The sequence below is a fragment of the Psychrobacter glacincola genome (genome assembly GCF_904846215.1).
GTDB classification, from domain to species: Bacteria; Pseudomonadota; Gammaproteobacteria; order Pseudomonadales; family Moraxellaceae; genus Psychrobacter; species Psychrobacter glacincola.
Genome location: NZ_CAJGZK010000012.1, coordinates 1 through 57,671, shown reverse-complemented (window position 1 = coordinate 57,671; position 57,671 = coordinate 1). Strand labels below are relative to the sequence as shown.

Sequence of the window (57,671 nt, the reverse complement as noted above, 5' to 3'; positions counted from 1 at the left end):
CATTGATGATTTGCGCATCGTTTTCAGCGGTAGACATATAGATTCCTATTGGTTTTTATGATGGTTATATTTATAACAACTTTTACAGCAGTAATTAAGCGGCACTTAAGCAGTAATTAAGCAGCACTTAGTGACTGTCATAATATCTAAGATACCTAGCTACATTGACCTAAAGCACCAAATTTCAAGGGTGCCGATAAATTAAAATAAGACCGTAACGACGATAAGAATCCCTATATAATGACGTAAATCTTGGCGTAATGCGCATTATATCTATTTGTAAACTCTAGCATTATTTACAGTAATAGTACTTACATAAAGTAACATTTAGTATATTATAGACAGCAATTGCCCAAGTTTTATCGTAAGCAATTTACAACAACAAATTCAATGAAATAAAATTTTTGGAGCTTATTATGTCAACCAGTTTTTCAAAAATCGCTGCCCTCGCTGTCTTATCAAGCGCCGTTGTTCTAGCTTCAGGTTGTGCCACCAAGCGCGCTACTTCTGAAGTCGTCGTTGCCCCACTAGGCATTCCAGGTGGTCAAGTCGGCTACAGTGGTGCAGTCATCGTGGACAACTCAAACGCAGTCATCACCGGTGCTGAGAACATACAAGCGGTTGTTTACTTTGCTTTTGATAGCAGTGAAATCACTTCACAATCTGCGGGCGTCTTAAATCAACACGCCGGTCTGTTAAAATCCAACCCAAACGCGGGTGTGGTTATTGCTGGTCATACCGATGAGCGCGGTAGCCGTGAATATAACATCGCATTGGGTGAGCGCCGTGCCCAAGCAGCACGTGATTATCTTGCTGCTCAAGGTGTTGCAGCAAATAACATCCGTGTCATCAGCTATGGTGAAGAGCGTCCTGCTGCTGCCGGTACGAGCGAAGATGCTTATGCCCAAAACCGCCGTGCTGAACTGTCTTACTAAGCATATAGCATAAGACATGATAAGCATTGAAAAGCCCAACAAACCTATTGTTGGGCTTTTTGTTAGGCTAAAATAAATCGCGATATGAACCATAAGTTTCTACAATACACAAACTATGCAAAACTTAATGCTACATGATACTAACTATACCGAGCTCGATCCCATGACAATGACATGGTGTGCGACTGCTCAATTGCGTGCTCCCTATTGCGACATTCAAAAAAACAATCCTTGCTTATCTGCCTCTCAAATTGCTTATAACCAACGTCAGCAGCAACGTGCAGGTGTACGACTATTATTGCAGGCATTGCTAAAAAAACTGGCTATCGTCGATATTTTGGATGAATCAAGCTTTCCTTATCGACTGACCCATAGCCAATATTACGTGTGTTTTAGCCATAGCAGTGGCAGTAATAAAAATGCTACTCGCATGCAAAATGATATAGAAAACTCGGATAACCCATACGTCAAGGTCGCTGTCATTCTCAGTCGCCAGCGTGCATCGGGTATCGATATCGAAGTCAAAGAAGTGAAATGGCAGGTAGCAAAGCGGTTCTATCACCCAAAGGAGCTCGCTATCTTGCAAGACATGCCAATCATAAAGCGTGATAATGTCATCAAACGGCTTTGGCAAATAAAAGAGAGCTTTATAAAGATACATCAATATACGCTTGCTCAAGGTTTGGGCATGGATTACACCGCTATTATTCCTAACTTAATCAAGCACTCTACAGACAGTATTCCTTTGCTTGCGATAACTGACGATAATAGCGGTTATCGTATTGCTGTTATTCCCTCGCAACAAACCGTCATTGTTTATTAAGAAATACAAAGTGCCAGATAGCAAATGACAGCTATAGTCAAAATACCCTAAAAACGCTACGGTACTGCTGGTACAAATTTTTTTGCAGCCTCTGTCTGCATGGGCACAGCAAACAAGAAAAATTGATACCAGCAATACATAATGTGTCGATATTACTCTTCACTGACTATATTACTTTATTTTAGACATAAAAAAACGACCCTCAAGAGGATCGTTTTTTCGTACTTATTCTTCTGTTAACAACAACATTAAAGCTGTTATTAAATTAGAAGCGGTAAGTTGCACCAACTTTAACAATTGGTAACCATTCGACATAGTTTTCATCTTCTAATTCTTTTTCAGCTTTATTAGCAACGCTTGCTGAAGTTTCGCCTGTTACAACGCCATTCTCATCTCTAATAAAACCATTCGAGCCACCAACAGTGCTAACTTCTGCATCAGTTTTACCCATATATGCAGCACCTATCTCGCCGAACAAACCAAAGTTGTTAGTAATGTTAGGACGGAAGCCGATAGTAGCATAAGGAGCTAGCGTGTTACGGTGCTCAAGGCTACCTTTTAAAGTACCTACATCGTCTGCATTATATTGTTTGCCGTCAACTTTATAAACGCCACCATTAGGGTTAGAAGTTACGTTAATTTCGTTATCAGGAACAATGATACCAGCACCTACTGTAAACCAGTTCGCCATAGGACGTAATTGTACGCCTAGGTACGGGTTGCTAAAATCAGTCTCTACTTCGTAGTTTACATCGTTTGCATCAAAGTCACCGCCGAATAAATCAGCAACATCGCCACCTGCCCAACCAGCTTGTAGTTCAGTCTTGTCGTTAAGTGCATAACCTATGTTAGCACCGTAACCTAATGTACCAACTTCAGCGCTGATCGCTGCTGGATGAGTAACAGTTTGGAAGAAAGTCTTAGTACCACCAACGACTGCGCCAGTTGTGTTACGTAACACGCCAGCATCTGCATTGTAGGCATAACCGGCGTCTGCTTGATAAGCAACCGCTACTGGCTCAGCTTCGTATACAACAGCGTTATTACCATCGATGACGATCACTGGATCAGCTGCAAGAGCAGCAGTTGAGGCTAAAACGGCAGCAGTAATTGCTGTTAATTGAATAAGTTTCATGATTACTCTCCTGAAGTATGAAATAACACGCCCATAAAAAAATGAAAATCTAACTTTTTTAAACAATCATTTTGATGCGAGGATTAAAACAATTTTGGTTCAAAAAGTCACCCCTAAAGACGCACTTTTTATTTGCCATTATGTAAAGATTGCATAGATATTGTAATAATTACTATACCCGCCCGCAATACTTCGCCCTTTTGTTACACAATGCTATTAAAGCCACCGCGCAGCCTACACATGATTGTTGAACTAATTAACGCTCATGTAAAGGTATTACAAAATATGTCTGCATGATGAAGCATCTTAAGAAAGAACGCAATAACAGTTATAGAGTTAATTACTACAGATTGTTGTACTTTGTGACTGAACGTATCTAATATTGCTCAAAAATACCTAGATTCCCAGATAATTTGGATATAAATCCACGCAAGGTAAACACGCTGCTATATAATAAGAGTTAGGCGTGTCTAAGGGTTATATTGTGCTAAATTAGATCCAATAAGCCAATTGCTGTATGCCTTTATACTTATTCATTTTTAGCCTTATCGCCTTGATTGTTCTACTCTATTTTGTACTAGGATTATATCCGTTATAGGGTAGCTACCTGCTTTATTTTTTTATTCTTATTGAGTCACATATATGCCAAAAGTATCGTCGATTACCCGTGTGCTAGAGATTATCGAGGCAGTGTCTTACGCCTCCAAGTCACTCTCGCCACTTGAGCTGTCGCAGAAGCTTGATATTCCAAAGCCGACCATCCATCGATTGATTCAAAATCTGGTTGATGAAGGGTTTGTGACTGTCGATATTGGTGGTGGCATTATACCGGGCAAGCGGGTGCGCAATTTAAGTGTCGAGCTTTGGCAGCAGCGACTATTCTTCAATGAGCGGCAAATGATTTTGCAAAATCTGGTTGATGAACTTAAGGAAACGTGCGGTATTGGCGTTCCTTATCATATGAATATGATCTATACCAACCGCGCAAAAACGACCTTGCCGTTACAGATTTATCTACCAGTGGGCGCAAAATCACCGATGTGGTGTACAGCAACCGGCAAGCTGTATTTGAGTCAATTATCAAGCGCAAGCCGCGAAAAGATACTGCAAAATTTACCACTAGATAAGTTCACCAAAAACACCATCACCGATATCGATGCATTAAATGCTGAGCTTGACCGTATCGCTGAAACAGGCATAGGTATCGATAACGAAGAGTTTATCTCTGAGATGGTGGCAATCGCCGTACCGATACGGGATACAAAATCACGCTACCTCGCTTCGCTGTATGTGCATGCACCAACCATACGGGTGTCTTTAGATGACCTCTTAACCCATGTCCCACAACTGCAAAAAGCAGCACAAGACATTCAGTCGCTGGTCTATGAGCTGCCCAGTTAACTGCCGTCATATATGAGCCAAAAAAGGTCTGCACTATTGTGATAATGCAGACCTTTTTTTATTTATATATGAAATAATTTAAGACAATGCAGAGCTGTCGTAACGCGCCATAATACTAGAAAAATCCCTATCGCCATTCTCGACGGTATGCGCTTCATAGAGCTCTGTTGCTTTGGCACCCATTGGCGTATCCACATTGGTATCTTGAGCGGTCTGCATGGCAAGATTAAGGTCTTTTTGCATCAACTTACTCATAAAGCCGCCTCGATAGCCATTGCTCGATGGGACATTTTCCATGACTTGCGGATAAGGATTATAGACCTCGAGTGTCCAGTTACGACCAGAGCTTTGCAGCATGATGTCTGATAGTACTTTCGGATCTAAGCCGTTTTTAACGCCTAAATTAATCGCTTCTGCCGTTCCTGCCATCAGAATACCTAACAGCATGTTATTGCATATTTTTGCGACTTGTCCGGCACCGTGCTCGCCTGCATGGAAGATATTTTTGCCCATGACAGCAAGTATTGTCTCGGCTTTGGCAAAGGCGTCATCGTCGCCACCAACGATAAAAGTCAGACTGCCTGCAATAGCACCGCCCGTACCACCAGAGACAGGCGCATCCAGGAAGTCTATACCAAGCTTGCTTGCTGCTTCTGCCACTAATCTAGCATCAGCGGCGGCGATGGTACTGCTATCAATGACCAATGTGCCTTTCGGTAAGCTTACAAGCAGACCGTCAGTACTGCCTTCTCCTAAATAAACAGAATGAACGTGTTTGCCTGCGGGTAGCATACTGATAACCACTCGGGCATTGCGTGCGGCATCTTTTGGGCTATCCGCGACACTTGCGCCTGATTGTGCTAAGCGCTGGGTCGCCTCTGCAGATAAGTCATATACAGATAACGCATAACCTGCCTTTAACAAGTTCTCCGCCATTGGTGCGCCCATATTACCAAGTCCGATAAAGGCGATATTTGGCTTTGCTATCTTACCATCATTATCAGTCATAGTTGTATTACTTGAATCTGTATCCTTTGTATCCATCTCATCGCTCCTTGATGATTGCTTATGCAATTAGTTTTAATTTTTTATTTAATCCACTTCTAAAAGGGTACAGCACTACTGGGGTTAATGATTCGCAGCCTCTGTCTGCGTAGGCACAGCAAGCAAGAAAAATTAACCCCAGTAGTACCTTATAACATTTGTATTTCTTTTATTTAGGACCGACTATGTATGGCTAGCGAACCGCTTCATTACCCAATGCTGTATCGCTAAGCCAATCGCCTAAAGGATGCGCGCCTTTCGTATAAGGATTGGTAAAGTGCTGCTCAATATATTCTTGTCCTTCAGGGCTGAGACACTCAGCTAACGTGCGTGACCATTGTGGATTGCGGTCTTTATCAATCAATAACGCCCGCACGCCTTCTTTAAAATCAGGATTGGCCGCGCAATGTACGGCAACATTGGTCTCTAGATACAGCACTTGCTCTAATGATAAATCAGTCACTTTATGATATAGCGCATAGGTCAAGGCGGCAGTCACCGGACAACCCTGTCGGTAGGTTGCTACTGCTCGCTGTGTCCAGCTGTCTTCTGAAAATTCTTTATCTATCTGTGCGAGCGCCTCGTCACTTTGTAATAGCGCATCGATGTCACCTAAGCCGCCGCTATTCATCAACTGCTGGATAGGATGCCAATAAGTTGCCAATTTACTAGCAGGCAATTCGGCTACCGGTTGCGCCGCGAGTGCACGGCTGACGATACTGTAGGCGCTGTTATGATGACGGTTATGACATTTATCTGTGCTGTCAGCTAGCGATTGCCAATTACTCTGTTTTAAGCGCTGCATGATGGCATCATAATCAGAACTGGCAACGGCATATTCTGCAAGATTGGCTAATAGAGCATCACTACCATTACACATCGCACCCGTTAGCCCCAAAAACAAACCTGTTTTCGCAGGCATACGCTGCAAGAACCAACTGCCAGAAGCATCAGGAAATAGCCCAATAGTAATCTCTGGCATGGCAAAGCGGGTGCGCTCGGTAACCAGTCGATGACTACAACCAGCCATCAGCCCCATGCCGCCACCCATGATAATGCCATCGCCCCAAAGTATTAATGGTTTCGAGTAAAAGTGCATTTGTCGATAAAGGCTGTATTCATTACCAAAAAACTCTGTGGCGTATGGATTTGGCAGCGGTGCATTTATAGACATACTGTCATAGAGCTTACGTATATCACCGCCCGCACAAAATGCCTTATCGCCTGAGCCTTTTAATAGCAGTGCCACCACTTGTTCATCACTTTCCCACTGCTCTAGTTGCTGTGATAATAATTGACACATCTCAACGCTCAAGGCATTGAGCGATTTGGGTGTATTTAATGTCATTATCCCAATAAGGTGACCACAATCTGTCGGTTCGGTGCTGAATAATACTGGCGCTTCTGGCTTGCCTTCTATAGCTGCTGTCATAAAATTGACCTACAAAAATTAAATGAAAAAATATTATGCTTAAAAATAAAGCAGTAAGCTCTATTTATTTTGCCAAACAGGCTTATGCTTCTCTAAGAAGGCTTGCACGCCTTCACGCTGATCCATGGTGTCGAACAACTTCACAAATGCTTCACGCTCATCGACAAGGTTTTGCGCAGGCGGTATATTTCTAGCAGCTTGAATCAGTCATTTACACTGCGTAGATATCATCATTGGCATTAAGGTCAGTAATTAACTGCTTAAGCGCCTTTAGACTGTCCATCGTCCAAGTATGAGCAGGTGGATTATTGTTTGTGAGTGTGGCAGTATGACCATCAATCGATAGTTTTAAGTTGGTATAATCCGTCATGGAACATCCTTGTTATAGTCGTTCCACTATTAAATAAATACAGCGCTACTGGGATAAATTTTGCGCAGCCTCTGTCTGCGCAGGCACAGCAAGCAAGTAAAATTTACACCAGTAGCGCCTGACAATAGTTGTACTTTTTTTATTTAGGACTGACTATATAATTTTCTATAAAATTGCTTTATTTATACATTCGAATCGGCGAGTTATTTATTCATATAAAGTGATTAACGTAACTGGCTTAGCGCATCGTCTTGTAGTAGCTGGCGCGAGACAATCACGCGCATAATCTCATTGGTGCCTTCTAAAATTTGATGCACACGCAAATCACGGACATGACGCTCAAGTGGATATTCGTTTAGATAACCATAACCACCATGTAATTGTAGGGCTTCATTAGCGACATCGAAGCAAAGATCAGTCGATAATCGCTTTGCCATCGCACAATAAGTAGACGCTTGCGCATCCTTATTATCAACTTTATTGGCTGCTAGATAGAGCATTTGCCGTGCGGTAATGGTTTGAGTCAGCATATCAGCAAGCTTAAACTGTACTGATTGTAAGCCGGCAATCGGGCTGCCAAACTGGCTACGTTCTTGCACATAATTGGTTGCTGTCTCGAGCGCTGACTGTGCTGTACCAACAGCGCAAATACCGATATTGATACGACCACCATCTAAGCCCTTCATAGCGATACGAAAGCCTTGTCCTTCTTCGCCGATGAGATTCTCTGCTGGCACCTTGACATCTTTAAAACTAATTGCTCGCGTTGGCTGCGCTTTCCAGCCCATTTTATGCTCGTTTTTGCCATATTCGATACCAGCGCTGTCGGCGTCAACAACGAACGCTGAAATACCTTTTGGTCCTGCACCGCCGGTACGAGCCATGACCACTAACACATCGGTTGAGCCTGCGCCTGAGATAAAGGTTTTTTCACCGTTGAGCACATAATACTCGCCTTGCTTATCGGCTTTGGTGCGTAGTGACGCCGCATCAGAACCAGCATTGGGTTCGGTTAAGCAATAACTGCCAAGCCATTCACCACTGACCATATTCGGCAAATATTTTTTGCACAACGCATCGCTACCAAATTCACCAATCATCCAGCTTGCCATATTATGAATACTTATATAGGCAGCAACAGCCGTATCGCCCCATGCCAGCTCTTCAAAAACCATGGCAGAATCTAAGCGCGGTAAACCCAAACCATCATATTCTGGATTGGTATAGAGTCCCAAAAAACCAAGCTCCCCTGATTTCTTAATCACATCAATTGGAAAGTGCGAGGTACGATCCCACTCAGCCGAGTTTGGCTTTAGCTCTTTTTGCGCAAACTGTCTGGCAGTTTGACGAAAGGCGATTTGGTCATCAGTCAATGAAAAATCCATAAGGTCATCCTTGGGCTTGCAGAGCAAATATGGTGAATTAGGTTTGAGGTTATCACTTTAATATCGCTTATATAGTATAGCAGCGGCATAACGACAATCATAAAATCATGCTTTTTCTAAAAAACGCTAAGTAAAATTGCTGCTATAGTTAAAATATCTCAAAAACGCTACAGTGCTGCTGGTATAAATTTTTCGCAGCCTCTGTCTGCGTAGGCACAGCAAGCAAGAAAAATTAATATCAGCAGTACTTGATGTATCGATATTACTTTTCCCTGACTATATAACACAAATATAAGGCATTAACCTTAAATTGAAATAGTCGTATTAACGCCGCGACTTGCCTCATCATCAAACCAACGTGCCGTAACGGTCTTGGTTTGGGTATAAAATTGCACCGCCTGCTTGCCATAAGGACCGAGATCACCAAGCTTACTAGCACGTGAGCCTGAGAATGAGAACATCGGTAATGGCACAGGAATCGGCAAGTTGATACCGATTTGACCGACCTGTACATCTTGTTGGAATTTATGGGCAGCAGCGCCTGACTGGGTAAATATTGCCGTGCCATTACCATGTGGATTGGCATTAAGCAGCTCAATCGCTTCATCCAAGCTATTGGCACGCATGATACATAATACTGGACCAAAGATTTCTTCTTTGTAGATTTGCATGTCTGCGGTGACGTTATCAAAGATAGTAGGGCCAACGAAGTTACCCTTCTCATAGCCCTCAACGGTAATACCGCGACCATCAAGAATCAAACTTGCGCCTTCTTCTACCCCTGTGCCAATCAAATGCTCAACGCGCGCTTTTGCGGCAGGAGAAATCAGCGGACCTAAGTCTTTATCATTTTTGCCAGCTGAGACGATTAAGCCTTCTGCTTTGGCTTTGATATCATCAATCCACTCACCTGCTGCGCCAACCAGCACAACGACAGACAGTGCCATACAACGTTGACCAGCAGCACCAAATGCTGCACCTGCTAACTGATTGAGCGTCTGCTCTTTATTGGCATCAGGTAAAATAACGCCATGATTTTTAGCGCCCATCATACACTGCGCACGTTTACCTGACTGACTGGCGCGCTCATAGACGTGTTTACCGACGTTGGTGGAGCCGACAAAAGAGACCGCTTTAATATCAGGATGATCACAAATCGCATCGACGGTTGCTTTGCCGCCATGTACCACGTTTAGTACGCCTTCAGGTACGCCAGCTTCGATAGCAAGCTCAACCAAACGCATCGTGACCATTGGATCTTGCTCAGATGGTTTTAGGATAAAAGTATTGCCGGTGGCAATCGCCATTGGGAACATCCATAGTGGAATCATCGCTGGAAAGTTAAATGGCGTGATACCAGCACAGACACCTAGCGGCTGCCAGATACTATAAGTGTCAACGCCTGAAGCAACGTTTTCAACGAAATCACCAATCTGTAAGTTGGCAATCCCTGCTGCGTGCTCCACCACTTCTAACCCACGGAATACATCCCCACGCGCATCGGCAATGGTTTTGCCCTGCTCTGCAGTCAAGATTTCTGCCAGCTCATCCATGTGCTCACGAATTAGTGCCTGATACTTCAAAAATATACGCGCACGTGTGGTAATTGGTGTTTTGCGCCAGGTTTGAAAAGCGGTCTTTGCTGCTGCAACGGCTTGGTTTATTTCATCGTCAGTCGTTTGCGGTACTTTGGCGATGACTTCTTGAGTGGCAGGATCGGTGATATCAATCCATTCGTCAGTGTTTGAGTCGACAAATTGACCATTGATGAGCTGTTTAACGTGGTGCATAAGATATCCTTATCTTGTTTGCGAAGCTACCATTCGACGGTGTCTTTATATTTATAAAAAGGATTAAAACGAAAAGATTTTATTAGATAAAATGTCAAATAAAACCTTATTTTAAAGTGATTTATTTTGTATCATTATTGACTATAACAATAAATCAATTTTAGGGTCAAGTGTTTTATGTGCATTGATTGTGTCTATATCCAAGCCAAAAAAAGCCCATGATGACTCATGAGCTTTTTTATGACACTGAGGTTATGGTATTAATATCATTATAATCTGCCAACAGTGTCTCTTAGCTACCATTCTTTATCAATAGTCTTTCATCGATTGCTTGATGGCATCAATCGCTACTGGATTGTCAAGCGTTGACATATCACCGGTCTCCTTGCCTTCTGCCAAAGCACGAATAGCGCGGCGTAAGATTTTGCCAGAGCGGGTCTTTGGCAGTGCCTGCGGAAAATAAATAGCCGCCGGCCTTGCAATACCACCAAGCGATTTGACCACAGCTCCAATCACTTGCTGCTCAATGCGGAAGCGGTTTTCAGTAGTCGTAACTTGCTCGTGATCTTTTAGCACACAGAACGCAATGGGCAACTCGCCTTTTAGTTCATCTTGAATACCCACGACGGCGCACTCCGCCATCTCTGGATGTGTACTAATCGCTTCCTCAATCTCTTGAGTACCGATACGATGGCCTGCGACATTAATTACATCATCAGTACGCCCAAGTATATGAAAATAGCCATCTTCGTCAACGACAGCATAGTCTGACGTTGAGTATTGATTGCTATCAGTCAAGCTAAAATAGCTATCGATGAAGCGCTTATCGTTACGCCAAACCGTAGTCAAACAGCCCGGTGGCAAGGGTGCGCGAATGGCTAATAAACCCTTTTCGCCAGCCGCACAAGGCTCGCCAGTGTCTTCATGAATCACTTGTGCATCATAGCCATACATGGGGAAACCAGGGGAGCCTTTTTTGTGGGGTTTGTCATTAAATTTAGGTGTATTGCTCAAAATAGGCCAGCCTGACTCGGTTTGCCAATAATGATCTAAAATCGGTACGTTCAAATGCTTAGTCAGCCAATTGGCGGTCGACTCATCAAGCGGCTCGCCTGCCAAAAAGAACGATTTCACGCTGGAGACATCATAACGTGTCATCCACGTTTCATCTTGTTTTTTGAGCATACGTACACCAGTCGGAGCGGTAAATAAAATATTAACCTTGTTGGCTTCCACGATACGCCACCAGATACCTGGATTTGGTCGATGCGGCAGACCTTCATACATGACACTGGTCATGCCAGCGAGCAGTGGCGCATAAATAGTGTAAGAGTGTCCCACTGCCCAACCGATATCTGATATTGCCCAAAAGGTTTCGCCCGCTTTACCGTCATAGATATAGTCCATCGATGTCGTCAGCGCTACCGCATGACCGCCCGTATCACGCTGCACGCCTTTTGGTGTGCCTGTCGTACCAGAAGTATAAAGTAAGTATGAAGGCTCATTTGACTCAAGCCATACTGGTTCCACAACAGCATTGGCGTCACAGCTGATGCGCCGCTGGCTCGCATAATCAATATCTTTATCTTTTGGCTCATAAGGCAAGATACCACGATTAACGACCAGCACATGCTCAGGCTTCACATTGGCTTGCTCGACGCCTTTATCGACGAGGTTTTTATAGTTAATAACCTTACCACCACGCAAACCTGAGTCTACTGTGATGACCATTTTTGCTTCAGCATCGTCCATTCGAATCGCTAAGTTATGTGCCGCAAAACCACCGAACACGACTGAATGCACCGCGCCAATACGCGCACACGCGAGCATCGCGTATGCCGCCTCTAAAATCATTGGCATATAAATAATGACACGGTCACCTTTTTCGATACCGTGACGCTGTAGCACATCGGCGAAGTAATTGACTTCTTTATATAAATCGTTATAAGTCAGGCGGCGCTTGGTATAATCCGTATAAAACTCAACGTTATTGCCCAAATCTTTAAACGCGTCTACGACTGCTGGGAAAGTCTGAATTAACTCTTGATTGATCTCTGAAGACAACCAGACAAAAGCATCTTGCTCAGCACGATCTGGTATATGGCGATCCACACAGTTATAGCAAAGATTGGTCTCACCGCCGACGTACCACTTAGCAAATGGTAAATTGCTGTCATCGAGAATCTGCTCAGGCTCTTTGTGCCAGTAGATACGCTTTGCTTGCTCCGCCCAAAACTGCTCAGGATTGTTAATAGAAGCGTTATAAATATCAGCAAAGCTTGAGGGTTGCGTGGTTTGAGAAGGTTGCGTTGCCGCTTGGTTTTTGATTGTGTCGCTCATAATAGCTGTCCTTAGCGTAAACAAGATATGATGCAATATAATTGTCGATATAGTTACGAATATAGTTGTGATAGACAATATCGTAATAAGGCGCTGGTCATCCGTGCCAGAACTAAAAAACCGATACATTACGTATCGGTTTAAAATGTAGCAGAGCTAACAATAAAGGTCAACTATTAAGCCTATTATCTGCTTAATATTGAGCTACTTTAAACACTATACCTCGCTCTGATTGGCATACATCTCACGCATCACTTTTTTATCGTGTTTACCAACAGAGGTCTTTGGTAGTTCATCGACAAACTTAAACTGACTGGGTACACCGTATTTTGGAATGATGCCGCGAGATACCGCCTGCTCTGCCAGCGCTTTGATGTCATCGACTTTGGTATCTTGGCAATTCGGTTTGAGTACCACCAATGCCAATGGACGCTCGCCCCACTGCTTATCACGGACCCCAATCACAGACACATCCGCTACCGAAGGATGTAGCGATAAAATCGTCTCAATCTCTAGTGAGGATATCCATTCGCCACCTGATTTAATCACATCTTTTAAGCGATCAGTGATTTTGATATAACCATCCGGACGTATATAAGCGATATCCTGAGTATGCATATAGCCATTTTCCCACAGCTCTTTGCCAGCATCATCATTTTTTAAATAGCTTTGTGTGAGCCAAGGAGCGCGTAATACCAGCTCGCCAGTATTGTCCTGACCCGTACCAACTGGCTGATTGTTTTCTCCCCATACTTGAGCATCAACCATAAGCACAGGTTTACCTGTCATACAGCGGCGAGCGATATCCTCTTCTTCGCTTAGCTGCGGCTCATTAAGAGTAAAATCCGTCAAGCTAATCAAAGGTGCCGTTTCCGACATGCCGTAACCGGTATAGACTTCGATACCCTGATCCATCGCCGCTTTTGCCAAGCCTTCTGTCAATCGTGAGCCACCAATAATCATTTTTAGACCATTAAAGCTGGCACCACGGTCTTGCGCTTCTTTGAGCACCATTTGCAAAATGGTCGGTACGCAGTGAGTGATACTGACTTTTTCATTGATAATCAAATCCATCAGCAAATCAGGTGCATAACGCCCAGGATAGACTTGTTTTAGTCCTGTCATGGTAGCCGTAAACGGAAAGCCCCACGCATGAACGTGGAACATCGGGGTCATTGGCATATAGACATCGCCATAGCTGACGCCTTGCTTGTTTGGCAACATACCAATCGACGCCGCTTCAGTCAGTGTATGCAGTACCAACTGACGGTGACTAAAGAATACCCCTTTTGGATCGCCTGTCGTACCTGAAGTATAAAAAGTCGTGGCAATGGTATTTTCATCAAAATCTGGAAAATCGAAATGGTCATCAGCGGCATCAAGTAGCGCCTCATACTCACCTTTGACGCGGTTCTGATTGCCACCGAATACGCCCTCAGAGGTCACACCATCATCGTCTAGCCAAATAATATGCTCGATGCTGGAGTTTTCAAACTGATAGTCTTTGACCAATGGCGCAAATTCAGAGTTGAGTAGCAGTACTTTGGGTTTCGCATGATTGATGGTATAAAGAATTTTATCCGGTGACAGACGAATATTGACCGTCTGCAAAATATACTCTGACATTGGCACCGCAAAATAGGATTCCAGATAGCGATGACTGTCCCAATCCATAACCGCCACCACATCACCAGCATCAAGGTTCAAGCTGTCTAAAACATTCGCCAAGCGATTGATACGGTTAAACAAGTCTTTATAAGTAAAACGTTTTTTATCCGCATAAACGATTTCTTGATCTTGTGATACGGTTTTGGCACGGTTTAATAATTGCTTAATCAGTAGCGGAAAATCATAGGCAGATGGCGCACTGCGATAGATATTTGACATAAGTTTAACGTCCTTGTTTATAGTATTTTTGAATGCAGATAAAACCGATTGACTGGCTGTCACTCATGATTACATGGTGATATTTTTATCAATAACCTCTTGATAGTAAGAAAAAACCAGCCTTATGTAAAGGCACGACACGTAAGTAGCACAATACTCAGTGTTCGAAAATAATCGTTTCTCAATCTCTCAGCTTGTGATAGCTTATTTTATCTCTTATGTTGGTTTGTCTGATGTTAGTTTGTCTGTCATTAAGCAGGACGCGGTTTTGTTTTTATCATGCCAAAACTTGCGACCAAAAGTGCCAATACTTGCACAAATAATAACAGCCAAACCGTCATTGACCACTGTCCACGCGCATAAACGATACCACACAGCCACGCGCCCATCGTACCGCCTGCATAATAAGCCATGTAATATAAACCCGAGGCTAATGAGCGACCTTTTGTGACATTGACTGCAATATAACTGATGGTTGCCGCTTGGGTAATAAAGACGCCTGACGACATAATAGCAAGCCCAACGACAATACCCCATAATGGCGTGACCAGTGTTAATAGCGCACCAAGCATCGAAAAAATCACTGCCACTCGAACGGTGCGTGCTGCGCCAAATCGACGTAATAGTGTGGTCGACAATGGCGTGATAATCACTCCGATTAAATACACCGCAAAAATATTGGCAAGTGCGCCAGTGCCAAGCTCATAAGGCGTGCCAGCAAGATGTAGATTGATAAAAGTAAAGCAGCCTACGAGCGAAAACAGTACGCAAGCACCAAGCAAACAGGCGGTTACCACATAACGGTTAGTCAGATGCTCACCAAGCGTTTGCATCGCTGAGCGAAAGTTTGGATTGGCCACAAAATGCCGCGATGAGGGCAGCATTTTACCAACCCATAACGCACCGATAAGTGTCATCGCTGCCATCACATAATAGCCTGCACGCCAGCCAATATATTCATGCAAATGCCCCAGCAAAAATCGCCCCATAAAGCCGCCGAGTACTGAGCCTGAGACATAGAATGACATCAGCTCTGTGACAGCCCGCCCCTCGAACTCCTCACCGATATAAGCAATGGTCACCACTGTGATACCTGGCACAGATAATCCTTGCATAAACCGCCACATGCCAATCCAGCCAATACTGGGGCTTTGAGCGATTAAAGCCGTGGGTATCGCTAAAAACAACAGTGCGCCAACAATAAAGGATTTACGCCCGACCGCATCCGACAGCATACCTAGAAACGGTGACATAATGGCAATAGCCATCACTGTCGCGCCCACAATCATCCCTGCCTGCACTTCAGTGGCTGAAAAATCCACCATTAATACTGGCAAAACTGCCTGAATAGAATATACCTGCAAAAAGGCAAACATCCCAATCAGACCGATCGTTAGCTTTAATATCCATGAAGGCGAATCAAAAGGTACTTTTGTGAGCGCTTGGATACCGCGTCCAGTTAAAGCGCTATTTTCACCGTTACTTTTATCTTTAGTCATGTTCGTAGCATTAATATTTATATCATTATTCAAAAGAGTGCTGACTATAAAAAAGGCTCTTTTAGCTTAGGCTAAATGGGCGTGAGTAATAGGAATTTGGCGATGAGGTGTAAAACATCTCATGACTATTAATCTGTGATTGTAAAAACCCGTGATTTATAGCCAAAAAATTTAGAAATAAGTCATTCTAACCATAGTGCTGTCAATTACAGCGGCGTTCATCAAAATCTTGTGAATAAAAGCAGCTATGTTTTATATTATCACAGCACACAACAAACTCAGGTTCTACTATGTTACTTATCTGCACTCAGTACTGTATAGGTGATTTATATTTTTGACACACAGCAGATTAGTGTCTACCATTATTTTACTGTCTTTCATTATTGATAGTAATTAAAAACGTATCATAACTCGCCAAAAGACCTTTATAAAACAGATCATTTATCATGCTAAATATACCTTTTTTTTCGACATCAATAATCGCTACTAGCGCGCTGCTATTTTCGATGAATGTGACCGCTTTTACATCAGAAAAATTATTGCTAACACCTGCATTACCAGTGACTCTAGCATCTACTGCATCAGCCATCCCTCATTGCATCGCCGATAGCGCGATTAGCGCCGATGCGCTATCAGGCACGCGCGATAAGGGTCCTTTTTCTATCGCTACCAAATCTCTAGGGCGCCAGTCGGCAAAAGGGTTCGGTGGTGGTACGATTCACTACCCGACCAACGCTAGCGGCTGCGGTCTGTTAGGCGCTATTGCCGTGGTTCCTGGTTACGTTTCTTACGAGAATTCTATCAAGTGGTGGGGACCGCGTCTGGCTTCTTGGGGCTTTGTCGTTATCACCATCAATACCAACTCTATCTACGATGATCCCGACAGTAGAGCAACACAGCTGAATGCGGCGCTAGACCAGATGATTGCCGATGACACCGTCGGCAGTATGATAGATCCTGAGCGGTTGGGCGCTATTGGCTGGTCAATGGGCGGTGGCGGTGCGCTTAAACTGGCAACGGAGCGCAGCACAGTACGCGCTATTATGCCACTAGCACCCTATTATGACAAAAGCTATGGCGAGGTAAAAACGCCAACCTTAGTCATTACCTGCGAGAATGACCGGATTGCTGAGAATAAGAAATATGCCAATGCGTTCTATAAAGATACCATCGGCCCCAAGATGAAGGTTGAAGTAAACAATGGCAGTCACTTTTGTCCAAGCTACCGCTTTAACGAGATACTCTTAAGTAAGCCTGGCATCGCCTGGATGCAGCGTTATATGAATAATGATACCCGCTTCGATAAATTTTTATGTGCCAACGAAAACTATAGCAAAAGCCCTCGTATCTCAGCTTATGATTATAAAAACTGCTTATAATTCTCTCAAAATAAAAACCGCTGCATTGCAAAACCTCTGCTTGCCGTTTTTAAAGCCTATCAAAGCCTGCGCCTGCGCGTTGGTGCTCATGGCGCTGACCGCATCTTTTGCCTCCAAACCGCTAACTATAGTCAAAATACCCTAAAAACGCGACGGTACTGCTGGTATGAATTTTTTGCCGCCTCAGTCTAAGCAAGCACATAAGTCTTAGGCGCCGTGGTCAGACCATCTTGGGCAAAGGCACAATTTTGATATCCACCACAAAAGCATATTTCTCCTACGCTTGTTTAATCCTAAAGCGCTCAATCATAAAGCGCTCAATCATAAAATAATAAACAGCAGATAAATTCAATCGTCTATTGAGTCAGCGCAGGTAGGGTGCTATTTTACAGTCCCTGCTGATGTATACCCCCAAACAGTAACACCAACGATGTCAAAATAACGATTTGCGCGTATTGCGCCTACAGTTTCGCTCATCGTTTTGCCCACAGTTCTCCCTATAATGATAAATTCGATTTTAAAAAGGAAGTGAGTCATGATTAATACCAAAATATATAAGTCTATCTATACCTTGGCTGAAAAGCTACTAGAAGCCGATAGAAAAGGTCATCAAGAAGCCTTTAGTTGGCTATATGATGAGTTAAAAGCGATTTGTGTCGATAATGAAAATACCGATAAAGACCATCCTGAACAGTGGGAAACGCTGGCTGATTTCACCGCAGGGTTAGACGAAGCGTTAGTCATTTATGATAAGGCACTGGAGAAAGCCAAAGCAATCAATTCAAAAGATCATTTGTCATCGATTGCTTTCTCTATGGCGGTTATCCAAGTTGAGTTGGGGCAAAAGGACGCTGCTATTACTAGCCTACAGAACGCAAAAATCACTGCCAATAAAATCGAAGACAAAGAATTGAAAGTGGAGATAGATGAATTGCTGACCAAATTATTAGCAGAATAAATAACCCAAACTGCCAATACTGTCAATCCGGCATCGATACAATATAAAATCAATACCTGTCTACATTCGTAATTGAAGAAAACAAACCATGATGATTTGGTCGAAAATGATGCCGTTGCTCAGCACTATTGTGATTGGGCGATCAAGCTAGCACATGACTGGCGCATGACTGGCGCGGTACTCAGGGTTTTTGCCCAGCCCACTCCTATTTGGTCAAATTTACAAACAGCGAGTTTGAAACAGCCTTGTTAAAAGCCATTGCAAAGGCACGACTTAAGCTTAAAAACACTTAACCATAGTTAAAATATAGTGAGTTTATTACAAAAGTGTTATAACGCTATTGGTATGAATTTTACGCAGCCTCTGGGAACGCAGCACGCCAGTAAAATTTATACCAATAGCGCGTTTGAATTTTCATAACATTTTTATTTTCATCTGACTATATATCAAAACGCTACAGTACTGCTGGTATAAATTTTTTGCAGCCTCTGTCTGCATAGGCACAGCAAGCAAAAAAATTAATATCAGCAGTACTTGATGTATCGATATTACTTTTCCCTGACTATAATGATTTTTTTGTAGTCATATATTATAAAAAAGGCAACCATTTTGGTCGCCTTTTTTAATTTTGATAACGCTATTACTCGCAACTTGCCTTGCCCGTGCGATGATTGATAGCACCATTTGCCTTTAGCAGTTGCTGCATCTCTATATGCCCACGCGTACAGGCATAAGAGTATGCGCCTTGATTATAAGAACCAAGTTTCTTATCTTTAGTGGTCGCCACCAGATTTGGATTGGCACCTTTTGACAGCAAGTATTTTACGGTTTCAATTCGGTTATTACTGGCAGCAACCATAATCAAGGTCTCGCCATCACTCTCTAAGGTTTGATCATTTAAATTGACTGGTGTTTGAGCATTTAGTAACCCATGTACCTTTTTGACCACTTTGGTGTTTTTGCCCAATACGGCAGATTTTAGAACGTTATAGACATCGCCTTTATCAGTCGCCTGCAAGCTTGCACCTTGGGCAATCAGATAATCAACCATGTCTTCATAACCAATAAATGCCGCCCAGCCCAGTGCTGTTTGATCAAGGTTACCGGTGTCTTTGGCTTCTAAATTCTGACCCTGTGCTACCATATATTTGACAGTCGCGAGATCTCCGCGTTTTACAGCATCGAACCATCTGGCATCTGCGCCTGTAGAAGGTTTTTCATAAAAATTACGATAAGACAGCTTGTCTTTATTGGCAATATCAAAATTTTCAGCAGCACTGAAGCGAAATCCTGCTTGCAACGTCGGTGCAACTTTTACGATATTATCTTGGGTGGCATTGCTAGCTGCATCTAAACTTGAACAACCGGTTAATAACATGACTGCCATGAGAGCTGATGCACTGATTTTGCAAACGAATTTCATAATACGACCCTTTAATAATTTTGAAGTCAATTTAAATAATTTTCACTAAAATAGCATTGCATTAATAATAACTTAACAATGATTAGCAAGTAAATCATAAAATCTTATTAAATATAAATTACCTCTTAAAAAACGGGAAAATATATTATGACAATAACGCTGCAAGCTCATCCTTATTGCTGATAATATCTGCCAATGTATAGCGCTCAAGCACCGCAATAAATGCGGTCAACGCTTCAAAAAGCACCTGTTTTAACTGACAGACCGGACTGATAATACAGCCTGAAGCTATATGGCTTGCGGTCTCATCAATCAGTTTTAATGACATGTCGTTGGCGTAAGCGCTCTTGTTTGCTACATTCATCATAGCCCTGCTAGCACCATCAGTGTTCGGACTCGGACTGTTCAACAAGTCTGTAGAAAAACATTCAACCAAAGCAAAATCTGGCTCTATTTGTTTAATCAATACGCCCAAATTAATGTCTTTTGGCGCGCAAGCCAAGCGAATACCACCATTCTTACCGCGCACGCTATCGATATAACCCAGTTGCCCCAGCTGATGAATAATCTTAGTCAAATGACTTTTAGATATATGATAGCTATTGGCAATATCACTGATATTTGCCAATAGATTCGGCTCGGGCTTAGTCGCCAAATATATTAACGAGCGCAGCGCATAATCACTGTAATTGGTCAATCGCACCTTGAAGTGCTCCTATTTTTAATGGGTTATTGATTTATTCTAAGGACTGTCTTAGATAAGTAAAGTGATTTGGGAGTGCTTTGTAAGAAAAAATGAATTGAATGGCTACAAGTAAATTCAGCTTATTCAATGATTCATTGCTCGTTCTACCATCAGAGGCACAGCAAGCAAGAAAAACTAACCCCAGTAGTGATTTATAACATTTGTATTTCTTTTATTTAGGACTGACTATAGCTTAATATGCTAATAAAAATCTAAAAGGCAGCTGATTCGACGCGATGAAAACCCACTTAAGCAGTATAACAACCTCACCCATATTCGGTTAAATTTGCTACAATACGCCCAATTTTGAGTTACTATTTTACTAAGTCTTATATCAACTGATTTTATCAATATATTGAGAGCATGTTATGGGTTTTAATTGCGGCATCGTCGGTCTACCAAACGTGGGTAAATCCACCCTGTTTAATGCCTTGACCAAAGCGGGTATCGCCGCTGAAAACTTTCCATTTTGTACCAAAGATCCCAACACCGGTATCGTTCCTGTACCTGACCCACGCCTAAAGAAACTGGCTGACATCGTCAACCCTGAGCGCGTATTACCAACGACGATGGAGTTTGTTGATATCGCAGGCTTGGTCGCTGGTGCGTCAAAAGGCGAAGGGATGGGCAACCAATTCTTAGCCAATATCCGTGAGACCGATGCCATTGCACATGTGGTACGCTGTTTTGATGATGATAACGTCGTACACGTCGATGGTCGCGTCAGCCCAATCGACGACATCGAAACCATCAATACTGAATTGGCGTTAGCCGATTTAGAAGCAGTTGAGCGTGCGATCTTTAACTTGACCAAAAAAGCCAAAGGCGGCGATAAAGACGCGCAAGCCATGCTTGATGTGTTCAAAAAAATCGAACCATTATTAGCAGAAGGTCAAGCCGCTCGCGCCGCCAATCTTGATGCTGATGAGAAAAAACTCATCAGAAGCTATGGTTTAATCACTCTGAAGCCTACCATGTATATCGCTAACGTCTCTGAGGATGGCTTTGAGAATAACCCGTACTTAGATGCGGTGCGCAACTATGCCACTGGCGAAGATTCTATCGTCATCGCGCTATGTAATCAAATCGAATCTGAAATTGCCCAGCTCGATGAAGACGACAAAAAAGACTTCTTGGCTGAGATGGACATGCTCGAGGCCGGTCTAGACCAAGTCATTCGCGGTGGTTATGATTTACTTGATATGCAAACTTACTTTACCGCTGGTGTGAAAGAGGTGCGTGCATGGACAGTAGCCGTTGGTGCAACCGCTCCTCAAGCAGCTGGCGTGATTCATACCGATTTTGAGCGCGGTTTTATTCGTGCTGAAGTGATTGCTTATGATGACTTTATCGAACACAACGGCGAAAAAGGTGCTGCTGCTGCCGGCAAATCACGCTTAGAAGGTAAGACTTATATCGTACAAGATGGTGATGTGATGCATTTCCGTTTTAACGTTTAATGCTTAACCTTTAATAGTAGATGGCGTGTTTACACAGTCTTAGCATAGAACAACCAAAAGCCAGCCTTGATGCTGGCTTTTTTTATTATACTGGGAGCGACAACAGTTAAATAATAAAAATAACGGACTATAAACTATGCGCACTCCTATCAATAAACCACTTAATAGCCGTAGCCATTGGGCAAAGCTATTTAGCGCCCAGCGTTTGGGCAGCCACAAAAAAGCCCCTGCTCAAGACAGCGCACGTTCTTCTTTTCATAAAGACTATGACAGACTGGTATTTTCGCACTCCTTTCGTCAGCTCAATCAAAAAACCCAAGTACATCCACTGACCAATCAATTGGGCATTCATACACGCTTAACGCATTCGCTTGAAGTCTCTTGTATCGGACGCTCTTTGGGCGTAATGGCAGCAGAGAAGCTGCATCATACATTAGAAGGCGGTTTACCTGACGGTGTCACGCCAGCTGATGTGGGTGTTATTGTACAAGCGGCCTGCCTCGCCCACGACATTGGCAATCCGCCGTTTGGTCATGCCGGAGAGTACGCCATTCGTGATTGGTTTATGCATTCTGAACGTCAAACCATTCTGCAAAATATGAGCAGTAATGAGCAATTAGACTTACTGGCGTATGAGGGTAATGCCCAAGGTTTTCGCATATTAACTCGTAATGAGCATCACCCTGATGCAGGCGGTATGCGCTTGACTTGTGCCACGCTAGGCGCGTTTATGAAATATCCTTGGCTTGCCACACATAGCAATGAGGCTTATCAAGATAAAGCTACGAGCAATATACAAAAATTTGGCTGCTTTTATAGTGAAGCCGCACAATTAGAACAGCTGGCAGCATGCTTAAGTCTGCCGCGCTCAAAGCATCACGACGGTTTTGCTCGTCATCCACTCGCCTATTTATTAGAAGCTGCGGATGATATCTGCTATGCACTGATAGATTTAGAGGATGGCATCAATCTGAATATGCTTACTTACGCTGAGGTGGCGACTATCTTCTATGAGCTTATTGGCGAGCATCCTAGTACTATCAGCCTGCCTGCGCACATGTCCGTCAGGCAACATCTGGCATCACTACGTTCACGGGCAATGATGCGCTTGGTCAATAGTGTCACCGATGCCTTTGTTGCCAATAGTGATGCGATGCTAGCGGGTACGTTAGATGGCAGCCTATTTGCGCATTGTGATGTGGCCGTTCAAAGCGGTATTACCCAAGCCAAAGACTTAGCACGTGAAAAAATATTTAACCACCCAAGTAAAGTACGTATGGAGCTGATGGCCAATCAATGCCTGCATCGCCTGTTGGATGCTTTTATGCCATTAGCGTGGACAAATGAGATAAGCACACCGATGTCCTTTGAGCAGCAGCGTTTGCTCATGTTATTAAAGCCACATTTTGATGAGCATCAGCGCTTTTTGTCAGATGATATTTATCAAAATATGCTTAATGTCTTAGATTTTATCACGGGCATGAATGACCATGAAGCTTATCGATTGGCCCAAGAGCTACAAGGACATTGGGGGACTGTTGTTTAAAAGCGACATTTAAGCGTATTTCATTCGTATTTTTGCAATGAAATGAGTATGATAGACATCTATCGGTTAATTTTGAAATATTATGAGCAGTCGCGAACAAAAAAAACTTCAAACTCGGCACGCGTTTTTTAATGCAGTGCTCGATTTATGTATGACAGGACAATCTTTTAGCTCTATTAGCCTCAGACAAGTCACGCGAGAGGTTGGTGTCGTGCCGACCGCATTTTATCGCCATTTCGATGATATGGAATCGCTCGGTCGCGCCTTGGTGATTGAGGAGTTAGGGGGTACATTAGCCACCTTGAGTAATAGCTTACATATTGGGCGTAAACGCAGCTTTGAGCGTCAAATCGCCAAAAGTATTCAGCTTTTTTTGCATATGGTCAGTGAGCAACCCTACTATTGGCAGTTTTTGGTCAGTGAGCGATATGGTGGCTCAGATGCCGTCCGTAAAGCCATCAATGAGCTTATCAAACAGCATGGGCGAAGCTTAGCAGACGATTTGGCGCTACAGCCTGCTTTTACCCATATCAATACTTATGATCGTAGACTGCTGGCTGAGGCTGGGGTCAATATGTTCTTTTCTTGGATTATTGATTGGCTAGAGCTGACTTATACCGAAGATCATGACGATGAAGTCGATTTGGCTGAAATTGAACAGCGCAAGCAGTTGATGCTACATAACTGCACGCGCCAAGCTCAGATGCTGTTCTATGGCGCTTATAACTGGAAATCTACTGAAGAAACTCATCTGAGTGATCAATAAGAGATATATAGTTAAAATATCCCAAAAATGCTACAGTGCTGCTGGTATAAATTTTTTGCAGCCTCTGTCTGCATAGGCACAGCAAGCAAGAAAAATTAATATCAGCAGTACTTGATGTATCGATATTACTTTTCCTTGACTATATTTGATTATCCTTTGATGGTTATCGTTTAATGATAATCATCAAAAATTCGGTCGAAATGCCCAAAGTCGCTGCGTCACCACGCGGACTTCTTTGGGCTTTTTGTTGTCGGCATTGCTAGTACTATCATTAATATTGCTACTGCTATTTCCCGTATCATCAGTAGCAGTTTTGCTAATAATGATGGTTGCATAGCGCTGTCTTGCCTGACCAACAGTTGCATTATCAGTAGAGGTAATAAGTGCTGTAAATGCTTGGCTATCAACCGCTAGTAATGGTGCTAGTGCTTTTCGTTGCGGCTCATCTAGACTGCTTAATATTGGCAATTGCCATATATCATCAATAGACTCAAATACTTGTTTTGCCCGCAAATCGACGATGGTCTGCATCTGCTGGCTGGTTGCGCCGTCCATCAGAGCAGCAAGTACAACTGGACTGGCTGTATTCATATTAATAGGTAAATAATGCGGCACGACTGTGATATAAGGTCGTAGCGCTGCCAACACCTCAGCATTTACGCCTTTCACATTTTGCAGCTGCTCAATATTGACAAATCGTTGATTAGGTAAATCGTTATCCGCTGGGTTATTAGACTGCTGGCTATAAACCGTACTTTCATCACCGCCATCTTGATAAATCTCACTGTCTGCATCCTGATAATCAAGAACAGCAATAGCAATGTCTGGCGCCAAATTCAATTGGGTTAATAGCCGTTGAAATACTGCCAAAGCATTACTATCGACCCTGCCGTTTTGATACAGATTATTGATGTTAAAGCGACTGGCTTCATCACGCATCTCAATACCAATGCTATGTATGCCCAAGGTATAAGGGGGTATAGGCTTTGCCCAAATATCTTGCGCGCTATCGGTATCATTCAGATTAGCGTCAGCACGGATCATCGTAACGGCGAGTTGCTGACCAGCATCGATATCTTGTAATAGCTGGTTTTGATCAAACAACAAACCGCTGCGTCTAATGGCAATTTTTTGACTGGCAAGCATCGCCCCTGCGACCACTGTAATACTGACCACTAGTAATAAAATAGTGAGTAGCGCGACCCCGCGCTGAGAGTCGGTTTTCATGGGCATAACTGGCATGCTTGACATATATAGCCTCTATTATTGAGCAAACGGCACCTGTTAAATCCCGTTTCCTAAAGTATCATTGTCTACATTGCCATTGGCTGCATCATTGTTGCTCGTACCGTTACTATTATCGTTATTGGTATCGCTGTTGCCGTTGCCGTTGCCGTTGCCGTTGCCGTTAGAATTATCAGGAGTATTATTTTTATTTGCACTATTATTCGGTATTGGCTGGGGAGTAAGCGCCCATTGCCAAGTAATCGGCATATCTTGATAAGTAAAAGTGACAGCCACCCCTTTCGGTAGTAGCACAATCTCAGGCTGAGCATTGGCTGAAACCGTCCCTTGTCCAGACTGGCTGTTTAAACTGGCATTGTTACTATTACTGTCTTCACTGGGAAACTTTGTACTCATTTCTGGCAAATAGGCTTGCCACCGCCCTGCTGTCACGCCTTCAAGTAATACACTGTCCAAGCTGATGCTATCACTGCCACCTACACTCGTATACTGACGGCGAATCAAGCGCTCATCGACAAAAATATATTCGACGCGCTGCATACTAGGACTGCTTTGGTATCGAGGATCAGGATCAGCAAAACGGACAAAGCTGACATGCTCACCATCCAAACTCATAAAAGGTTCAGGCACAGGCTGTGGCGTATTTTCTTGATTGCTATTATTTGCATTATCAATATTTGAAGCATTAGTTAAAGCATTGGCATTTTGAGTACTTACTGCTTGATAAGGAACGATTTGTCCCATATCTTGTTGTAGCTGCAAATAAGCATATTGTAAAACGGCTAAATTATCCGCATGAAATTGTGCACGTTCTCGAGCACGGTTGACGCTATCGAATACCTGCCAGCCTGCCACTGCTAGCATCGCAAATATCGCCATGGCGACCATCAGCTCAAGTAAGGTAAACCCACGTTGCTCTCTCATGGATTGACTCCTGCTTGCCCAGAGCCGCTTGTACTACCACTACCTAAATCTAAACGACCAACCTCTTGCTTTGAGTTGCTAAGTATCAAATTGATATCATTGACTGTGGTACGCGCCTGACCATCTATGATAGGTGCAACGGCGATATTCACCTCTTTTAATGCCGGCGTTATACCCTCACCCACCTTCATCGTAATTTGCCAATCGCGACCTTGGGCATTGATTGTTTGGGTGCTATTAGCCGTTAGCCATGTCTCTTGAATACGTAAGTCAGCAGCAGCGTTTTGGGCAACAAAATGAGCAAGCGTACGTGTCCGTAATACATCGACTGAGCTCAAATAAGCACTACTGGCACGGCTCGCAGCCACAGCCACAACCGCTAAAATCGCTAGAGCAACCATCACCTCAATCAAGGTAAATCCACTCTCATACTTTGATAGGGTTGGCTTTCGGTTTATGTATATAGGCTTGACTTTATTATTATTCATCATCAGCTATTGCCCTTGTCCTATCGACCCTAGCGATATGTTGCCATCTGGCATAATCGTGATGACTTCACCCACCAAACGCGAATTATGGCGCACTTCAATGGTCACCGGTGCGGCTTGCCCCGTGCCAAACCATAACACTTGCGGTACCGTTTGATCGGTAAACCAAGGTTGAATCGTTTGAGTTTGTCCTCTATTTGACACATTATTAGCATCTAGACTTTGTACACTCAAACTTACACCAGCAGGTAACTCAGGCAAAGTAACCTCTGACTCAACCTCCCAGCTTGGCGTTGGTAATTTATTTTCAATCCCACCAGACATACTGGATAAATCGGTAGACAGCTCCATTGAATTTTTAGGCGTGCTGTCTCTACTAGAAGACGTGGAGGCAGCCGTTTGATAAGCAATATAAGGGTTGGATAAAGTGACAATAACAGGAGTCACTTGACCTTGCTTATTGGCTTGCAGACTCAAACCCATCGGCTGCATACGTTCCGCTGATAACAATCTAACATAACTCAATGAATCCGTCAGATGCTCATAAAACGCGCGATTTTTACGCGATTCACTGCTGCCAACTGATAAGCTCATCATGCCAGCAAATATAGACAAAATAACCACGACGACGACGATTTCTACCAGCGTAAAGCCAGCTTGGGCGTGATGATGTGTCATTGGTGATAAAGGTTTTGACATACAGAGGTCATCTAGAATGGCGTCATCCTATTAAAAATGACGTTATATGGGATATGATATAAAACGACAGATATGACTGACTGTATCAAGTATAGGTTAATGTGCTGCCATATAGCATATAACAACACAGATTTTTATAAAATAACCACTCATGGTTTTCACGGTACCGTAAAAACCTAATAATGGGTATTGCGATGCTCTTCTGACTCAGTATCGATCTGCTCAACCAATTCCTGCATATCCTTATCCAATACTTCATCTTCAACCGCCGGATAATGGCTTGGCAGCTCTAACATTTGCTGCACAAAGGCGTAGCGTAAGGTATCTCGGCGTCCTAAATAACGCTGATAGAAGCTTGAATTTAGTAAACCTGCGCCGCCCTGACCCATCGCCCAGATAGAAGACAAATAATCACGCGTGCTCAAACTGCTGTGCTCATCCTTCAGATAAGCACTGATAATATCAATTAAGCGCTTCATGCGCTGACGGCGAATATCATAAAGCTCACCAAATAGGCGATTAAGACCCGTCACTGATGCAGCTAACCGCTCTTCGATTTGATTGAGTAGCATGGCTTTTTGTGGGTTAAACAGCTGCTGAAAAATCATACGGGCGACACCTGCTGATGGGCAATCGTCAATGCGATTGATCTCAAACAGCTGCTCTTCATAACGAATAATAATACGCAGATAAAGCTCATCTTTGCTAGAAAAATGCTTATACAATGTGCCTTTAGCCAAATCAAGCTGGTCTGCCAAGCTGTCCAAAGTGATGTCACCATCGCCTGACTCAAGTAGCAACTGCTCTGCCATTGCTAAGATATTCTCTTCTCGTACCTTGAATTGATGCTGACGACTCATAACCTCTCCTAAAACTTGACAATATCATACATATGACCACAGTTTGCATTGACATATCGGCATCCAGAATATCAGATAATGCAAAGACTGCGCGACGAACAAAACGAAGGAATATGCTTATGTGTGCTAAATAGTCATTTATAATCATGCGGTTGCATTTAACGAACCATTGCTTGCCGTATAAAATCGCACAACTTATAATAAATGACTGAGTGGTCATATCATAACCACTTTAATGATACTGTGCTAGTAAATTCTCAAAGTTTTTTGCAGTCAATGCCCCGACCTCTTCGCTGCTGCAGCCATACATCTCTGCAATACAGCTGGCGACGTAAGGAACATATGCAGGCTCATTAGGTCGACCACGTTTGGGGACGGGCGCTAAATAGGGGCTATCGGTTTCAATCAGTATTCTGTCTCTTGGCATGTTTTTTGCGGCATCTTTGATATTTTGTGCACTTTTAAAGCTGACAATACCTGAGAAGGAGATATAAAACCCTAAGTCCAAAGCCCGTTTTGCCGTCTCCCAATCTTCAGTAAAGCAATGAATAATGCCATGCTCGGCACCTTCTGCTTTTAAAATATCAATCGTATCTTCTTTGGTATCACGCATATGGATGACAAGTGGTTTTTTTAGGCGTTGGCTGGCATGAATATGACGGGCAAGGCTGTCTTGTTGCGCTTTTTTATTGTCCGTTGACCAGTAATAATCTAGCCCCGTCTCCCCTATTGCCCACACATGATTGGCATCAGCGGTTTCTATTAGACGCTCAACAGTGGCTGATTGTAAGACGCTGATATCCTCACAAGGATGTATGCCGACGCTCATCCCAAGATTGAGCGTTTCATCGCCATAAGTCTTGACAATATTGGCAATCTCATCATATTCAGCAAAATCACACATAATCGCCATCGCACGGGTCACATTGGCGGCTTTCATAGCAGCTATCGCGCCAGACAATTGACCATCGTATTTGGTCAAATCTAAACGGTTAAGATGGCAGTGGCTGTCAGTAAACATAAACTATCTCGTTATAGTGGCTTTTTGATAATGGTTGTTCAAATAAAGTTAGGATGATAAAAAACTCAAATTGGTTATAGTCTTCATTGTTCTAAAGAACGCGCTTTTCAAGTAAAGCTTAACAAACGTATCTTTAACGCAGAGGACCCACTAATGTAGAGGTACCACTCGCATGACTTCTTCCATGGTCGTTAGCCCTTCACTAATGCGCTTTGCCCCTGACAGGCGCAGTGGCTGTACGCCTTCGCGGTAGGCTTGCTGCTTAAGTACGTCCAAATTGGCATCAGTGGCGACCAGTTTTTTCAGCTCATTCGATAATGGCATTATCTCATAAAGACCAATGCGACCTTGATACCCAGTATGGCGGCAGTGCTCACAGCCCTGCGCCTTATAAATCTGCGCTGGCACGGCAGCTCGCCATGGCTGTACCAATTCTTGCCACTGAATGGCGACTTCACTATCTGCCGTGACGTCAAACGCTTGTTTACAATGCGGGCATAATGTCCGTAACAAACGCTGCGCCATCACACCCAATATAGTCGCTGACGTCAAAAAAGGCTGAATGCCTAAATCGTGCAGACGAGTGATTGAGCTTGGCGCATCATTGGTATGCAATGTCGATAGCACCAAATGCCCCGTCAAGGATGCTTGCACTGCCATATTGGCTGTTTCGGCATCACGAATCTCACCAACCATAATGATATCTGGATCTTGGCGCATCAAAGAGCGAATGCCATCAGCGAAATACAAATCAACCCCTGGATTGACCTGCATTTGGTTAAAGGCGGGCTCAATCATCTCAATCGGGTCTTCAATGGTACAGACGTTTACTTGCTCAGTCGCCAATTGCTTGAGCGTACTATATAAAGTGGTCGTTTTACCCGAACCCGTCGGACCTGTCACTAAAATAATGCCATTAGGATGAGCCGTCAGCTCATGCCAAGTGGCAAGCTGCTTACCAGACAAGCCAAGTTGCGCAAAGGAGCGCACCAATACTTCTGGGTCAAATACCCGCATCACAAGCTTCTCACCAAAGGCTGTCGGCATGGTAGAGAGACGCAGCTCAGTCTCCAACCCTTTGGGTGTGCGCGTTTTTAGTCGTCCATCTTGCGGCTTACGTTTTTCTGCCACATTGAGCCGTCCCAAAATTTTGATACGTGCGGTCACCGCCACGATAATCGCAAGCGGCATCTCGTAGACACTATGCAGCACCCCATCGATACGAAAACGCACCTTACCTGTTTCGCGACGTGGCTCAAGATGAATATCACTGGCACGCTGCTCAAAAGCATATTGCAACAGCCAATCAACCACTTTAACAATATGCTGGTCATTGGCGTCAGGATTGGCATTATCACCAAGCTGCAATAGTGCTTCGACGTTGGTGATATCAGACGCTGCGCGTTTGTGCAAAGAGTTGGCGCCAGCAATCGCTTGCGTAACTTGATAAAACTCCTGCCGATAGCGACTCATTTGCTCAGGATTGATAAATACCGTACGATAGCTTTTTGACTTAATAAGTTTTTCAATATTGCCATGCCAGTCGGTATAAAAAGGCTGGTCAGTACCAATAACCACCTCATCAAGCGTGACTGCAATCGGCAAAATATGTTGTGAACGTGCATATTCAAACGACATGAGCCGCGTCACCGCCGGCACATCGACTTTTAACGGGTCGATACGGACGAGTGGCATATCTGCTTTGGCAGCCAACCATTGATTGAGCCATGCCAACGTCAATTTATTTTCAGGATTGTTATCGAGCGCATGACTATTTGGTAGACCAAACTCACTAATAGTCAATAGCGGATGCTGCGCCTTATTGCGGCGGCTGGTAATGACCAGATTATAGCCACGTTGATCGATTAATTTATCTGCCAACAATTCATCGAGGCACCAACGCAAATCAATTACTATCGAGTACTGTTGAGCTGGCATATTTTTCTTCTTTTATGATGTCAATCGTTTCATTGATGATAAACAATGATTGCTACGTCTTATACTTCTACCACAGCCGTTATCTGTAACTCATCTAATACTAGCATCTGAAAGCTTACATCAACAGACTTATAGCGCATGATAAATGACGTATTAGCCTCTTTACGGCGATAGGCAGGGCGTGGGTCTTGGGCGATTAATGCCTTTATAGCGTCAAAATCAGATAGTAGCAATTGCTTTTTTACCGTATCAATGACCGCTGTTACAGTCGTCTTCTCTTTTTTACTGTCTGTCTTCTCTTCATGACTTTTTTGTTTTTTATTATGGTTTTGTTTGTCAGTATTGGCACTTTGATCGACCATGAGTTGCAAAAACTGCTCATATGCAGGCTCAGTGACAGTCACACTCAATAACGCTGGAGCAGATGGGGCAAAGCCACTTTTTGCCTCAGGAAGTGCATCACTATAAGGCACATAGGGCTTGATATCGATGATTGGCGTACCATCTATCATATCAGCTCCACTTATGATGAGTAACACCCGACCCTCGATAATCTCAATGCGTTCAAGCTTAACCACAGACAGTCCAAGCGCACAGGGACGGTACATACTACGACTGGCAAACACTCCTATTTTTTGATTGCCACCCAAACGCGGTGGTCGCACTTGCGCACGGAAGCTGCTATCTGCTTTGTTAGCCTGTTTGTCTTTATGCAAATAGTTATGATGAAATTGCCAGCTGATCCAAATATGGCTGAATTCCTCTAAACCTACTACTGCGGCGGGCGTATTATAAGGTTCAATCATCTCAATTACACTGGTCAATGCCACCAAATTTGGCTGTCTGGGCGCGCCAAATTTTTGTGAAAGCGGTGCATGATGATAGCCGATAATAGGTGCTACATGATAGCTCAAAGGCGAAACAGGCTGACAAGACATAAATCAAATCCGGAAAAGTTAAACCGTTATTTATAGTAAAGAGAACAAGCTATACAAACTCATTCTGGCAAATCATACAAAATAATTCACTAACGATATTCCATTTTATCATGCTATACAAAGGCCGCTTGACAGATTTTTATTTTAAAGTTTGTTATGATGAGCAATGAATTTATTGAGAATGGCTTGCATTCGCCAATAATGGCTTGAAAAATTACGGTCATGAGCGGCACCATCACCTTATAACACCGAACAATACTGTTAAAATAACAGGGCGATGGCTTAGCATTTATCTCATATTAAAATTTTGTACCATTTTGACGTTATTATTAAAAATGGTTATTCAGTACTTATTTAGATTGTTTGATACAGATTACTACTTACTAACGAGGGCTTTATGTCAAAACTCCGCACCGAAACGGTTACAGAAGTGCATCATTGGAATGATGCCCTATTTAGCATCAAAACCACTCGCGACGATGGCTTGCGCTTTCGCAATGGTGAATTTGCGATGATTGGCTTGGTCGTTGATGGCAAACCGTTGTTGCGAGCTTACTCGATTGCCAGTCCTAATTACGAAGAACATCTGGAGTTTTTTTCCATTAAAGTGCAAGACGGTCCATTAACCTCGCGTTTGCAGCATATCAAGGTCGGCGACGAGCTATTGGTCAGCAAAAAACCAACGGGGACTCTCGTACTAGACGATTTACTACCGGGCAAACACCTATACATGCTGTCAACCGGCACAGGTGTTGCGCCATTTTTAGCTTTAGCACGCGACCCTGAAGTCTACGAGCGTTTTGAAAAGGTAATCTTGGTACATGGTGTGCGCGGTGTCAGTGATTTGGCGTATCGTGAGATGTTCGAAAATGAGCTGCCAAATGATGACATCTTTGGTGAAGATTTCCGTGAAAAATTCATTTATTATCCAACTGTGACTCGCGAAGAATTTAGAAACAGCGGTCGTATTACCGACTTAATGAAATCTGGTAAGTTCTTTGAAGATATTGGTTTACCACCAATCAATAAAGATGATGATCGTGTCCTCATTTGCGGTAGCATGCCTTTTAATGCAGAAGTTTCAGCTATTTTAGATGACTTTGGTCTGACCGTCTCACCACGTATGGGCGTTCAAGCGGACTATGCGGTTGAACGTGCCTTTGTGGGTTAAAAACTGAATTTTTATTTAAAATAGGGTAAATAATTCTTGACCCTCAAAAATAGGCTGCTATAATACGCAGCCTATACAGAGTTAACCCTGTAGCCCAATTCGATAATGTTTGCAGTAAAGCGTTATCACCTAACACGCCGGTGTGATGGAATTGGTAGACATGACGGATTCAAAATCCGTTGCCTTTAAAAGCGTGTCGGTTCAAGTCCGACCACCGGTACCAATTAGTAGTATAAGCAAGTCCAATTAGCCCATACGTTTAAAGCGTTTGGGTTTTTTTGTGTCCGTAGTTGTCTGTAGCTTAGCGGTCTGTAGTAAACTGAGGTTAATAACAGTAAACTAGATAGTAATTACGATTTTTACTGTTTAATTAAAATGTAGCTTTGCTTGAGTTGTTCTTGGCATAAAATAGAGAGATCCAGCTTTTAGCAGTTGGTATCAAAGTAGCTAGCGTGCCATGATGCTTAATATGTGACTTGTAATTAAATGATATTTTTCAACAATGCGGAGAAATACTATGTCAGATTTAAATACTTTACAAAATCTCGCCGAAAAACGCCGTTCTATCTATGCATTGAGTAATAAATTATCAGTATCGAATGAAGAAATCGTTAAGTTGGTTGAGCATGCTATTTTGCATACGCCATCAGCATTTAACTCACAATCAACACGTGTCGTCATATTGTTTGGTGAAGAGCATCAGAAACTGTGGAATATCGCTGAAGATGCGTTACGTGAAATTGTTAGTGACGAAGAAAATTTTAAATCAACAAAAGAAAAAATCGCTGGTTTCAAAGCAGGTGCTGGTACCGTCATGTTCTTTGAAGACCAAAGTGTCGTGAAAAGTATGCAAGAAAACGCACCGTTATATGCTGACAAGTTCCCCATTTGGGCACATCAAACCAGCGCGATGCACCAGTATGTTATTTGGACGGCATTAGCCAGCATCGACATTGGCGCAAACCTGCAACACTATAATCCTGTCATCGATGACAAAGTTGCTAAAGCGTGGAACATTGATAAAGACTGGGCGCTAAACGCACAAATGGTATTCGGTGCCATCGAGCAGCTTGCAGGCGACAAAACGTTTAAGCCTGTTGAAGAGCGCATGAAAGTCTTTGGATAATACCGCATAGCTCTTAATACTAGGTTGATCGCCATATAACTAGGCGTATCGAAAGCCCCTTTAAAGAATAACCATCCTTTAAAGGGGCTTTTCTTTGGCCATTGTTTAATTAACGGCTTGTGCTTTTTGGTGTTTACGCACATTAGAGCCATCTTTGCGCGTAATCGTTATCCCAGTAAAACCAAACAATATTGTCAGTAGCAGCGACAAATAACAGAAGAAGGCATACGGTAGATAATCGAGCACTGGCACCCCTAACGCTTGACTGATAAACACACCGCAGACACTCCATGGCACAAGTGGATTGATAACCGTACCGGCATCTTCAATGGTGCGTGATAGATTTTTAGGATGCAGATTCAAACGCTCAAACGTCGGACGAAATGCCGTACCCGATAAAAGAATACTCAAATACTGCTCACCGATAAGGACGTTGATACTGAGTGCTGACATGGCAGCGGCAAAAATAGCGCGCCCTGCTGTCGTTAAACTGTCTTTGATACCCGACAATAATGCTGGCAAAATCCCCAATGCCGTCAGCAATCCGCCTAAACTCAGCGCCAATATCACAATCGCTTGGGTAAAGAACATACTTTGAACACCGCCACGCGACAGCATACCGCCCACTTCACCAAGCTCTAGCGACTCTGCTAGCGTGTAACCTGCAAAGAAATAACCGCCCAACTGCCCAACATTTGGCGTGCTATGCATATAAGTAATGATAATTGCCACAGCAATGGTACAAATAATGGTGTAAATGGCATTAACTCGAAAGAGAGCAAGTACAATCAAGACCACAAATGGCAATACCGCATAGCCATGTACCAAGCCGCTATCAATCAATTGTCCTTGCAACACCGTCACTTGACTCAAATCAGAGCCAGCTGTCTGTCCTGAGAAAAACCAAAAAAGTATGACCGTCAATATCCATGCCGGTACTGTGGTGTACATCATATTGCGAATATGCTCAAACAAATCGATGCCTACAACCGCTGAGGCAATGGTACAAGTATCCGATAATGGTGACATTTTATCACCAAAAAACGCCCCTGATACCACAGCGCCCGCCGCAATCGCGACGTTAGCATCAAAGGCATTACTCATACCAATGAAAGCCACACCAAGCGTCGCGGCAGTCGTCAAACTACTGCCCAAAGCGATACCAATAATAGAGGTCAACACAAAGGCTGAGATATAATAATACTGCGGCGATATCAGCTCAAAGCCAAAATACATCAAGGTTGGAATGGCGCCGGACATCATTAAAGCGGCGACCATCAAACCGATAAAGAAGAATAAATAGATCGCACCGATACCGCGCATCACGCCTGATGCCATTTGCGCTTGCATATCATCAAAACTCAATCCTTTGAATATACCAATGCCTAAAAGGACACAGATAGCGAGGATTAATGATAAATGCGGTACCCAGCCAAAGCCAATCATAGTAACGCCCATGATGGCAATAACAACGGCTGAAATCATAAATGCCATTTGCGGTGAGATTTGGGTTAGAATTTTTGGAGGCATCACACATCCTTAGAGTGCCAGTAGATTCTGGCATTAGGGTTTGATTTTAGGGTAGCAAGTGTAATCAGTTGCTAGTAGTATGACTACTCTGATTATTTGGTAAGTAAGCTATCGGTCTTGGCTGCCATGACAAAGTCATTGCGATGCAAACCTTTAATGCTGTGCGACCACCAAGTAACGGTAACCTTGCCCCACTCTACCAATATGCCCGGATGATGCCCTTCTGCTTCAGAAATCTCAGCAAGCTCATTGGCAAATGCCATTGCTAAGACAAAGTTCTTAAATTTATATTGGCGCTGTAATTGTTTGATGCCATCGACTTCAATGAGTGACCATTCTGGAATTTGTTGTAGTAGCTCTTTCGCTTCGCTGTCGCTGACCGTTGGCGCGCCAATACGGCATGCTTCACAGCTGGCTTGTGATAATGTCGTCATTATAATGTCCTTTTTTAACTATTGATTTTTAGTGATTATACGTCCGTGTTTATGCTTTTTTTACTACTCTTAAAATAAGTTATGGGCAATTCTATATAAAATCGATACGTTGTTAACCACGTGCTACTGAATTAAATTTTTCTTGCTTGCTGTTCGCAAGCGTAACAGAGGCTACGAAAAATTTAATTCAGTAGCACTCGTACCGGTTTTAAAATAAATCAACTTTATATATTCATTTTTTTGTTAGATGCTTTCGACAGTGTAAGTTGGCTCAAACAATCCTAAACTCATCGCTTTTTTTACAGCGCCCATAATGTCGCTATTCACGATATCGAATAATATATCCAAATCGTCAATTGCATAATAGATAGGCTGAATTTGGTCAATACGGTAAGGAGTGCGCAATACGTCAATCAAATCAAAGGCACGACAGTCCGGTTCATCGCTTAGGGCATAGATAGTTTCAGAGGGTGAGCTTAAGATACCACCGCCATAAATGCGGCGATTCTCTGGTTCTTGCCCGACCAAACCAAACTCAATGGTAAACCAGTACAGCCTTGCTAAAAACCATCTCTCTTCTTTGGTGGCATTGAGTCCAAGCTTGCCATAGGTTTCATTAAAAATCGCAAAGGCAGGATGGGTCAGCAGCGGACAATGCCCGACGATTTCATGAAAAATATCCGGCTCTTCGATATAGTCCATATCATCCAAGCGGCGGATAAAGGTCGCAACTGGAAAGCGTTTATCCGCTAAAAGTTTGAAGAATTTACCAAAGCTGATTAACGCTGGTACAGCAGCAGTTTGCCAACCAGTACTGGCTTGCAAAATGTCATCGATATCTTGTAGTTGCGGAATATGGGTTGCCGGTAGCTTGAGTTTTTCTAAACCCTCAAGATACGCTGAGCAGGCACGATTGGGTATTTGCTTAGCTTGACGTTCAAGCAGCGCGTGCCACATCGCATTCTCATCGTCACTATAATGAATATGACCATGAGTGTCTGGTTGACGTGATAAGTAAGGTTGCTTTTTATCAGTTGAATCGGTATGGCTGAACCCATCCGTGCCTAGCGTTTTAGAAGTCACGCTTTTGGCACTGAGGGCTTTATTGATAGAGCTGATAGAATGATTAGATTGTAGGCGTTCCATGCCTGTGTTCCTTTTATTGACGTTCGTACGTGAGCTTTTAGCCAGCAAACGCCAACTATTATTTTGGATTTACTATCTCAAGCCATACTTTGCCCATTAAGGACAAGACAAACTCCTTTTGCCTTGCCCGTAGATTACTTTTATTGACTTAAAGTCCGACTGGAAACTATGGCGTTTCAGTCTCTGGCTGACCAACCATGCCGCGGCGGACTTGGTCGCGCTCGATAGACTCAAACAGTGCTTTAAAGTTACCTTCACCGAAGCCTTCTTCGTAATCACCTTTACGCTGGATAAACTCAAAGAATACAGGGCTACCTAGGATGGTTTCAGAGAAAATCTGTAGCAGCAGACGTGGAACATCGCCCTCAGTCGTGCCATCTAACAAGATACCGCGCATCTGTAGCTCAGAGATATTCTCGCCGTGCCCTGGTAGACGCTCATCTAGCATTTTATAATAAGTCTCATTCGGCGCTGTCATAAGCGGGATACCCATGTTTCGCAATTTGTCGATGCTAGACAATAAGTCATCACTCAATAGCGCGATATGCTGGATACCTTCGCCATTGAATTGCATCAAGTACTCTTCGATCTGACCGCCGCCCTGCTTCGACTCTTCATTCAATGGGATACGAATTTTGCCATCAGGCGCAGTCATCGCTTTACTAGTCAAGCCAGTGTATTCACCTTTGATATCGAAATAACGGATTTCGCAGAAGTTAAAGATACGCTCATAAAAATCTGCCCAGTACGCCATGCGACCACGGTAGACGTTATGCGTTAGATGGTCGATAACCTTAAAGCCAAAGCCTTTTGGATACTTATCAACATCAGGCAGATATTCAAAATCGATGTCATAGATAGAGTTACCAGCGGTAAAGCGGTCGATAAGATAAATGAGCGAGCCGCCGATACCTTTGATCGCTGGCAGACGTAATTCCATCACCCCTGTCTTGACATCGACTGGCTCAGCACCGTTTTCGATCGCCAACTCATAAGCTTGCTTTGCATTTTTTACACGGAAACCCATGCTACAGGCGCCGGCACCATGCTCACCTAAAAAGTAGCTGCCATGGCTTTTTGGTTCGCGGTTTAATATGAGATTGATGTCTCCTTGACGAAACAAGGCAACATCTTTTGAGCGGTGATTGGCGACATGAGTAAAGCCAAGGTTGCAAAACAACTCTTCGACAAGCTCAGGCTCTTGTGAGACGAACTCAACAAAATCGAAGCCTTGTAGGCCCATAGGGTTGTCAAATAAATCTGCCATTACTTGTGCCATTGTCATCATCCTTAATTGCAATTGGTGGTATAAAGCGCTAAAAATTAGCAAAAAATAAGTTTCATCAATCATTCCTATTGACGATTCATTTATATTAGATTAGCTTGATTTATAAGACTAATCGTATTTTTTGATTTATTTATCAGGTTTACTTATGAATATCAGTATTCGCCAACTTACCGCTTTTATCAAAGTCGCTGACAACGGCAGCTTTACTCGTGCCAGCGACCAGATGCATTTAACCCAATCTGCCGTCAGTGGATTGATAAAAGAGCTTGAATCTAGCCTTGGCATCGTATTATTTGATCGCACTACACGTCAGCTGTCGTTGTCGGCAGTTGGACGGCATCTATTGCCGCAAGCGCGGCGCATTTTAAATGAGATGCAGCTGTTTGAAAATGAAGCCAGTAGCTTAACGAGCTTAGCGCAAGGTCAAGTCAGGCTCGCTGTTTCGCAATTTGCCGCCTCCTCTATGCCAGCGGTTATCGCTCAGTTTGCCAAAGAATATCCTGATATCAGCGTATCTTTGCTCGATTGCTCAGCAGAAAATGTTCTTGAACATATTCAAAATATCGAAGTAGATTTGGGCGTGGGCACTGAGCTTGGATTTATGGAAATTGATGATGACATCAGTGCCGATTTGTTATATCAGCTACCATTCTGTGTGGTCATGCCTGATAATCATGCACTGGCACAAAGATCTGAGATTGTTTGGCAAGATTTGATTGATACGCCGCTTATTACCCTGCAAGGTCCATTTATTGAGCAAGTGACCGCTGAGCTTGATGAGCGTATCGCAAGCCACATACAACAAGCACGCTATAAAGTGAACTTTATGTCAACGGCACTTGAGATGACCCGTCAAGGCTTTGGCATTACCTTGTGTCTGCCTTACATGCCGGAGGTGATAGACTGGGTCAGCGCCAATGGTTTACAGATGCGACCTTTATCTCAGCCGGTCAAAATGCGCCGATTTTTTATTTACCAACGCTCTTCACGCGCATTATCACCAGCCAGCATTGCTTTTAAGCATTTTTTGCAGGGCTACTTTGTGACCCATTTTGATGATTTGCAAAATATTTAACAGCCAGCTTTATACCCCTTATCAAAGCAATTTAAATGATGAGTCAAGAAAAAATGATATCACTTGGCAAAAAAATGCATGAATTGGTGGGGATAATGGAATCTAACATTGAGTTAATGCCCAAACTGGTTTATGCTTTTTAGCGCCTCAACTTATACCTTTGTACTTATATCCCTTGTAAGGAAAAAACATGTTTGAACGTATCGATTACTATGCCGGCGACCCAATCTTAGGATTGATGGACAAATTTGCAGCAGACACCAACCCAGATAAAGTCAATTTGGGTGTGGGCGTCTATTATGACGAAGATGGCAAAATGCCCGTACTTGAGTGTGTAAAAACGGCTGAACAGCGTATTGCTGACCCTATCTCGCCGCGTCCGTATTTGCCAATGGCAGGTCTGCCAGGACATCGTAAAGGTTGTCAAGAACTGCTGTTTGGTAAAGATGCTCAGATTTTACAAGATGGCTTAGTGGCTACTATCGCGACCATTGGTGGTTCTGGTGCACTAAAAGTCGGCGCAGAATTCATCAATGAATGGTTCCCGCAATCTAAGTGTTACGTGAGCGACCCTACATGGGGCAATCACATTGCTATTTTTGAAGGCTCTGACGTCGAAGTCGGTAAATACCCGTACTACGATACTGCTACTGGTGGCATCAAGTTTGATGAGATGATTGCGTTTTTTGAGACATTGAATAAAGATGATGTACTTTTGCTTCATCCTTGCTGTCACAACCCAACGGGCGTTGATTTGACTCGTGAGCAATGGGATCAAGTCCTAAACGTCATTCAAGCGCGCGAGCTGATTCCATTTATGGACATCGCCTACCAAGGCTTTGGCGAAGATATGGACAGCGATGCTTATGCCATTCGTAAAGCAGTTGATATGGGTCTACCATTGTTTGTCAGCAACTCATTCTCTAAAAACTTATCGCTATATGGCGAGCGTGTCGGTGGTTTATCAGTTGTTTGCCCAACGGTAGATGAAACTGAGCGCGTCTTTGGTCAGCTGAATTCTACGGTACGTCGTATGTACTCAAGCCCGCCATCACATGGTGGTCGCGTCGTTGATATCGTTATGAACGACGAAGCCTTGCATGAGCAATGGATTGGCGAAGTATATGCGATGCGTGACCGTATCAAATCTATGCGCACCAAGCTCAAATCAGTATTGGAAGAAAAAATCCCAGGTCGTAACTTTAATTACTTGACCGCACAAAACGGTATGTTTAGCTTTACAGGTCTAACGCCTGAACAAGTTGCACAACTACAAAGCAAGTATGGCATCTATATGGTATCGAACTCACGTATGTGTGTTGCCGGCTTAAACAGTAGCAATATCGACTATGTTGCCAATGCCATGGTTGACGTTTTAAAAGACTAATCGGCTGTTAACGTCTATTGAAGTTTTTTAAAAAGGCTGAGCAATTATGCTCAGCCTTTTTTCATGCGTTGGATTTCGTAATGGTGGTATTTTTTTATCAAAAAAGGCAAATATAGTCAAAATGCCCTAAAAACGCTACGGTACTGCTGGTACAAATTTTTTGCAGCCTCTGTCTGCATCGGCACAGCAAGCAAGAAAAATTGATACCAGCAGTACATAATATGTCGATATTACTTTTCACTGACTATAGCTTTCGTCTCAATCAAAACTCAATCAATTTATAACACTGGCACATAAAAAAACTTGCAATCGACCCAGCTATAAATTACATTATACGTAAGTAGTTAATTATAACGTAATTTAATATTCGCTTTAGCAAGGAGCCACTCATGTCAACGATTGACAAAAACCTCTCATCTTTCCTCGATATCGCAACCGATTCTGACTTCTCTATTCATAACCTGCCTTATGGTATTTTTAGTGACAGCACTGATGGCAAACGTCGCGCTGGCATAGCTATTGGCGAGCAAGTATTAGACTTATCAGTACTTGAAGCTGAAGGGTTATTGAGTTTAGATGGTGGCTCATATTTCGATCAAAACACGTTAAATGCCTTTATTGATTCTGGTCGAGACAATTGGAGCAAAGCACGCACAACGATTCAAACGCTACTCTCTAGCGACTGCGATACGTTACGTGACAACACGGATTTGCAGCAAAAAGCCCTATTTCAACAATCAGATGTCACCATGCATCTGCCGGTTCAAGTGCCAGGCTTTACCGATTTTTATTCCTCTAAAGAACATGCAACCAACGTCGGTACGATGTTCCGTGACCCAAGCAATGCTCTGTTGCCTAACTGGACTGAAATGCCAGTGGGCTATAACGGACGTGCCAGTACAGTCATCGTCAGTGGCACGGAAGTGATACGTCCATCGGGTCAGCTGAAACCTAATGCTGATGACCGTCCTATTTTCTCGCCTTGTAAACGTCTCGATTTTGAGCTTGAAACAGCGTTTGTCGTTGGTAAAGGTAATAATATTGGTCAACCGATTGCCGTAGATAATGCTATTGATCATATTTTCGGTATGGTTTTATTGAACGATTGGTCAGCTCGTGATATTCAAAAATGGGAATATGTGCCGTTAGGTCCATTTAATGCCAAAACCTTTGCTTCTGAGGTTTCGCCTTGGATTGTGACGATGGAAGCCTTAGCACCCTTTAAAATGCCATGCCCGACACAAGAGCCAAAGCCGCTTGCTTATCTGAACGAAAAAGACAGCAATAACAGCTACGATATCCATTTATCAGTAGAACTATTGCCAGAAAATGCTGAAGAAGCAACGGTGGTTTGCGAAACCAATTTTAAATATATGTACTGGTCAATGGCGCAGCAGCTGACGCATCATACTATTACTGGCTGTAAAGTAGAAGTGGGCGATATGATGGGTTCAGGGACGATTTCAGGGCCAACGCCAGATTCTTATGGCTCGATGTTAGAGATTGCTTGGAATGCCACCAAACCAGTAACGCTAAAAGGCGGTGAAACGCGTAGCTTCATCGAAGATGGTGACACGGTCATCATGAAAGGTTATAGCGAAAAAGATGGTATTCGTGTTGGCTTTGGCGAAGTACGCGGTAAGGTTCTGCCTGCTCTAAACTTTGATTTTGATAAATAGTATTTATTTTTCAACATTTATACAACCAATGATTGCCTATAAAAATGCGTGCACATAATCGAGTTAAGCGGTTAGTAGTTAGTGACCTATATTTATGATTACTAACAGCCAACCGATTGATACAAATTGTACGTCCTATCAAAAGGAGTTTGATAATGACCTTTAAAATTGAAAAAATCCATCATGTAGCCTATCGCTGCAAAGACGCTAAAGAAACGGTCGAATGGTATAAAAAATATCTGAATATGGATTTCATCTTGGCATTTGCTGAGGATCATGTACCTTCGACCAAAGCCTTTGACCCTTATATGCATGTGTTTTTAGATGCGGGTAATGGCAATGTATTGGCATTTTTTGAAGTGCCCAATCAGCCTGAAATGGGCTTTGACCCTAATACGCCAAATTGGGTACAACATCTAGCGATGAAGGTAAAAGACCGCGATGCCTTAATAGCGGCTAAAAAGCACTTAGAAGAAAACGGCATCGATGTGGTCGGTGTAACCAATCATGGTATCTTCCATTCTATCTATTTCTTTGATCCAAATGGACATCGTATGGAACTTACTTATGATGATATTACCTCAGAAGAAAAAGTATCTATGATTACCGAAGAGATGAAGTATGAGATGCTTGATGAATGGTCACGTACCAAACGCGCACCAGCGCATACTCAGTTTTTACATGCGGCGGAACTGGCTGAAGCACGAGAAGTCGCGCCTGCCGGTGAGTAATGTATTTTAGTTGTTTAAATGACCATTTATAAAATAGCTAAGATAAGTTTTAGCTATTTTACGAGCTACACTATTTGATAACGCTGTGCGATTGCTAATATTTGCTCGACCACATTACGCTGCTCACTCATAGGCAACTGCTCTGTGGTACCAATGATAGTAATCGCATACTCTAATGGCAAGCTATCGGTTGATAGCTTGCCATTGTTTGATGGACTTATATTGTTATCAAGCTGCGGTATGATAACGGGAATAGTAATCGCATTAATGCCCATCAGCATATCACCGGTAACGGTCGCATAGCCCTGCGTACGAACTTTCGCTCGCAATTGGTTAAAGTGCTGCCATTTCTCTGTTATCACTGGCTCTTGCTTCGCCTGCCATTCGGCGATGACCAAGGGTTTGATAATGGCATCTGGCTGATAGCTGGCAAATAAATGACCTGTCGCCGACGTGGTCAGCGGCATACGCGAGCCGATACGCGTAATGATACTAATAGCGCTGTCTGGTTCAACAGATTGAATAATAATAGGACCTTCATTAAACCATTTGGCGATTTGTACGCCGCAGTTTAAGTTATCTTTAATCTCATTGGCAATATGCGTCAGACGATTCAAGATATTGTTTTGATTAAATCCTGTCTGCCCCATTGCTCCGAGCGCGCCCATTGCATGAACTCTATCACCAAGTCCATAGCGTCCATCACTCAGCTGGCGAGCATAGTTTTTACGAATAAGACTGACCAAATAACGGTGGCATTTTGCTGGATGCATTTGCATGGCTTGTGCCACGTCTTTTAGCATCATTGGCTCATTATAATCGATGAGCACGTCCAATACCGACAGCCCAATCTCAAGTGATTGTACGCCGCCTTGGTGTTTATTCATCGTAGCAAGGGTGTCTATCAGGTTTTCAGCTGCTGGCATGGTTTACTCTGTGAGTGATTAACTAAATGCGTTATCAATACAATATTAGAAAATTGAAATAAAGACTGAATGTCATAATAGCTGTCTTTGACTCTCTAAGATAACGGTAGACTCAGTAATTATAACTCTTTATATCGTATACAACACAGCATAATAAAAGGAATGCCTCATGATGACACTTTATGGCTACTTTCGCAGTAGCACCTCTTACCGTACACGTATCGCGATGAATTTAAAGCAGTTAGATTATGACTATATCACGGTCAATTTGGCACAAGATGAGCAATTAGAAGCCGCCTTTCAATCTATCAATCCACAAGGCTTGGTGCCTGTCTTACAAGTCGATGATTTATGGTTGTACCAAAGTCCCGCTATTTTGGAGTGGTTAGAAGAGGTCTATCCTAAGCATCCTTTATTGCCTAAAGACGTGGCAGCTCGCATGCAAGTACGGGCTTTGAGCGCTATGATTGGCTGTGATATTCACCCGCTGAATAACCGACGCATTTTGCAGTATCTGCGTAACGAGCTGTCGGTAGATGAAGCAAAAGTCATGACTTGGTGTCAGCGCTGGATGAGTGAGGGTTTTGCTGCTCTCGAAAAACGCTTGGCACAAGACAAAACACGCGGTAAATTCTGCTATGGCGACCGCCCTACTTTTGCAGATTGTTATCTGATTCCACAAGTCTCTTCTGCCGAACGCTTTAAGGTAGATCTAACGGCTTATCCAAATATCGTTGCGATCGACGCCCATTGCCGCACATTAAAGGCTTTTGCCGACGCTGACCCTATGGTACAGCCTGATGCACCAAATGCTTAATATACGCTATAAAAAAGCCTCCCATTTAGGAGTAGGAGGCTTTTTTCTGGAAATCTTATGGCGCTATTGCCATTTATACTATCTAACTTAAAGTATGGAAAACAGTATGTTCAAATGTTCATATCAGATTGCGTTGCAGCAACTGTTTTTATGGGTACGGCGAACAGCCAAGCTGTACCACAACTACAGTAAAAACAGTCATCTTTAAATTCGACAATATGAGCGGTAAAATCGTTACCGCAATGATCCATCATCGCTTGTTCGTCACTATCATCATCGACTGCGCACCATATTTGTTTGTCGCCCCGTGCAAGCAATGCGCGTGTTAAATCACTTCCTCTCAACTCATTATTCATACCCAGCTCCTCAACTTTTTTTGCAATAGTTTGAGCTACTATTTATTGGATATATACTGGATGATAATCTTCTAGATGATTACTGAATCACTGAATCACTGAATCAGTGAATCACTGGGCTGAGACAATCACGGCAAGTCCATTTGCTGCTCACCTGTACCCATCAGACATTATCCCTGTCTTTGATAGTGGTTCACCTTTCTGACTCTTTTTTATACACACTTTGTATCCTAGCTGTCTTATTGTAACGCTATATAAGCAAAAGTGTAATACACAATTATAATATTTTTGACGAATGGTCAAGATATTAATATGAGCCGCCAGTTCATTCAAAAAATATCATTAAATAAGTTGGCATTTATCAGATTTGACACCTTTATAGCCTAATGTTTCTTGTGAATATTATCAATTAAAGGACCGATTATGACGCCCTATAGATATTAAATTTTTAGATATAGTCAAAATACTCTAAAAACGTTACGGTGCTGCGGGTATAAATTTTTTGCAGCCTCTGTCTGCGTAGGCACAGCAAGCAAGAAAAATTGATATCAGCAGTACATAATGTGTCGATATTACTTTTTACTGACTATAGCTTTAAATAATTAAAAGTTCTATTCAGGCCATTATCATAGGTCGAGCTGTCTATTACTTCTTATTTTTTGAGTGAGCATTAGAGACTAAAGTAGAGGCACAAAATCAGGTAAAATAGTCTCTATGACAACACATGTTACGACAATAAACGCTACACCTGCCATCAGCCAACCTAAGCGTCGTAAAATCATTCATATTGATATGGATGCTTTTTATGCCAGTGTAGAACAGCGTGATTTTCCTGATCTGCGTGGCAAGCCATTGGTTGTTGGCGGCGATCCCAATGGTCGCGGCGTGGTTGCTGCTGCCAGTTACGAAGTCCGTAAGTTTGGCGTACGCTCCGCCATGTCATGCTATGAAGCCAGAAAGCGCTGTCCTGAGGTGATATTTGTACCGCCGCGCTTTGATGTTTATCGTGCAGTTAGTAGTAAGATACGTCATATCATGTACAGTCTAACACCGCACGTTGAGCCATTATCGTTAGATGAAGCCTATCTTGATGTTACTGGGTTGTCTGTTCATCAAGGCTCAGCCACATTAATGGCAAATTGGTTACGGGCACAAATTTTAGAACAAACGGGTTTAAATGCCTCTGCTGGTGTCTCATTTAATAAGATGCTGGCAAAAATCGCCTCTGATATTAATAAACCCAATGGCACAGCAGTCATCACGCCAGCGGATGCCGATGCTTTTATTAGCACCCTGCCTATTGAACGCTTCCACGGTATCGGTAAGGCAACGGCAAAACGCCTGCATGCGATGGGAGTCAGTCATGGCGCAGACCTTCGGCGCATACCAGCTGCCATATTGGTCAATGAGTTCGGTAAGCGTGGACAGTTCTATCATGATATCGCTCACGGGCGTGACGAGCGCGCGGTCAAGTCTGAGCGTACCCACAAGTCGGTTGGCTCTGAGACCACCTTTAGAGACAATTTAACAGATGATAATCAACTAAAACTACAAATCTATGCGCAAAATGCCGATGCCTTTCATCAGCTGCACAAAAAACAGCTCATTGCTTATACTATTACTCTAAAAGTTAAATACGCTGACTTTACTCAAGTCACGCGCTCGCATACCTTATCGACGGCTTTTAATAGTGCAGAGTCGGCTCACTTTTGGCTAGACAAGTTGTTTTCGGACATCCCACGTGCCCTCCCTATTCGATTGGTTGGTGTGACATTCTCTTCACTGACACTTGCCACGCAAATAACGCCACAATTAAATTTATTTGAAGGGTTCTTTGTGTAAGTTCTTTAGACAGTTTTTTAGATAGCTTTTCTAGACAGGTTTTTTGAATATTTTCTTAGGCTATTTTATTTATATTTTAAGGTGTATAAAGACGTACTGCTTAGTAAAATGTTCTTTCATATCCTCATTTCTGCTACAATTGCGCTCAAAATCCTCTTCCATTGAAAGACTTTTTTATGACTGATTCTGAACCTCGAACCTTAAATAACAACTCTAAAATTGCTGCCAGTCATAATGACGATATTTTAGAATATCTAAGTGTTGATGATTATGATTATGAGCTGCCAGACCAACTGATTGCCCGTTATCCATTGGCGCAGCGCTCTGCATCGAAGCTACTCTATTTGCCTAATGCTAATGCTAATGCTAATGCTAATGCTAATGCTAATGCTAATGCTAATGCTAATGCTAATGCTAATGCTAATGCTAATGCTAATAGTCAGATTGAAGTTGAAGACAAACTGTTCTCTGAATTGCCTGAATTACTCAATACAGGCGATTTGATTGTTTTTAATGACACTAAGGTGATGAAGGCGCGCTTATTTGGTCAAAAAGATACTGGTGGAAAAATTGAGGTATTAATAGAGCGTTTGGTCTCTCTATCAGATTTAAATAGCGCGGATTTAGACCCAATAACGTCAACTTCTGACATCATAGACATGACGATTGTGGCAGAAAAGCATATCGCTCTTTGCCATGTCAAAGCCAGTAAAGCGTTAAAGCTTGGACAAGGTCTTGTACTGGCTGATGGTCACATGACTGGTGTCATGATTGGGCGCCAAGAGAACTTATTTATCTTGGCTTTTGATATGCCCATTCTACCTGACTTAGAGCGTTATGGTGAGCTGCCTATTCCACCCTATTTTGAGCGTCATGCGGACGCCACCGACAATACCCGTTACCAGACTGTTTTTCATGACCCTGCCAAGCTTGCCAGCGTCGCTGCCCCGACAGCAAGTCTGCATTTTGACGATATTGTATTAGAAAAGCTGGCGGCAAAAGGTATTCAAACCGCGTTTGTTACGCTGAATGTCGGCGCAGGTACTTTTGCTCCGGTAAAGACAGACAATCTGCTGCATCATACGATGCATAGCGAATATGCACACCTGCCTCAAGCCACTGCCGACCTTATCAATCAGACCCATGCCAATGGCAAGCAAGTCATCGCTATCGGGACTACTGTCACACGTGTCCTTGAAACGGCCTATCAAAAAACAGCAGTCGATGGACAGCTACTCTCTGGCTGGTCAGGTGATACGGATATTTTTATATATCCAGGCTTTACGTTTGGCGTCGTGGATAAACTACTAACCAATTTTCACTTACCAAAGTCTACTTTGCTGATGCTGGTATCAGCCTTTGCCACGAAAAAATCTATCGAACAGGCTTATCAACATGCCATCAAATCGCAGTATCGATTTTTTAGTTATGGCGATGCCATGTTGCTTGACAAACAAATTGGCTGATATAGTCAAAATACTCTAAAAACGCTACGGTACTGCTGGTACAAATTTTTTGCAGCCTCTGTCTGCGTAGGCACAGCAAGCAAGGAAAATTGATATCAGCAGTACATAATGTGTCGATATTACTTTTCACTGACTATATGTGTAAATATTAAGCATACAATTAAACTATTGGTCACAACAGCAATGAAATAAACTGGTAAACTAAACAGTATTTTGTTATAACAACACAGACAACTTTTACTGCAAAGGGCTGCATATGTCTTGTCATCTATCTTATCGCTTGACTAGCATACATCGCGCAGTATCGATGGCATTGCTGTATTCAATAGGTTGTGTAGCCCTAGTACCTAGCGCCCAAGCAGCGACCATTGGCAAGACGGTTGTTATTTCAGCTCAGCACGAACCTCTAGTTGCCAGTATTATGGTCACTGATATTGAAAACACGGACTTTTCAGCCAGTTTGGCAAATGCCGCTATTTATCAGCAAATGGGTCTGACCCCAACTGATTCTATGATCGTACGCTTCCACCCGACTTCGGCCACGAGTGGTCAAGTTTTTATTACCACCACCAAACCTATGTCCAAACCCTTTGCTGATGTGGTTTTAGCGATTAATGATGGCAATCAGCGCAATGTTATTCCAAAGACATTATTGATGCCGCTTAATGACAGCTTACCGATTGCTACTTCTAAAAATATCGTAACTGGCGCAAAGAAGCCTAACTTACCCGTGGTTTCTACAACTAACGCGCAGCCATTGACAGTGAGAAAAGGTGCACCGCCACCTCTATTATCATCTGATTCATCGAAATCTACATTGAAGGCGACGTCAGCTGAGCGCACTGTTCAATCGCCTAATATACGAGTGCCTGTTATTCAAACGCCAAGTATCCAAGCGTCAAGCTCACAAATACCTAGCGCTCAAGCAACGACTATATCGTCTGGCTTACCGACAGCAGTTGCAACCACGACACAAAGCAATATCACAACCTACGCGCCTAGCCGCTTAAAAAACGGTCGATTAAATAATCCTATTGATAGGAAAAACAATAGTGTCATGGCGGGCACAAATAAGGATAATGATGTAGGTCTAACCGCCTCATCAAATAGCAAGCCTTATGCTACTAGCGAAACGGATAAACAGTTCGATATCCTAAACATACAAATTACTCGTCAGATACAGCCGAAGAGTAAAAGTGATACGGACATGATGGTCGCTATTCCTATGGCGCCCAAAAATCCAATACCGTATGAAGTGGCTTTAACCAGCAACAATAAAGCCGTTGTCCCAAATAATGGCAATAGTATCAATAGTATCGTCGCTACAACCCTTCTCAATAGTATGCAACCTAACTCGAATGCCTTGCAGCAAGCAGTAACGCCAAAGGCGACTGTCGCAGCAAAAAACACGTCAAGCCAAGTGTTGGCAACATCGGATAAGTCAGCTAGCAGCGAGATTAATTATACTGTGCAGCGTAACGACAACTTATGGGTTATTGCGCAGCAAATCGCAGAGAAAAACAATATCGACGTTCAAACCGTCATGAAAGAAATTCAGACGCAAAATCCTGATGCCTTTATCAATAAAAACGCCAATCAATTAAAAGCAGATGCGCAGTTAAGTTTGCCTAATTATGATGCGCTACCACCACAGCAAAAGCTTGAAGCTGCCATTAGTGCTCAAAAACCATATAGAGCGGCCAATACCCCTGTCGCAAAAAAACCAATTGCACCAAAACCCGTATCCAAATCCGATACCGTGCAAGCAGCCGACCATACTGAAAAACTGGCGACCACCAAGACACAAATTTTGCCAAAGGCACAGTTTTCTGTCCTTGCTCCCGGTCATGAAGGCAGTGCAGATGGCACTAAAACCAAAACAGGCATGGCAACGGGTAACGGACTTAGCAGCGATGTATTAAGCATGCTTAAATCATCAAGACAAAGTACCGCATCACAAGCTCAGCAGTTATCAAAAACCAGTGGTATCCTTGATAACTATACTCGCAAATTACAATTACAAAACCAAAAACTGGCTGAGCTGCAAGCTCGTCTCAAAAAATTACGCAATCAATAATTGCCTAACGGATCAAGGCAAGCAGCTCTGATCGTAGGCGTGGGAGTAACTATGGACAATATGCTATATATCATCGCCGGATTGGTGGTCATTTTACTCGTCGCAGTCTTGGTAATGCGCAAAAATAAAGCGCAAAAGCCATCAAAGCCGCTGAGTACAAATACTGGCAAAATTGAGCCCTTATCGAAGCATGCTGCTTCTAAAAGCACGCCTACTCAAACCGCTACTAACAACGATAAAAAGTTTGATCATATTGAGATTGCTCAGCGTTTTATGGACCAACAGCGCTATGACAAAGCCATTGAAACCCTCAATCGTGGTCTCAGCGAAAAACCAAATGATAGCCAATTATCTCTCAAGCTACTTGCGGTATATGCCACGATAGATGAGTCTGAAAATTTTAATAAAGTTTATGATGCTATCAAAGCAAATAATGATAAAAAAAGTATTGCACAAGCCGATCAGTTAAAAGCTTTGCTGACTGAAGAACAAACCCAAGTCGCTAAACAAACTATGTTAGCAGACAAGAGCGAAGATAATGGATTTGAAAGTTTAGATTTTAATCTACCAATCAATAAAGCGAGCAGCAACAGTGCCGTCCTTGATACTGATGCAGCTCAAAATATTGAGTATAAAAACGACTCATCGAAAGCTACTGATGAAACAGTAACGGCTTCCAAGGCTTTTGATGACAATGGTCTTGATGACAATGCTTTTGATGACGATAATTTCGATGATATTGAGCAAGCGTTCGATCTTAGTCTGAGTGATTTAGAAGACAGCAATAATGAACCTGTCCCTACTACTGATGCTAACTCGGCACCTGTTACCAAGCTTGACTTAGTAGACGAAAATATCTTAACACCCACCACTATGGTCATAGACACCGATAATAATAGTCATAGTACTGACAATGATAGTGACAGTGACAGTGATAGCGATTTTGATTTTGATTTTGAGTTGTCTGAGCAAAGTCTTACCTCTACAGAATCTCCCGTCAACAGCGCCACTCATGATAGCGTTAACAGTGGCTTAAATGAGCTATCATTAGAAGATGAATTTGTCTTAGATTTAGACGGTGATGCCAATACCAATAACGTTATCAGTAATGCGCCTGTCACAACAGAGACCCCTTATTTAGATGATGACCGTCTGACACTATCTTTAGACAATGTCGATATTTTAGATGAAACACAAAATAATACAGCTATTCAGCATTCTATTGTCGAAGATAATTTTGATGATTTTAGTTTCGAAGACATCAGTATCGAAGACGCAAATATTGAAAATATAAGCGTTGAAGAGACAGATATTGTAAAAAACGATTCTGAAGCTTCTAGCATTGCCCCTACTACCATGATGTTCGATGATGATACGGTAATAGACGATGATTTCGACTTTGATTCTTTATCAGAGTCTACAACGGCGAGCACGCCAGTTGAAATTGATAGCGAATATGCCAATATTCATATCGACGATGCTATTGATATTGCAGCTGATACTGACAGTGCCGAAGATTTTTCATCACGGTTCGCAGCAGATTTTGATTTTGTCAAATCTTTAGACAGCAATCAAGTGACGCTGGATTTAGCAGGTCAGTATGTGCAACTTGGCGAATACGATAGTGCCAAACGCCTACTAAATGAAGTCATTGCTAAAGGCAATAGTGAACAGCAGCAGCAAGCACAATTATTGCTTGATCGCACTGCCTAAAATGACTGGTACGACAGCGAGTATTCTACCCGTTTAGAGTACTCGCTGAATTTATGGTAATTTTTATTTTTATTTCTCTATCACTTCTCTAGAAACAGCGCTTCTTTCAATCATTCTGCTCTATCGTCTATTCACTTTAAAATCAATACAGTACTTTTCGCCTATGACAAATACACGCCCTGCACCCATTCAACTTATTTATGCTGGTGGCACTTTTGGCAGTTATGGTCGTCCATTAGCGCCACTATCAGCAGAGGTGTTTTTGCCAACTTTGCAGCAACTACTGGCTGAACTGGATAATGCGTTTACTTTATCGCCCATCGCTTGGCTTAACAATACTTTGATTAAAGACAGCAGTCAGTTTACACCTAGCGATTTTGTTCATTTTTATCAGCTGCTACTGTCCGCTTATCAACAAGGCAGTAGACGTTTTGTATTAATCACGGGCACTGATACGCTAAGTTACTTGGGAGCGTTCTTAGCAGAAGCCTTTGCAGGTAGCGATATTTGTGTTGTTGTGACCGGTAGCATGCATCCCCTATTAGATAGCGAGGAGCTGTACTCTTACAAAGTAGATGCCCTAAGCGATGCTTGGAACAACCTTACTGACTCTTTAAAACTGGCAGGTGCCGGTGAATCTGGCGTAAAGATTGGCTTCGGCGGCGAATCATGGCCCGCGCAAACGGTACAAAAAATACATAGCCATGACTTTATGGCATTTACCGGTCACTCTAGAGCGGCTTATCCTGCCAATAGTTATGTCAAAACTTTGCCAGATACTCGCCGTCAGCATTGGCTTGATGACCAACAAGAGATCAGCACTGATATTGCAGTTCGCGCCGAACACGCTTGTGTTCATGCATTGTACTGTATGCCCAATACGACCGACGTATTAAACCAACAGCTGCGTGCCTTATTATTACAGCCGCCTTGTGGCATTATTTTATTAGGCTATGGTGCTGGTAATGTCCCTTATTCAGTAGAGTTAGCAGAAGCCTTGCAACTGGCTTATGAAAAAGGCCACATGGTAGTGTGTGCGAGCCAATCACCGTTTGGTGGTGTTAGCGATACCTACGCTGCAGGCAGTTGGCAATACGACTATCAAGTGATAGCAGGTGGGCGCTTAACCATTCCAGCTATTTATGCACGCTTGCTATGGTTACTGGTGCGCCACGACAGCCCAGCACGGCGTCGACAACGCTGGTTAAACAATGTTCAGCAAACTGGCACAAGCATCAAAAAACGCTAAATGAATACCCATCACTCTTGTATAAAGCCAATAATGACCATATCCATGACCGAAAACAACGAGGCAAAACGCCTGACCTATACCTTAGCCATTGCTATTGAATTTTTGGGCACCCACTATCATGGCTGGCAACGCCAAAGAGAGGTACTTGGCGTACAAGAAGCGGTAGAAGCCGCTATTAGTACTGTCGCCAATGAGACAGTAGAGGTGATTGCCGCAGGGCGCACAGACTCAAGTGTTCATGCCAGCAATATGATTGCCCATTTTGTCACTCATGCCTATCGACCCACACACAACTGGCTGCGCGGTGTCAATAGCCTATTGCCTGACGATATAGCCTTGCGCTGGGTTCAGCCGATGCCGGCAGAATTTCATGCCCGTTTTGCCGCCATCGCTCGTCGTTATCGTTATATCACTCTGAACCAAACGCAGCGTCCTGCCATCCTCAATCATCAAGTGACCCATATCTATGAGCCGCTTGACCTAAAAGCGATGCAGCTCGCTGCTGCTGATATCGTAGGTACGCACGATTTTAGTAGCTACCGTGCTGCCGCTTGTCAATCCAATCAACCTGTACGGCATATTAGCCATGCCAATCTTTTTACTCAAGGTCAGTTTATCGTCTTCGATATTCAAGCTGATGGATTTTTACACCATATGGTTCGAAATCTTATGGGAACCCTATATGCAATTGGCAGACACGAGTTAGAACCGGCTGACTTCTTAAATATTTTGGCTAAAAAAGATCGAACAATAGCGCCGCCGACTGCTTCAGGTGATGGCTTGTATTTTATTAATGCCTATTATCCTGAGCACTTTCAAAGCTTATTACCAAGTGCGCCACTCACTCCTATTTGGCTCAACCTTCCTGACTAGATTAATATAATCTGGCATACATATCACTTACAGGCTGTCAAGTAAAAATCAGGTTCCGTATTGCTTTAATCTGCTAACTTACGTATAATATGGGCTTATTTTAAATTGATTGATGATACGAATTATGGCAAAAGACGAGATTATTGAATTTGAAGGCGAAGTCATTGACACCCTTCCAAATACTTTGTTTAAAGTTCGTTTAGAAAACGGACACGAAATCATTGCGCACATCTCAGGTAAGATGCGTAAGCATTACATCCGAATTCTGACTGGTGATAAAGTTAAGGTTGAAATGACCCCTTATGACTTATCTAAAGGTCGCATTACTTACCGTGGTAAAAACTAAATTATTATCTACTAAAATAGTTATAAGAGCATAGCTATAGTGCTTGAGTGGTTTAACTGATAATAATAATGATACTGCTAACCTACTTATTATTGCCTATCATATTTTAGTAAGTTGATATTGGTTTATTGCTTCTACCATAAAAAATACCGCTAAATATCAGCGGTATTTTTTTGTCTGCATTTTCGGATTTAATCATTTTTCAAATAACGACTTGTAAATCATGATGCATTATCTGAACTCAACCGTCGCGCCATTTTGTATCACGCCAAGTAACGCAAGCGCATCCCAATTGGTCAACCGTATACAACCTGCCGATGCCTGACGACTGATACGAGCAGGATCGGGTGAACCATGAATTCCATATGACGGCTTACTGAGTCCAATCCATACTGACCCCACAGGGTTATTAGGACCGGGTGGAAGGATAGACTTGCTGCCATTATCTGCTGTATAAGTATAGTTGGGTTCGTGTACCTTTACTGCGACCGTATGCGTGCCTGTTGGCGATGGCGTAGTAGTACTACCTACTGTGGTTGGATAGCTGGCAACCAAGATACCTTTATCATCATACGCATATAATGTTTCGGTAGTTTTGTCAGCAACCACTCGACTGACAGGCTTGGTGTTAGGATTGCCCGGATTATAGACAATGATGGTTTCGCCCACTGCAAATTTAGCATTCGGATTGAGCGCCTTAAGATAATTTTCGCTGATATGAAATTTTTCTGCTAAGCCTTCAATCACGCTTTCGTAGTACATGCCCTCAAGCTTGGCTTTGGCTTCTGCACTTTCCGGAATCGTCGTGGTTTTTATATTGATATCAGCATCACTGAGCTCATAACTGACCAATACTGGCTGCGCCATAAGCTTATCGTTCTTGGTTAGTGCCTGCCATGTTTCAGTATTTAAAGTATCAGTCACTGCCAACCCATTTGCCATCTGAAAAGCCTGCATGGCTTTACGAGAATTCTTTCCCCAATAACCATCTACAGAGCCAACACCGTTTTGCTGCCAGTTCAATAAAGCTTGCAGCTTAGTGGTAGTATGACTATTTCTCTTCATACCTTGTGTCCAAGTAGCACTATTTACCTTTTGCGCCTCCACGGGCAGATTTTCAGTGGTATATTTAATAGTCGGTAAAAGCTTATTTAACGTTATCGCTGCTTTGCTTTTGCCGGCAATTTTTTGACTCACACCATTGGTAACTGGACTTATATCAGTAGTATTGCTAGCTGTAGTTTTGTTGGTAACCTTTGCGCTGCTGTGGGTTGCAGCGATACTTTGACCCATCAACAGAACGGTTGATAAACCAAGTACAGATATTGCCGTGCTCATTTTCGTTAATTGATACATGTAGGACTCCTAAAGTTTTTTTGAGATTGTATTTTTTGTCAAAAAATCAGTTATTAAAGAATTATCTATTAAAAATTATTATTTTTAGTATATGGATAGTACTTTCAATCGTTATTATCACATTACTCTCGTAGATTAATATTTGAATGTATAGCAACCATCTCATCGTACTTATAATTGACGAATAGTGCCACATCCTCCTGTGAGTATATGATAAGTTTTATGTTAATAAACTCATTCTCTTGCAGTGTGTGTGTTAAAAAAATCCCTTTTTATAAATATCTAGTTATGTATAGTCAAAATACTCCAAAAACGCTACGCTACTGCGAGTGCAAATTTTTTGCAGCCTCTGTCTGCAAGGGCACAGCGAGCAAAAAAAATTGATACCAGCAGTACATAATGTCCATTACACCCGATATTACTTTTCGCTGACTATAGTTTTATGTTAGCGAACAATTTCAAGACGCATAAAAAGACGCATAAAAAACCCATAAATTGCTTTGCAACCTATGGGTTTAGGTGTAATGGACAAAATTCATGCTAAAAAGTAGAAGGTAGTCGCTAATGGACATAATTCATGCTATTTGAGTGACTTTGAGCCTAAAAAGTCTTTAATAAACCGTAACTTACGATGCTCATTTAGCCCGTG

At 42.8% G+C, this 57,671-nt stretch carries 48 protein-coding genes and 1 tRNA gene; 23 read left to right on the top strand and 26 right to left on the bottom strand.

Going from position 1 to position 57,671, the window contains the following annotated elements:
• Positions 1-416: 416 nt before the first annotated feature.
• Both pal and JMW90_RS08455 read left to right on the top strand, forming a co-directional pair.
• Entirely contained in the window at positions 417-935 is a 519-nt protein-coding gene (gene pal, locus JMW90_RS08460) for a peptidoglycan-associated lipoprotein Pal (RefSeq protein ID WP_201563165.1), read from the top strand.
• 115 nt (positions 936-1,050) lie between these two features.
• Complete coding sequence (locus tag JMW90_RS08455) at positions 1,051-1,758, top strand: 4'-phosphopantetheinyl transferase superfamily protein (protein ID WP_201563163.1); 708 nt, start codon at positions 1,051-1,053, stop codon at positions 1,756-1,758.
• Positions 1,759-2,023: 265 nt separating this feature from the next.
• Here JMW90_RS08455 and JMW90_RS08450 read toward each other — a convergent pair whose 3' ends face one another.
• The gene (locus JMW90_RS08450; protein ID WP_201563161.1) at positions 2,024-2,893 is read right to left on the bottom strand and encodes a hypothetical protein; all 870 of its coding nucleotides are present in this window, start codon (positions 2,891-2,893) and stop codon (positions 2,024-2,026) included.
• Positions 2,894-3,535: 642 nt separating this feature from the next.
• Here JMW90_RS08450 and JMW90_RS08445 point away from each other — a divergent pair.
• Positions 3,536-4,294, top strand: coding sequence for an IclR family transcriptional regulator (locus JMW90_RS08445; RefSeq protein ID WP_201563158.1), 759 nt, complete (start codon positions 3,536-3,538; stop codon positions 4,292-4,294).
• Positions 4,295-4,372: 78 nt separating this feature from the next.
• On the opposite strand, the gene mmsB is transcribed toward JMW90_RS08445, so the two are convergent.
• From mmsB to JMW90_RS08405, 8 genes are all read right to left on the bottom strand, one after another.
• Positions 4,373-5,302 (bottom strand): 3-hydroxyisobutyrate dehydrogenase, encoded by a 930-nt coding sequence (gene mmsB / locus JMW90_RS08440; RefSeq protein WP_265089234.1) that lies wholly within the window; start codon positions 5,300-5,302, stop codon positions 4,373-4,375.
• A gap of 229 nt (positions 5,303-5,531) precedes the next feature.
• Positions 5,532-6,770 (bottom strand): enoyl-CoA hydratase/isomerase family protein, encoded by a 1,239-nt coding sequence (locus tag JMW90_RS08435; protein ID WP_201563154.1) that lies wholly within the window; start codon positions 6,768-6,770, stop codon positions 5,532-5,534.
• A 211-nt stretch (positions 6,771-6,981) separates the two neighbouring features.
• Positions 6,982-7,140: a hypothetical protein gene (locus JMW90_RS13730; RefSeq protein WP_227691906.1), complete on the bottom strand. Its 159-nt coding sequence runs from the start codon at positions 7,138-7,140 to the stop codon at positions 6,982-6,984.
• Between the two features lie 224 nt (positions 7,141-7,364).
• Complete coding sequence (locus tag JMW90_RS08425; RefSeq protein ID WP_201563152.1) at positions 7,365-8,525, bottom strand: acyl-CoA dehydrogenase family protein; 1,161 nt, start codon at positions 8,523-8,525, stop codon at positions 7,365-7,367.
• Positions 8,526-8,830: 305 nt separating this feature from the next.
• Positions 8,831-10,315, bottom strand: coding sequence for a CoA-acylating methylmalonate-semialdehyde dehydrogenase (locus JMW90_RS08420; RefSeq protein WP_201563150.1), 1,485 nt, complete (start codon positions 10,313-10,315; stop codon positions 8,831-8,833).
• A gap of 309 nt (positions 10,316-10,624) precedes the next feature.
• On the bottom strand, positions 10,625-12,655 hold the full coding sequence (locus JMW90_RS08415; protein WP_201563148.1) for a propionate--CoA ligase: 2,031 nt from the start codon (positions 12,653-12,655) through the stop codon (positions 10,625-10,627).
• Positions 12,656-12,871: 216 nt separating this feature from the next.
• Positions 12,872-14,542, bottom strand: coding sequence for a fatty acid--CoA ligase (locus JMW90_RS08410; protein WP_201563146.1), 1,671 nt, complete (start codon positions 14,540-14,542; stop codon positions 12,872-12,874).
• Between the two features lie 251 nt (positions 14,543-14,793).
• Positions 14,794-16,041 carry an MFS transporter gene (locus tag JMW90_RS08405; RefSeq protein WP_265089233.1) on the bottom strand — a complete coding sequence of 416 codons (1,248 nt, stop codon included), beginning with the start codon at positions 16,039-16,041 and terminating at the stop codon, positions 14,794-14,796.
• 446 nt (positions 16,042-16,487) lie between these two features.
• Here JMW90_RS08405 and JMW90_RS08400 point away from each other — a divergent pair, with 446 nt between their 5' ends.
• Together JMW90_RS08400 and JMW90_RS08395 are read left to right on the top strand one after the other, a co-directional pair.
• Positions 16,488-17,420, top strand: coding sequence for a dienelactone hydrolase family protein (locus JMW90_RS08400; protein WP_201563144.1), 933 nt, complete (start codon positions 16,488-16,490; stop codon positions 17,418-17,420).
• 535 nt (positions 17,421-17,955) lie between these two features.
• On the top strand, positions 17,956-18,378 hold the full coding sequence (locus tag JMW90_RS08395; RefSeq protein WP_201563142.1) for a tetratricopeptide repeat protein: 423 nt from the start codon (positions 17,956-17,958) through the stop codon (positions 18,376-18,378).
• A 640-nt stretch (positions 18,379-19,018) separates the two neighbouring features.
• Here the strand turns inward: JMW90_RS08395 and JMW90_RS08390 are convergent.
• Positions 19,019-19,801, bottom strand: a complete 783-nt coding sequence (locus JMW90_RS08390) for an ankyrin repeat domain-containing protein (protein WP_201563140.1) — start codon at positions 19,799-19,801, stop codon at positions 19,019-19,021.
• Positions 19,802-19,946: 145 nt separating this feature from the next.
• On the bottom strand, positions 19,947-20,504 hold the full coding sequence (locus JMW90_RS08385; RefSeq protein WP_201563138.1) for an Rrf2 family transcriptional regulator: 558 nt from the start codon (positions 20,502-20,504) through the stop codon (positions 19,947-19,949).
• A 410-nt stretch (positions 20,505-20,914) separates the two neighbouring features.
• Here JMW90_RS08385 and ychF point away from each other — a divergent pair, with 410 nt between their 5' ends.
• The 3 genes from ychF (at position 20,915) to JMW90_RS08370 (ending at position 24,318) form a co-directional block, all read left to right on the top strand.
• Complete coding sequence (gene ychF / locus JMW90_RS08380) at positions 20,915-22,006, top strand: redox-regulated ATPase YchF (protein WP_201563136.1); 1,092 nt, start codon at positions 20,915-20,917, stop codon at positions 22,004-22,006.
• Between the two features lie 136 nt (positions 22,007-22,142).
• Positions 22,143-23,552 (top strand): deoxyguanosinetriphosphate triphosphohydrolase, encoded by a 1,410-nt coding sequence (locus JMW90_RS08375; protein ID WP_201563134.1) that lies wholly within the window; start codon positions 22,143-22,145, stop codon positions 23,550-23,552.
• An 82-nt stretch (positions 23,553-23,634) separates the two neighbouring features.
• On the top strand, positions 23,635-24,318 hold the full coding sequence (locus JMW90_RS08370; protein ID WP_201563132.1) for a TetR family transcriptional regulator: 684 nt from the start codon (positions 23,635-23,637) through the stop codon (positions 24,316-24,318).
• A 183-nt stretch (positions 24,319-24,501) separates the two neighbouring features.
• Here JMW90_RS08370 and gspK read toward each other — a convergent pair whose 3' ends face one another.
• From gspK to tsaA, 8 genes are all read right to left on the bottom strand, one after another.
• Positions 24,502-25,569 (bottom strand): type II secretion system minor pseudopilin GspK, encoded by a 1,068-nt coding sequence (gene gspK, locus JMW90_RS08365; RefSeq protein ID WP_201563130.1) that lies wholly within the window; start codon positions 25,567-25,569, stop codon positions 24,502-24,504.
• A 33-nt stretch (positions 25,570-25,602) separates the two neighbouring features.
• Entirely contained in the window at positions 25,603-26,487 is an 885-nt protein-coding gene (gene gspJ / locus JMW90_RS08360; protein ID WP_201563128.1) for a type II secretion system minor pseudopilin GspJ, read from the bottom strand.
• On the bottom strand, positions 26,484-26,978 hold the full coding sequence (gspI, locus tag JMW90_RS08355) for a type II secretion system minor pseudopilin GspI (protein WP_201563126.1): 495 nt from the start codon (positions 26,976-26,978) through the stop codon (positions 26,484-26,486). The genes gspJ and gspI overlap by 4 nt, the downstream gene beginning before the upstream one ends.
• A 3-nt stretch (positions 26,979-26,981) precedes the next feature.
• Complete coding sequence (locus JMW90_RS08350; protein ID WP_201563124.1) at positions 26,982-27,674, bottom strand: prepilin-type N-terminal cleavage/methylation domain-containing protein; 693 nt, start codon at positions 27,672-27,674, stop codon at positions 26,982-26,984.
• Between the two features lie 176 nt (positions 27,675-27,850).
• Positions 27,851-28,534, bottom strand: a complete 684-nt coding sequence (locus JMW90_RS08345; protein WP_201563122.1) for a TetR/AcrR family transcriptional regulator — start codon at positions 28,532-28,534, stop codon at positions 27,851-27,853.
• 232 nt (positions 28,535-28,766) lie between these two features.
• Positions 28,767-29,555 (bottom strand): TatD family hydrolase, encoded by a 789-nt coding sequence (locus JMW90_RS08340; protein ID WP_201563120.1) that lies wholly within the window; start codon positions 29,553-29,555, stop codon positions 28,767-28,769.
• 150 nt (positions 29,556-29,705) lie between these two features.
• Positions 29,706-31,493 carry a type IV pilus assembly ATPase TfpB gene (tfpB, locus tag JMW90_RS08335; RefSeq protein ID WP_201563118.1) on the bottom strand — a complete coding sequence of 596 codons (1,788 nt, stop codon included), beginning with the start codon at positions 31,491-31,493 and terminating at the stop codon, positions 29,706-29,708.
• 59 nt (positions 31,494-31,552) lie between these two features.
• On the bottom strand, positions 31,553-32,431 hold the full coding sequence (tsaA, locus tag JMW90_RS08330) for a tRNA (N6-threonylcarbamoyladenosine(37)-N6)-methyltransferase TrmO (RefSeq protein ID WP_201563116.1): 879 nt from the start codon (positions 32,429-32,431) through the stop codon (positions 31,553-31,555).
• Positions 32,432-32,828: 397 nt separating this feature from the next.
• Here tsaA and JMW90_RS08325 point away from each other — a divergent pair, with 397 nt between their 5' ends.
• From JMW90_RS08325 to JMW90_RS08315, 3 genes are all read left to right on the top strand, one after another.
• On the top strand, positions 32,829-33,602 hold the full coding sequence (locus JMW90_RS08325; RefSeq protein ID WP_201563114.1) for a ferredoxin--NADP reductase: 774 nt from the start codon (positions 32,829-32,831) through the stop codon (positions 33,600-33,602).
• Positions 33,603-33,738: 136 nt separating this feature from the next.
• Positions 33,739-33,825 (top strand) — tRNA-Leu (locus tag JMW90_RS08320).
• Between the two features lie 294 nt (positions 33,826-34,119).
• A complete protein-coding gene (locus tag JMW90_RS08315; RefSeq protein WP_201563112.1) occupies positions 34,120-34,728 on the top strand; it encodes a nitroreductase family protein in 609 nt (202 codons plus the stop codon).
• A gap of 105 nt (positions 34,729-34,833) precedes the next feature.
• On the opposite strand, the gene nhaC is transcribed toward JMW90_RS08315, so the two are convergent.
• The 4 genes from nhaC to hppD form a co-directional block, all read right to left on the bottom strand.
• Complete coding sequence (nhaC, locus tag JMW90_RS08310; protein WP_201563110.1) at positions 34,834-36,258, bottom strand: Na+/H+ antiporter NhaC; 1,425 nt, start codon at positions 36,256-36,258, stop codon at positions 34,834-34,836.
• A gap of 92 nt (positions 36,259-36,350) precedes the next feature.
• Positions 36,351-36,692, bottom strand: coding sequence for a 4a-hydroxytetrahydrobiopterin dehydratase (locus tag JMW90_RS08305; RefSeq protein ID WP_201563108.1), 342 nt, complete (start codon positions 36,690-36,692; stop codon positions 36,351-36,353).
• A 243-nt stretch (positions 36,693-36,935) separates the two neighbouring features.
• The gene (gene phhA / locus JMW90_RS08300) at positions 36,936-37,838 is read right to left on the bottom strand and encodes a phenylalanine 4-monooxygenase (RefSeq protein ID WP_201563106.1); all 903 of its coding nucleotides are present in this window, start codon (positions 37,836-37,838) and stop codon (positions 36,936-36,938) included.
• Between the two features lie 166 nt (positions 37,839-38,004).
• Positions 38,005-39,105, bottom strand: a complete 1,101-nt coding sequence (gene hppD / locus JMW90_RS08295) for a 4-hydroxyphenylpyruvate dioxygenase (protein ID WP_201563226.1) — start codon at positions 39,103-39,105, stop codon at positions 38,005-38,007.
• Between the two features lie 166 nt (positions 39,106-39,271).
• Between hppD and JMW90_RS08290 the strand changes: the two genes are divergently transcribed.
• The 4 genes from JMW90_RS08290 to JMW90_RS08275 all read left to right on the top strand — a co-directional run bounded on the left by JMW90_RS08290 (position 39,272) and on the right by JMW90_RS08275 (position 43,998).
• The gene (locus tag JMW90_RS08290) at positions 39,272-40,201 is read left to right on the top strand and encodes a LysR family transcriptional regulator (RefSeq protein ID WP_201563104.1); all 930 of its coding nucleotides are present in this window, start codon (positions 39,272-39,274) and stop codon (positions 40,199-40,201) included.
• A 190-nt stretch (positions 40,202-40,391) separates the two neighbouring features.
• Positions 40,392-41,588, top strand: a complete 1,197-nt coding sequence (locus JMW90_RS08285; protein ID WP_201563102.1) for an amino acid aminotransferase — start codon at positions 40,392-40,394, stop codon at positions 41,586-41,588.
• A 389-nt stretch (positions 41,589-41,977) separates the two neighbouring features.
• Positions 41,978-43,267 (top strand): fumarylacetoacetase, encoded by a 1,290-nt coding sequence (fahA, locus tag JMW90_RS08280; RefSeq protein ID WP_201563100.1) that lies wholly within the window; start codon positions 41,978-41,980, stop codon positions 43,265-43,267.
• Between the two features lie 155 nt (positions 43,268-43,422).
• A complete protein-coding gene (locus tag JMW90_RS08275; protein ID WP_201563098.1) occupies positions 43,423-43,998 on the top strand; it encodes a VOC family protein in 576 nt (191 codons plus the stop codon).
• A 65-nt stretch (positions 43,999-44,063) separates the two neighbouring features.
• Here JMW90_RS08275 and JMW90_RS08270 read toward each other — a convergent pair whose 3' ends face one another.
• Positions 44,064-44,924, bottom strand: a complete 861-nt coding sequence (locus tag JMW90_RS08270) for an IclR family transcriptional regulator (RefSeq protein WP_201563096.1) — start codon at positions 44,922-44,924, stop codon at positions 44,064-44,066.
• 169 nt (positions 44,925-45,093) lie between these two features.
• Between JMW90_RS08270 and maiA the strand changes: the two genes are divergently transcribed.
• Positions 45,094-45,741, top strand: coding sequence for a maleylacetoacetate isomerase (gene maiA, locus JMW90_RS08265; protein WP_201563094.1), 648 nt, complete (start codon positions 45,094-45,096; stop codon positions 45,739-45,741).
• 110 nt (positions 45,742-45,851) lie between these two features.
• On the opposite strand, the gene JMW90_RS08260 is transcribed toward maiA, so the two are convergent.
• A complete protein-coding gene (locus JMW90_RS08260) occupies positions 45,852-46,097 on the bottom strand; it encodes a hypothetical protein (RefSeq protein ID WP_201563092.1) in 246 nt (81 codons plus the stop codon).
• Positions 46,098-46,811: 714 nt separating this feature from the next.
• Here JMW90_RS08260 and dinB point away from each other — a divergent pair.
• The 7 genes from dinB (at position 46,812) to infA (ending at position 55,666) form a co-directional block, all read left to right on the top strand.
• Complete coding sequence (gene dinB / locus JMW90_RS08255) at positions 46,812-47,939, top strand: DNA polymerase IV (protein ID WP_201563090.1); 1,128 nt, start codon at positions 46,812-46,814, stop codon at positions 47,937-47,939.
• 176 nt (positions 47,940-48,115) lie between these two features.
• A complete protein-coding gene (queA, locus tag JMW90_RS08250) occupies positions 48,116-49,405 on the top strand; it encodes a tRNA preQ1(34) S-adenosylmethionine ribosyltransferase-isomerase QueA (protein WP_201563088.1) in 1,290 nt (429 codons plus the stop codon).
• 256 nt (positions 49,406-49,661) lie between these two features.
• Positions 49,662-51,482 carry a type IV pilus assembly protein FimV gene (locus tag JMW90_RS08245; protein ID WP_201563086.1) on the top strand — a complete coding sequence of 607 codons (1,821 nt, stop codon included), beginning with the start codon at positions 49,662-49,664 and terminating at the stop codon, positions 51,480-51,482.
• Positions 51,483-51,533: 51 nt separating this feature from the next.
• Positions 51,534-53,195 carry a FimV/HubP family polar landmark protein gene (locus tag JMW90_RS08240; RefSeq protein WP_201563083.1) on the top strand — a complete coding sequence of 554 codons (1,662 nt, stop codon included), beginning with the start codon at positions 51,534-51,536 and terminating at the stop codon, positions 53,193-53,195.
• Positions 53,196-53,358: 163 nt separating this feature from the next.
• Positions 53,359-54,444, top strand: coding sequence for an asparaginase (locus JMW90_RS08235; RefSeq protein ID WP_201563081.1), 1,086 nt, complete (start codon positions 53,359-53,361; stop codon positions 54,442-54,444).
• Positions 54,445-54,489: 45 nt separating this feature from the next.
• Entirely contained in the window at positions 54,490-55,320 is an 831-nt protein-coding gene (truA, locus tag JMW90_RS08230) for a tRNA pseudouridine(38-40) synthase TruA (RefSeq protein ID WP_201563079.1), read from the top strand.
• A gap of 124 nt (positions 55,321-55,444) precedes the next feature.
• Positions 55,445-55,666: a translation initiation factor IF-1 gene (gene infA, locus JMW90_RS08225; protein WP_010199824.1), complete on the top strand. Its 222-nt coding sequence runs from the start codon at positions 55,445-55,447 to the stop codon at positions 55,664-55,666.
• 231 nt (positions 55,667-55,897) lie between these two features.
• Here the strand turns inward: infA and JMW90_RS08220 are convergent, their stop codons facing one another.
• The gene (locus tag JMW90_RS08220) at positions 55,898-57,022 is read right to left on the bottom strand and encodes a L,D-transpeptidase family protein (RefSeq protein WP_201563077.1); all 1,125 of its coding nucleotides are present in this window, start codon (positions 57,020-57,022) and stop codon (positions 55,898-55,900) included.
• Positions 57,023-57,671 lie beyond the last annotated feature (649 nt).

Coding starts and splice junctions, on each gene's coding strand:
- pal (WP_201563165.1), top strand. CDS start 417: ATGTCAACCAGTTTTTCAAAAATCGCTGCCCTCGCTGTCTTATCAAGC.
- JMW90_RS08455 (WP_201563163.1), top strand. CDS start 1,051: ATGCAAAACTTAATGCTACATGATACTAACTATACCGAGCTCGATCCC.
- JMW90_RS08450 (WP_201563161.1), bottom strand. CDS start 2,893: ATGAAACTTATTCAATTAACAGCAATTACTGCTGCCGTTTTAGCCTCA.
- JMW90_RS08445 (WP_201563158.1), top strand. CDS start 3,536: ATGCCAAAAGTATCGTCGATTACCCGTGTGCTAGAGATTATCGAGGCA.
- mmsB (WP_265089234.1), bottom strand. CDS start 5,302: ATGACTGATAATGATGGTAAGATAGCAAAGCCAAATATCGCCTTTATC.
- JMW90_RS08435 (WP_201563154.1), bottom strand. CDS start 6,770: ATGACAGCAGCTATAGAAGGCAAGCCAGAAGCGCCAGTATTATTCAGC.
- JMW90_RS13730 (WP_227691906.1), bottom strand. CDS start 7,140: ATGACGGATTATACCAACTTAAAACTATCGATTGATGGTCATACTGCC.
- JMW90_RS08425 (WP_201563152.1), bottom strand. CDS start 8,525: ATGGATTTTTCATTGACTGATGACCAAATCGCCTTTCGTCAAACTGCC.
- JMW90_RS08420 (WP_201563150.1), bottom strand. CDS start 10,315: ATGCACCACGTTAAACAGCTCATCAATGGTCAATTTGTCGACTCAAAC.
- JMW90_RS08415 (WP_201563148.1), bottom strand. CDS start 12,655: ATGAGCGACACAATCAAAAACCAAGCGGCAACGCAACCTTCTCAAACC.
- JMW90_RS08410 (WP_201563146.1), bottom strand. CDS start 14,542: ATGTCAAATATCTATCGCAGTGCGCCATCTGCCTATGATTTTCCGCTA.
- JMW90_RS08405 (WP_265089233.1), bottom strand. CDS start 16,041: ATGACTAAAGATAAAAGTAACGGTGAAAATAGCGCTTTAACTGGACGC.
- JMW90_RS08400 (WP_201563144.1), top strand. CDS start 16,488: ATGCTAAATATACCTTTTTTTTCGACATCAATAATCGCTACTAGCGCG.
- JMW90_RS08395 (WP_201563142.1), top strand. CDS start 17,956: ATGATTAATACCAAAATATATAAGTCTATCTATACCTTGGCTGAAAAG.
- JMW90_RS08390 (WP_201563140.1), bottom strand. CDS start 19,801: ATGAAATTCGTTTGCAAAATCAGTGCATCAGCTCTCATGGCAGTCATG.
- ychF (WP_201563136.1), top strand. CDS start 20,915: ATGGGTTTTAATTGCGGCATCGTCGGTCTACCAAACGTGGGTAAATCC.
- JMW90_RS08375 (WP_201563134.1), top strand. CDS start 22,143: ATGCGCACTCCTATCAATAAACCACTTAATAGCCGTAGCCATTGGGCA.
- JMW90_RS08370 (WP_201563132.1), top strand. CDS start 23,635: ATGAGCAGTCGCGAACAAAAAAAACTTCAAACTCGGCACGCGTTTTTT.
- gspK (WP_201563130.1), bottom strand. CDS start 25,569: ATGTCAAGCATGCCAGTTATGCCCATGAAAACCGACTCTCAGCGCGGG.
- gspJ (WP_201563128.1), bottom strand. CDS start 26,487: ATGAGAGAGCAACGTGGGTTTACCTTACTTGAGCTGATGGTCGCCATG.
- gspI (WP_201563126.1), bottom strand. CDS start 26,978: ATGATGAATAATAATAAAGTCAAGCCTATATACATAAACCGAAAGCCA.
- JMW90_RS08350 (WP_201563124.1), bottom strand. CDS start 27,674: ATGTCAAAACCTTTATCACCAATGACACATCATCACGCCCAAGCTGGC.
- JMW90_RS08345 (WP_201563122.1), bottom strand. CDS start 28,534: ATGAGTCGTCAGCATCAATTCAAGGTACGAGAAGAGAATATCTTAGCA.
- JMW90_RS08340 (WP_201563120.1), bottom strand. CDS start 29,555: ATGTTTACTGACAGCCACTGCCATCTTAACCGTTTAGATTTGACCAAA.
- tfpB (WP_201563118.1), bottom strand. CDS start 31,493: ATGCCAGCTCAACAGTACTCGATAGTAATTGATTTGCGTTGGTGCCTC.
- tsaA (WP_201563116.1), bottom strand. CDS start 32,431: ATGTCTTGTCAGCCTGTTTCGCCTTTGAGCTATCATGTAGCACCTATT.
- JMW90_RS08325 (WP_201563114.1), top strand. CDS start 32,829: ATGTCAAAACTCCGCACCGAAACGGTTACAGAAGTGCATCATTGGAAT.
- JMW90_RS08315 (WP_201563112.1), top strand. CDS start 34,120: ATGTCAGATTTAAATACTTTACAAAATCTCGCCGAAAAACGCCGTTCT.
- nhaC (WP_201563110.1), bottom strand. CDS start 36,258: ATGCCTCCAAAAATTCTAACCCAAATCTCACCGCAAATGGCATTTATG.
- JMW90_RS08305 (WP_201563108.1), bottom strand. CDS start 36,692: ATGACGACATTATCACAAGCCAGCTGTGAAGCATGCCGTATTGGCGCG.
- phhA (WP_201563106.1), bottom strand. CDS start 37,838: ATGGAACGCCTACAATCTAATCATTCTATCAGCTCTATCAATAAAGCC.
- hppD (WP_201563226.1), bottom strand. CDS start 39,105: ATGGCAGATTTATTTGACAACCCTATGGGCCTACAAGGCTTCGATTTT.
- JMW90_RS08290 (WP_201563104.1), top strand. CDS start 39,272: ATGAATATCAGTATTCGCCAACTTACCGCTTTTATCAAAGTCGCTGAC.
- JMW90_RS08285 (WP_201563102.1), top strand. CDS start 40,392: ATGTTTGAACGTATCGATTACTATGCCGGCGACCCAATCTTAGGATTG.
- fahA (WP_201563100.1), top strand. CDS start 41,978: ATGTCAACGATTGACAAAAACCTCTCATCTTTCCTCGATATCGCAACC.
- JMW90_RS08275 (WP_201563098.1), top strand. CDS start 43,423: ATGACCTTTAAAATTGAAAAAATCCATCATGTAGCCTATCGCTGCAAA.
- JMW90_RS08270 (WP_201563096.1), bottom strand. CDS start 44,924: ATGCCAGCAGCTGAAAACCTGATAGACACCCTTGCTACGATGAATAAA.
- maiA (WP_201563094.1), top strand. CDS start 45,094: ATGATGACACTTTATGGCTACTTTCGCAGTAGCACCTCTTACCGTACA.
- JMW90_RS08260 (WP_201563092.1), bottom strand. CDS start 46,097: ATGAATAATGAGTTGAGAGGAAGTGATTTAACACGCGCATTGCTTGCA.
- dinB (WP_201563090.1), top strand. CDS start 46,812: ATGACAACACATGTTACGACAATAAACGCTACACCTGCCATCAGCCAA.
- queA (WP_201563088.1), top strand. CDS start 48,116: ATGACTGATTCTGAACCTCGAACCTTAAATAACAACTCTAAAATTGCT.
- JMW90_RS08245 (WP_201563086.1), top strand. CDS start 49,662: ATGTCTTGTCATCTATCTTATCGCTTGACTAGCATACATCGCGCAGTA.
- JMW90_RS08240 (WP_201563083.1), top strand. CDS start 51,534: ATGGACAATATGCTATATATCATCGCCGGATTGGTGGTCATTTTACTC.
- JMW90_RS08235 (WP_201563081.1), top strand. CDS start 53,359: ATGACAAATACACGCCCTGCACCCATTCAACTTATTTATGCTGGTGGC.
- truA (WP_201563079.1), top strand. CDS start 54,490: ATGACCGAAAACAACGAGGCAAAACGCCTGACCTATACCTTAGCCATT.
- infA (WP_010199824.1), top strand. CDS start 55,445: ATGGCAAAAGACGAGATTATTGAATTTGAAGGCGAAGTCATTGACACC.
- JMW90_RS08220 (WP_201563077.1), bottom strand. CDS start 57,022: ATGTATCAATTAACGAAAATGAGCACGGCAATATCTGTACTTGGTTTA.